At 51.2% G+C, this 57,671-nt stretch carries 43 protein-coding genes (1 of these 43 running past the window's edge); 23 read left to right on the top strand and 20 right to left on the bottom strand.

Going from position 1 to position 57,671, the window contains the following annotated elements; genetic code table 11:
* The 3 genes from carB to ACIDE9_RS04070 all read left to right on the top strand — a co-directional run.
* Nucleotides 1-2,836, top strand: the 3' portion of a protein-coding gene (gene carB, locus ACIDE9_RS04080) for a carbamoyl-phosphate synthase large subunit (protein ID WP_194754133.1). It extends 380 nt beyond the left edge of the window; the window shows 2,836 of its 3,216 coding nt (coding positions 381-3,216); its start codon lies off the left edge, out of view; it ends in the stop codon at nucleotides 2,834-2,836.
* Nucleotides 2,837-2,928: 92 nt separating this feature from the next.
* Nucleotides 2,929-3,411: a transcription elongation factor GreA gene (gene greA, locus ACIDE9_RS04075; protein WP_194754134.1), complete on the top strand. Its 483-nt coding sequence runs from the start codon at nucleotides 2,929-2,931 to the stop codon at nucleotides 3,409-3,411.
* A 12-nt stretch (nucleotides 3,412-3,423) separates the two neighbouring features.
* Nucleotides 3,424-3,879 (top strand): DUF4149 domain-containing protein, encoded by a 456-nt coding sequence (locus ACIDE9_RS04070; protein WP_411992917.1) that lies wholly within the window; start codon nucleotides 3,424-3,426, stop codon nucleotides 3,877-3,879.
* Between the two features lie 54 nt (nucleotides 3,880-3,933).
* Here the strand turns inward: ACIDE9_RS04070 and yhbY are convergent, their stop codons facing one another.
* A complete protein-coding gene (gene yhbY / locus ACIDE9_RS04065; protein ID WP_194742801.1) occupies nucleotides 3,934-4,242 on the bottom strand; it encodes a ribosome assembly RNA-binding protein YhbY in 309 nt (102 codons plus the stop codon).
* Between the two features lie 55 nt (nucleotides 4,243-4,297).
* Here yhbY and rlmE point away from each other — a divergent pair, with 55 nt between their 5' ends.
* From rlmE to ACIDE9_RS04040, 5 genes are all read left to right on the top strand, one after another.
* Nucleotides 4,298-4,918, top strand: a complete 621-nt coding sequence (gene rlmE / locus ACIDE9_RS04060; RefSeq protein ID WP_411992915.1) for a 23S rRNA (uridine(2552)-2'-O)-methyltransferase RlmE — start codon at nucleotides 4,298-4,300, stop codon at nucleotides 4,916-4,918.
* 146 nt (nucleotides 4,919-5,064) lie between these two features.
* Nucleotides 5,065-6,975, top strand: a complete 1,911-nt coding sequence (gene ftsH, locus ACIDE9_RS04055) for an ATP-dependent zinc metalloprotease FtsH (protein ID WP_411992913.1) — start codon at nucleotides 5,065-5,067, stop codon at nucleotides 6,973-6,975.
* A 93-nt stretch (nucleotides 6,976-7,068) separates the two neighbouring features.
* Nucleotides 7,069-7,893 (top strand): dihydropteroate synthase, encoded by an 825-nt coding sequence (folP, locus tag ACIDE9_RS04050; RefSeq protein WP_411992912.1) that lies wholly within the window; start codon nucleotides 7,069-7,071, stop codon nucleotides 7,891-7,893.
* Between the two features lie 40 nt (nucleotides 7,894-7,933).
* Entirely contained in the window at nucleotides 7,934-9,286 is a 1,353-nt protein-coding gene (gene glmM / locus ACIDE9_RS04045) for a phosphoglucosamine mutase (RefSeq protein WP_411992910.1), read from the top strand.
* 16 nt (nucleotides 9,287-9,302) lie between these two features.
* Nucleotides 9,303-9,782, top strand: coding sequence for a hypothetical protein (locus ACIDE9_RS04040; protein WP_411992908.1), 480 nt, complete (start codon nucleotides 9,303-9,305; stop codon nucleotides 9,780-9,782).
* Nucleotides 9,783-9,814: 32 nt separating this feature from the next.
* On the opposite strand, the gene ACIDE9_RS04035 is transcribed toward ACIDE9_RS04040, so the two are convergent.
* The 5 genes from ACIDE9_RS04035 to ACIDE9_RS04015 all read right to left on the bottom strand — a co-directional run bounded on the left by ACIDE9_RS04035 (nucleotide 9,815) and on the right by ACIDE9_RS04015 (nucleotide 17,516).
* Nucleotides 9,815-10,690, bottom strand: coding sequence for a mechanosensitive ion channel family protein (locus ACIDE9_RS04035; RefSeq protein WP_411992906.1), 876 nt, complete (start codon nucleotides 10,688-10,690; stop codon nucleotides 9,815-9,817).
* A 26-nt stretch (nucleotides 10,691-10,716) separates the two neighbouring features.
* Nucleotides 10,717-12,666 carry an alpha-amylase family protein gene (locus ACIDE9_RS04030; RefSeq protein ID WP_411992905.1) on the bottom strand — a complete coding sequence of 650 codons (1,950 nt, stop codon included), beginning with the start codon at nucleotides 12,664-12,666 and terminating at the stop codon, nucleotides 10,717-10,719.
* A 2-nt stretch (nucleotides 12,667-12,668) separates the two neighbouring features.
* A complete protein-coding gene (locus tag ACIDE9_RS04025) occupies nucleotides 12,669-14,861 on the bottom strand; it encodes an HAD-IIB family hydrolase (protein ID WP_411992904.1) in 2,193 nt (730 codons plus the stop codon).
* Nucleotides 14,862-15,171: 310 nt separating this feature from the next.
* The gene (locus ACIDE9_RS04020; RefSeq protein ID WP_411992902.1) at nucleotides 15,172-15,726 is read right to left on the bottom strand and encodes a flavin reductase family protein; all 555 of its coding nucleotides are present in this window, start codon (nucleotides 15,724-15,726) and stop codon (nucleotides 15,172-15,174) included.
* An 8-nt stretch (nucleotides 15,727-15,734) separates the two neighbouring features.
* Entirely contained in the window at nucleotides 15,735-17,516 is a 1,782-nt protein-coding gene (locus ACIDE9_RS04015) for a glutamine--tRNA ligase/YqeY domain fusion protein (RefSeq protein ID WP_411992900.1), read from the bottom strand.
* A gap of 167 nt (nucleotides 17,517-17,683) precedes the next feature.
* Between ACIDE9_RS04015 and ACIDE9_RS04010 the strand changes: the two genes are divergently transcribed.
* The 3 genes from ACIDE9_RS04010 to ACIDE9_RS04000 are packed head-to-tail and all read left to right on the top strand — an operon-like array spanning nucleotide 17,684 to nucleotide 20,311.
* Nucleotides 17,684-18,673, top strand: a complete 990-nt coding sequence (locus ACIDE9_RS04010) for a biotin--[acetyl-CoA-carboxylase] ligase (RefSeq protein WP_411992898.1) — start codon at nucleotides 17,684-17,686, stop codon at nucleotides 18,671-18,673.
* The gene (locus ACIDE9_RS04005) at nucleotides 18,670-19,449 is read left to right on the top strand and encodes a type III pantothenate kinase (RefSeq protein ID WP_411992896.1); all 780 of its coding nucleotides are present in this window, start codon (nucleotides 18,670-18,672) and stop codon (nucleotides 19,447-19,449) included. The genes ACIDE9_RS04010 and ACIDE9_RS04005 overlap by 4 nt, the downstream gene beginning before the upstream one ends.
* Before the next feature lie 13 nt (nucleotides 19,450-19,462).
* Nucleotides 19,463-20,311 carry an SPOR domain-containing protein gene (locus tag ACIDE9_RS04000; RefSeq protein ID WP_411992894.1) on the top strand — a complete coding sequence of 283 codons (849 nt, stop codon included), beginning with the start codon at nucleotides 19,463-19,465 and terminating at the stop codon, nucleotides 20,309-20,311.
* Nucleotides 20,312-20,380: 69 nt separating this feature from the next.
* Here ACIDE9_RS04000 and lpdA read toward each other — a convergent pair whose 3' ends face one another.
* Both lpdA and ACIDE9_RS03990 read right to left on the bottom strand, forming a co-directional pair.
* The gene (lpdA, locus tag ACIDE9_RS03995; protein WP_411992892.1) at nucleotides 20,381-22,165 is read right to left on the bottom strand and encodes a dihydrolipoyl dehydrogenase; all 1,785 of its coding nucleotides are present in this window, start codon (nucleotides 22,163-22,165) and stop codon (nucleotides 20,381-20,383) included.
* 76 nt (nucleotides 22,166-22,241) lie between these two features.
* A complete protein-coding gene (locus ACIDE9_RS03990; RefSeq protein WP_411992890.1) occupies nucleotides 22,242-22,715 on the bottom strand; it encodes a hypothetical protein in 474 nt (157 codons plus the stop codon).
* Nucleotides 22,716-22,931: 216 nt separating this feature from the next.
* Between ACIDE9_RS03990 and ACIDE9_RS03985 the strand changes: the two genes are divergently transcribed.
* From ACIDE9_RS03985 to ACIDE9_RS03970, 4 genes are read left to right on the top strand one after another with little or no spacing between them, the layout of a single operon-like run.
* A complete protein-coding gene (locus tag ACIDE9_RS03985; RefSeq protein WP_411992888.1) occupies nucleotides 22,932-24,500 on the top strand; it encodes a hypothetical protein in 1,569 nt (522 codons plus the stop codon).
* Between the two features lie 42 nt (nucleotides 24,501-24,542).
* Nucleotides 24,543-27,104, top strand: a complete 2,562-nt coding sequence (locus tag ACIDE9_RS03980; RefSeq protein WP_411992887.1) for a glycosyltransferase — start codon at nucleotides 24,543-24,545, stop codon at nucleotides 27,102-27,104.
* Nucleotides 27,077-28,219 carry a PA0069 family radical SAM protein gene (locus tag ACIDE9_RS03975; protein ID WP_411992885.1) on the top strand — a complete coding sequence of 381 codons (1,143 nt, stop codon included), beginning with the start codon at nucleotides 27,077-27,079 and terminating at the stop codon, nucleotides 28,217-28,219. Before ACIDE9_RS03980 ends, ACIDE9_RS03975 begins: the two co-directional genes overlap by 28 nt.
* A gap of 5 nt (nucleotides 28,220-28,224) precedes the next feature.
* Nucleotides 28,225-28,635 carry a gamma-glutamylcyclotransferase gene (locus ACIDE9_RS03970; protein WP_411992884.1) on the top strand — a complete coding sequence of 137 codons (411 nt, stop codon included), beginning with the start codon at nucleotides 28,225-28,227 and terminating at the stop codon, nucleotides 28,633-28,635.
* Nucleotides 28,636-28,718: 83 nt separating this feature from the next.
* On the opposite strand, the gene aceF is transcribed toward ACIDE9_RS03970, so the two are convergent.
* Together aceF and aceE are read right to left on the bottom strand one after the other, a co-directional pair.
* Nucleotides 28,719-30,056, bottom strand: a complete 1,338-nt coding sequence (aceF, locus tag ACIDE9_RS03965; RefSeq protein ID WP_411992883.1) for a dihydrolipoyllysine-residue acetyltransferase — start codon at nucleotides 30,054-30,056, stop codon at nucleotides 28,719-28,721.
* Between the two features lie 27 nt (nucleotides 30,057-30,083).
* Nucleotides 30,084-32,753: a pyruvate dehydrogenase (acetyl-transferring), homodimeric type gene (aceE, locus tag ACIDE9_RS03960; protein ID WP_411992882.1), complete on the bottom strand. Its 2,670-nt coding sequence runs from the start codon at nucleotides 32,751-32,753 to the stop codon at nucleotides 30,084-30,086.
* A 311-nt stretch (nucleotides 32,754-33,064) separates the two neighbouring features.
* Here aceE and ACIDE9_RS03955 point away from each other — a divergent pair, with 311 nt between their 5' ends.
* Nucleotides 33,065-34,528 (top strand): M17 family metallopeptidase, encoded by a 1,464-nt coding sequence (locus ACIDE9_RS03955; RefSeq protein WP_411993295.1) that lies wholly within the window; start codon nucleotides 33,065-33,067, stop codon nucleotides 34,526-34,528.
* Here the strand turns inward: ACIDE9_RS03955 and ACIDE9_RS03950 are convergent.
* From ACIDE9_RS03950 to ACIDE9_RS03940, 3 genes are read right to left on the bottom strand one after another with little or no spacing between them, the layout of a single operon-like run.
* Nucleotides 34,525-35,751 carry an FAD/NAD(P)-binding oxidoreductase gene (locus tag ACIDE9_RS03950; protein WP_411992880.1) on the bottom strand — a complete coding sequence of 409 codons (1,227 nt, stop codon included), beginning with the start codon at nucleotides 35,749-35,751 and terminating at the stop codon, nucleotides 34,525-34,527. The two genes, ACIDE9_RS03955 and ACIDE9_RS03950, sit on opposite strands and share 4 nt — an antisense overlap.
* A gap of 36 nt (nucleotides 35,752-35,787) precedes the next feature.
* The gene (locus ACIDE9_RS03945) at nucleotides 35,788-36,207 is read right to left on the bottom strand and encodes a TIGR01244 family sulfur transferase (protein ID WP_411992878.1); all 420 of its coding nucleotides are present in this window, start codon (nucleotides 36,205-36,207) and stop codon (nucleotides 35,788-35,790) included.
* 42 nt (nucleotides 36,208-36,249) lie between these two features.
* Nucleotides 36,250-36,615 (bottom strand): ArsR/SmtB family transcription factor, encoded by a 366-nt coding sequence (locus ACIDE9_RS03940; RefSeq protein WP_194754160.1) that lies wholly within the window; start codon nucleotides 36,613-36,615, stop codon nucleotides 36,250-36,252.
* Nucleotides 36,616-36,832: 217 nt separating this feature from the next.
* Between ACIDE9_RS03940 and ACIDE9_RS03935 the strand changes: the two genes are divergently transcribed.
* Together ACIDE9_RS03935 and ACIDE9_RS03930 are read left to right on the top strand one after the other, a co-directional pair.
* A complete protein-coding gene (locus ACIDE9_RS03935; protein ID WP_019882736.1) occupies nucleotides 36,833-37,498 on the top strand; it encodes a Crp/Fnr family transcriptional regulator in 666 nt (221 codons plus the stop codon).
* Between the two features lie 126 nt (nucleotides 37,499-37,624).
* A complete protein-coding gene (locus ACIDE9_RS03930) occupies nucleotides 37,625-38,218 on the top strand; it encodes a glycine zipper 2TM domain-containing protein (protein WP_411992877.1) in 594 nt (197 codons plus the stop codon).
* Nucleotides 38,219-38,265: 47 nt separating this feature from the next.
* On the opposite strand, the gene ACIDE9_RS03925 is transcribed toward ACIDE9_RS03930, so the two are convergent.
* The 3 genes from ACIDE9_RS03925 to ACIDE9_RS03915 all read right to left on the bottom strand — a co-directional run bounded on the left by ACIDE9_RS03925 (nucleotide 38,266) and on the right by ACIDE9_RS03915 (nucleotide 40,383).
* Complete coding sequence (locus tag ACIDE9_RS03925) at nucleotides 38,266-38,811, bottom strand: Smr/MutS family protein (RefSeq protein ID WP_194754162.1); 546 nt, start codon at nucleotides 38,809-38,811, stop codon at nucleotides 38,266-38,268.
* Nucleotides 38,812-38,872: 61 nt separating this feature from the next.
* Nucleotides 38,873-39,823 (bottom strand): thioredoxin-disulfide reductase, encoded by a 951-nt coding sequence (gene trxB / locus ACIDE9_RS03920; protein WP_411992875.1) that lies wholly within the window; start codon nucleotides 39,821-39,823, stop codon nucleotides 38,873-38,875.
* 98 nt (nucleotides 39,824-39,921) lie between these two features.
* On the bottom strand, nucleotides 39,922-40,383 hold the full coding sequence (locus ACIDE9_RS03915; RefSeq protein WP_018986535.1) for a Dps family protein: 462 nt from the start codon (nucleotides 40,381-40,383) through the stop codon (nucleotides 39,922-39,924).
* 110 nt (nucleotides 40,384-40,493) lie between these two features.
* On the opposite strand from ACIDE9_RS03915, the gene ACIDE9_RS03910 reads away from it, so the two are divergent.
* Genes ACIDE9_RS03910 through serS form a run of 4 tightly spaced genes read left to right on the top strand, consistent with a single transcriptional unit; the run spans nucleotide 40,494 to nucleotide 46,045 of the window.
* Nucleotides 40,494-42,806, top strand: coding sequence for a DNA translocase FtsK (locus tag ACIDE9_RS03910; protein ID WP_411992872.1), 2,313 nt, complete (start codon nucleotides 40,494-40,496; stop codon nucleotides 42,804-42,806).
* Complete coding sequence (gene lolA / locus ACIDE9_RS03905; protein ID WP_194754165.1) at nucleotides 42,799-43,422, top strand: outer membrane lipoprotein chaperone LolA; 624 nt, start codon at nucleotides 42,799-42,801, stop codon at nucleotides 43,420-43,422. The genes ACIDE9_RS03910 and lolA overlap by 8 nt, the downstream gene beginning before the upstream one ends.
* Nucleotides 43,423-43,445: 23 nt before the next feature.
* Nucleotides 43,446-44,771 (top strand): replication-associated recombination protein A, encoded by a 1,326-nt coding sequence (locus ACIDE9_RS03900; protein ID WP_411992869.1) that lies wholly within the window; start codon nucleotides 43,446-43,448, stop codon nucleotides 44,769-44,771.
* Nucleotides 44,771-46,045, top strand: coding sequence for a serine--tRNA ligase (gene serS / locus ACIDE9_RS03895; RefSeq protein WP_411992868.1), 1,275 nt, complete (start codon nucleotides 44,771-44,773; stop codon nucleotides 46,043-46,045). Before ACIDE9_RS03900 ends, serS begins: the two co-directional genes overlap by 1 nt.
* Nucleotides 46,046-46,065: 20 nt before the next feature.
* On the opposite strand, the gene mltF is transcribed toward serS, so the two are convergent.
* On the bottom strand, nucleotides 46,066-47,535 hold the full coding sequence (mltF, locus tag ACIDE9_RS03890; RefSeq protein ID WP_411992866.1) for a membrane-bound lytic murein transglycosylase MltF: 1,470 nt from the start codon (nucleotides 47,533-47,535) through the stop codon (nucleotides 46,066-46,068).
* Nucleotides 47,536-47,551: 16 nt separating this feature from the next.
* Entirely contained in the window at nucleotides 47,552-48,226 is a 675-nt protein-coding gene (gene rpiA, locus ACIDE9_RS03885) for a ribose-5-phosphate isomerase RpiA (protein ID WP_411992863.1), read from the bottom strand.
* A gap of 151 nt (nucleotides 48,227-48,377) precedes the next feature.
* Here rpiA and mfd point away from each other — a divergent pair, with 151 nt between their 5' ends.
* On the top strand, nucleotides 48,378-51,770 hold the full coding sequence (gene mfd, locus ACIDE9_RS03880; protein ID WP_411992861.1) for a transcription-repair coupling factor: 3,393 nt from the start codon (nucleotides 48,378-48,380) through the stop codon (nucleotides 51,768-51,770).
* A 41-nt stretch (nucleotides 51,771-51,811) separates the two neighbouring features.
* Here mfd and ACIDE9_RS03875 read toward each other — a convergent pair whose 3' ends face one another.
* Both ACIDE9_RS03875 and ACIDE9_RS03870 read right to left on the bottom strand, forming a co-directional pair.
* Complete coding sequence (locus tag ACIDE9_RS03875) at nucleotides 51,812-56,791, bottom strand: M10 family metallopeptidase C-terminal domain-containing protein (RefSeq protein WP_411992859.1); 4,980 nt, start codon at nucleotides 56,789-56,791, stop codon at nucleotides 51,812-51,814.
* Between the two features lie 97 nt (nucleotides 56,792-56,888).
* Nucleotides 56,889-57,671, bottom strand: a 783-nt coding sequence (locus ACIDE9_RS03870) for a calcium-binding protein (RefSeq protein WP_411992858.1), incomplete at its 5' end; no start/stop codon positions are given.

The raw sequence follows: 57,671 nt of genomic DNA, 5'->3' as shown, positions 1-57,671 counted from the left end.
AGACCGCCAGAAATTTAAAGAAGCCATGACCAAAATCGGTCTGGGTTCTGCACGTTCTGCCATTGCGCATAGCCTGGAAGAAGCCTTGCAAGTGCAGGCAACGATTGGTTACCCGGCGATTATCCGTCCTTCATTCACTATGGGTGGTAGCGGTGGCGGGATTGCTTATAACCGCGAAGAATTTATCGCGATTTGCGAGCGTGGCCTGGATGCTTCACCAACTAACGAATTGCTGATTGAAGAGTCACTGCTGGGTTGGAAAGAGTATGAGATGGAAGTGGTACGCGACAAAGCGGACAACTGTATCATCATCTGCTCGATTGAAAACCTGGACCCGATGGGTGTGCACACGGGTGACAGTATCACTGTCGCGCCAGCGCAAACCTTGAGCGACAAAGAATACCAGATCATGCGTAATGCCTCTTTGGCAGTGCTGCGTGAAATCGGAGTGGATACCGGCGGTTCTAACGTGCAGTTCGCCATCAACCCGGACGATGGCCGCATGATCGTGATCGAAATGAACCCGCGTGTGTCGCGTTCATCCGCCCTGGCTTCTAAAGCCACGGGTTTCCCGATTGCCAAAGTGGCCGCCAAGCTGGCGGTGGGCTTTACCCTGGACGAATTGCGCAACGAAATCACGGGTGGTCAGACGCCTGCTTCGTTTGAGCCATCGATTGACTATGTGGTGACCAAAGTGCCACGGTTTGCGTTCGAGAAATTCCCGCAGGCCGATAGCCGCCTGACCACACAGATGAAGTCTGTAGGCGAAGTCATGGCCATGGGCCGTAGCTTCCAGGAATCCTTCCAGAAAGCCCTGCGTGGCCTGGAAGTGGGCGTAGATGGCTTGGATTCTGTGACCGATGACAAAGACCGCATCGTCAAGGAAATGGGCGAGCCAGGTCCTGAGCGTATCTGGTATGTGGCTGACGCCTTCCGTTTGGGCATGAGCGTTGCCGAGATTTTCGACATCACAAAAATCGATCGCTGGTTCCTGGTGCAGATTGAAGAAATCATCAAGTTGGAGCAGTCGCTGTCAGTAAAATCATTGGCAGATTTGAACAAGGAAACTTTGTTCAGACTCAAACGTAAAGGCTTCTCTGACCGCCGTTTGGCTAAATTGCTGAACACCGACCAACATGCGGTGCGCGCGTTCCGCCAGGCGCTGAATGTGCGTCCGGTGTACAAACGCGTGGATACCTGTGCGGCAGAGTTCGCCACCAACACGGCGTATATGTATTCCACTTATGAAGAAGAGTGCGAATCACAGCCAACCAATAACAAAAAGATCATGGTATTGGGCGGTGGCCCTAACCGTATTGGCCAGGGTATTGAGTTTGACTATTGCTGTGTACACGCGGCTTTCGCCATGCGCGAAGATGGTTACGAAACCATTATGGTGAACTGTAACCCGGAGACCGTCTCTACCGATTACGATACTTCTGACCGTTTGTACTTCGAGCCAGTCACGTTGGAAGATGTACTCGAGATCGTCAATATTGAAAAACCGGTGGGCGTGATTGTGCAATACGGCGGTCAAACACCATTGAAATTAGCGCGTGACCTGGAAAAGGCCGGTGTGCCTATCATTGGTACCACTCCAGACGCGATTGACCGTGCGGAAGACCGTGAGCGTTTCCAGCAGATGTTGCACAACCTCAACCTGAAACAGCCACCTAACCGTACTGCACGTGCGCCAGAAGAGGCGATTCGCCTGGCGACTGAGATTGGTTACCCATTGGTGGTGCGTCCATCTTATGTATTGGGTGGCCGTGCGATGGAAATCGTGCATGAGCAAAGCCAGCTCGAGCGCTATATGCGCGAGGCGGTAAAAGTGTCTAACGAATCCCCGGTATTACTGGATCGTTTCCTCAATGACGCGATTGAAGTCGACGTGGATGCATTGAGCGACGGTGAAGACGTGTTGATCGGCGGTATCATGCAGCACGTGGAGCAAGCCGGTGTGCACTCAGGCGACTCTGCCTGTTCATTGCCACCTTACAGCCTGAGCGACAGCCTGCAGGACGAGTTGCGCAAGCAAACCGTGCAAATGGCCAAAGCGTTGGGCGTGAAGGGGCTGATGAACGTACAGTTTGCCGTGCAGAATACCGAGCAGGGCGAAGTCGTTTATGTGCTGGAAGTGAACCCGCGTGCCTCACGCACGGTGCCGTTCGTCTCCAAAGCCTGTGGCTTGCAACTGGCGAAGATTGCCGCGCGTTGCATGGCTGGCCAATCACTGAAATCACAAGGGGTGACCAAAGAAGTGGTGCCACCTTATTACTCAGTCAAAGAAGCCGTGTTCCCGTTCATCAAGTTCCCGGGGGTAGATACCATTCTGGGACCAGAAATGAAATCTACCGGTGAAGTCATGGGCGTGGGTACGACCTTTGCTGAAGCATTTGTGAAATCACAACTGGGTGCTTCGGTGAAAATGCCAACTGGCGGCAAAGCATTTATCAGCGTGCGCAACGAAGACCATGCCAAAGTAATCGACATCGCCAAAGACCTGGTCAAACTGGGCTTCACCCTGGTGGCGACTAAAGGCACGGCTCGTGCCCTGTCAGAACAAGGTTTGGACGTGTCGCCAGTGAATAAAGTGGCCGAAGGCAGGCCGCACATTGTCGATATGATCAAGAACGATGAGATCAGCTTGATTGTCAATGTGACTGAAGATAAGAAAGCCATTACCGATTCTTATGAGATTCGTCGCAGCGCCCTGCAAAACAAGGTCACCTATTACACGACCCTGGCAGGTGCACGCGCCGCATGTATCGGCATGGCGCAAAGCAAGGACATGAATGTCTATTCTGTGCAAGACTTGCACAAACGCCTTGCTTAACTTAAACTTGGCTTAATTGATATTTGAAATAAGCCACGCTCATTCGGGTGTGGTTTATTTTTTTTATACTCATTTTTTGAAGGTATTTCAACATGGCAGTACATCAAATTCCTGTCACCGTGCTTGGTGCAGAATTGCTCAAAGAAGAATTGCAACGTTTGCGTGCGGTAGATCGCCCGAATATTATCCAGGCGATTGCTGAAGCGCGTGCGCAGGGTGACTTGTCCGAGAATGCTGAATACGAATCTGCCAAAGAGCGTCAGAGCTTTATTGAAGGCCGTATCTCCGAGCTGGAAGGTAAGCTGTCTAATTTGCAAATCATTGATCCAACCATGTTGAACGCGGAAGGCCGCGTCGTGTTTGGTGCAACCGTGCGTTTTGAAGATCTGGATTCAGGCGATGCCAAAACCTATCAGATCGTTGGCGAAGATGAAGCTGACATCAAAAATGGCAAGATTTCTGTCAGCTCGCCAATTGCGCGTGGCCTGATTGGCAAGTCCGAAGGCGAAGTGGTTGAAGTGCAGTCACCAGGTGGTGTGAAAGAGTACGAAATTATTGAAGTGCTCTATATTTAGGAGTGCATGGCCATGGCCAAACAAGCAGGACTGACCGGTTGGATTAGCCCGCTGTTACTCACAGCGTGGGTAGGGGCATTATGGATGACGGCCATTACCGCCAGCGTCCTGTTCCAAACTATTCCTGATCGCCAGTTGGCAGGCCTGGTGGCTGGAAAATTGTTTACCATCGTCAGTTATATCGGTTTGGCCAGTGGCTTGTGGTTGCTTATTCAGCGCCTGGCAAATGATGGCTTCTCCGCGTTCAAGCAGGGCTTGTTCTGGGTGGTGTTCCTGATGTGGGTGCTGGTGTTGATCGGCGAGTTTGGCATACAGCCGCTGCTGGCGCAGTTAAAAGCCAGTGCCTTGCCCAATGATGTGATGCAAAGCGTGTTCGCCAGCCGTTTTAAAACCTGGCACGGTATTGCCAGTATTGCCTACCTGGTCGAGTGTTTACTAGGTGTCTGGCTGGTGATTAAATCCAGCTAGGCACAAATAAAAAACGCGCTTTCAGTAGCGCGTTTTTTATTATGTAGTTTAATGTTACAGCTTTGGAATCACGATTTTGGCAGAAGCCTTAACCGTTTCGCTGGCGCGGTAAAACACCAATTGTTTGCCAATGTGGTGCACGGCAATTGCACTGGTTTTATCCGCAATGTCAGTCAGCAATGATTTACGTAGTTCGCGATCATCGCCGGCCACTTGTACTTTAATCAGTTCGTGCGCGTTGAGGCTGACATCAATTTCTTTTAAGACGGCGTCTGTCAGGCCATTGTTGCCTATCATGACAACCGGGTTTAAATTGTGTGCCAGGCCACGTAAATAAGCGATTTGTTTGCTGTTTAATTGCATGCAAAAATTTCCTTGATAACAATCAGTATTTTAGCATGAAGCAGGAATTCCCCCTATGAAACCCTCTAAAACCAGCAAAGCCTGGATGCAGGAACATTTGAACGACGAGTTCGTGAAACGCGCGCAAAAAGAAGGCTATCGCGCACGCGCTGCGTATAAGTTGCTGGAGATTGACGACAAAGACAAACTGATTAAGCCCGGTATGACAGTGGTTGACTTGGGCTCCACCCCAGGGAGCTGGTCACAGGTCGCGATGCAACGTATCAAAGGTCAGGGGCGGGTGATTGCGCTGGATATTCTGGACATGCACCCGATTCCCGGCGTGGAGTTTATTTGCGGCGATTTTCGTGAAGAGGTGGTGCTCAAGAAACTGGAGGCTTCTCTCAATGGCAAACCGGTGGATCTGGTGATTGCCGATATGGCGCCGAATATGAGTGGGTTGAAAGATGTTGACCAAGCGGGCGCGACCTACCTCACCGAGCTGGCGCTGGATTTTTGTCAGCAATGGCTGAAACCGGGGGGCAATTTCCTGGTCAAAGTATTTATTGGCAGCGGATTTGAGGAAATTGTGAAGCAAATGCGTGGCCAATTTGAAAAAGTGGTGACACGTAAACCCAAAGCCTCGCGTGATCGCAGCAGTGAAGTGTATTTGCTGGGATTGCAACGTAAACCTTGAATTGCAATGCTTTTTTGCGTTTAGTTTCGTCGCATAAGCAAAAAATTGGGTATACAATGCCATCAAAGGCTTGAAAAGTTTGGTTTTGCCTCCATTGTTCCAGATAGGGACTTCCCTGCCTTTCGATTTTAAATTAAGGAACCACCTTGAATAATCTATTGAAAAATATCGCGATTTGGGTAGCGATCGCTTTGTTGCTGATGACGGTATTTAATCAATTTAACGGCACCGGCAGAAGTAGTGGTCAAGTGGTTTACTCACAGTTTATGCAAGAGGTCAGGGATGGCCGTGTTGCAAAAGTCCAGATTGATGGCCGCTCATTACATGTGACGACCAACGAAGGTAAAAACTACGATACCTTCACGCCTTCTGATCCATGGCTGGTGTCTGACCTGCTGAAAAACAATGTGATCGTCGAAGCCAAACCAGAAGAGCATGAATCCATGCTCATGAGCATCTTCGTTTCCTGGTTCCCGATGATTCTCCTGATCGGCGTCTGGATTTTCTTTATGCGCCAGATGCAAGGTGGCGGCAAGGGCGGTGGTCCATTCTCATTTGGCAAGAGCAAGGCGCGTCAATTAGATGAATCTAACAACAGCACGACGTTTGCTGATGTGGCCGGTTGCGATGAAGCCAAGGAAGAAGTGGCTGAACTGGTTGAGTTCCTCAAAGACCCAAGCAAATTCCAGAAACTGGGTGGCCGTATTCCACGTGGCGTATTGATGGTTGGCCCGCCAGGGACAGGTAAAACTTTGCTGGCACGCGCCATTGCGGGTGAGGCTAAAGTACCGTTCTTCAGTATCTCCGGTTCTGACTTTGTAGAAATGTTTGTCGGTGTCGGTGCTGCGCGTGTGCGTGACATGTTTGAAACCGCCAAGAAAAACTCGCCTTGTATCGTGTTTATTGACGAAATCGACGCCGTTGGCCGTCATCGTGGTGCCGGTACTGGCGGTGGTAATGATGAGCGTGAACAAACCCTGAACCAGATGCTGGTGGAGATGGACGGTTTTGAAGCCAACTCTGGTGTGATTGTGATTGCTGCAACTAACCGTGCCGATGTACTGGATAAAGCTTTGTTGCGTCCAGGCCGTTTTGACCGCCAGGTGATGGTGGGCTTGCCAGATATCAAAGGCCGCGAGCAGATTCTGAATGTGCATATGCGTAAGGTGCCGATTGATCCGGACGTGAAAGCGGACATCCTTGCCCGTGGTACACCTGGTTTCAGCGGTGCGGATTTGGCTAACCTGGTGAATGAAGCAGCCTTGTTTGCTGCGCGCCGTAACAAGCGCACTGTCGACATGCAGGACTTTGAAGATGCCAAAGACAAAATCTTCATGGGTCCTGAGCGCAAGTCTATGGTCATGCGTGAAGAAGAGCGTTTGAACACGGCTTACCATGAGTCTGGTCATGCAGTGGTGGCTAAGCTGTTGCCAAAAGCCGACCCGGTGCACAAAGTGACGATTATGCCGCGTGGCTGGGCGTTGGGCCTGACCTGGCAATTGCCTGAGCACGACCGTATCAGCAATTACAAAGACAAGATGCTGGAAGATATTTCGATTTTGTTCGGTGGCCGTATTGCCGAAGAAATTTTCATGAATCAGATGTCTACCGGTGCGTCGAACGACTTTGAACGTGCAACGAAAATGGCACGCGATATGGTTACCAAGTTCGGGATGTCAGACACATTGGGTACGATGGTGTATGCCGGCAGCGAGCAAGACTCATGGATGGGCAGCATGTCTTCGCGTACGGTGTCTGAAGCCACTCAGCAAAAAGTGGATGCTGAAATCCGCCGCATTCTGGACGAGCAATATGGTATCGCCCGCAAATTGCTGGAAGATAACCGCGATAAAGTTGAAGCCATGACCAAAGCCTTGATGGATTTTGAAACTATTGATGCCGATCAGGTGAATGACATTATGGCTGGTTTGCCAGTGCGTGCACCTAAGCCTAAAAATGGCCCAACTGTGAGCTCAGGTGGTAGTGGGTCAGGCACCATGGTAAACCCGACGCCGCAACCCACGGCAAAAGGTGATGACACTGAAAGTAATCCCTAACATTGATTAACCGGGTATTTTGCAACCGGGCTTTCAGTTAAAATAACAAGGCTGGCATTTGCCAGCCTTTATTTTTTGGAAAATCAATCGCACATGCAATTTCACTGTGGCCGTTTTCGCCTCGATTTGGATACGCCCAAGGTCATGGGGATTATCAATGTCACGCCAGACTCTTTCTCCGATGGTGGCCAGTTTAACCAGGTGGATTTTGCCGTGGCACATGCCTTTACTCTGATAGAGCAGGGCGCTGCAGTACTGGATATTGGTGGTGAGTCCACGCGGCCGAATGCGACGCCAGTGCCGTTGTCGGAAGAACTGCAGCGCGTGATCCCGGTGATTGAAGCATTGGTTGCGCGCGATATTCCTGTGCCGATTTCGATAGACACTTACAAACCCGAGGTCATGCGTGCCGCGATTGCTGCAGGCGCCAGCATGGTCAATGACGTGCGTGGCTTGCAGGAGGCGGGGGCCTTAGAGGCCGTGGCTAACAGTGATGTCGGTGTGTGTATTATGCACATGCAGGGCACACCGCAAACCATGCAACTCGAACCGCATTATGAGGATGTGGTGGCTGAGGTAAAACAGTTCTTACGTGAGCAGCGGGATGCATGCCTGACTGCAGGCATTACGCAGGATCGCATCATGTTAGATCCTGGCTTTGGTTTTGGCAAAACCCGCGCGCACAATATTGCATTAGCCAAAGCCTTACCCCAGTTGCTGGACCTGGATTGTCCTTTACTGGTCGGATTGTCGCGTAAATCAGTATTAGGGCAAATGACCGGTAATGATGTCGATGCACGCTTGCATGCCAGCGTGGCTGCAGCGGTAATCAGTGCCATGCAGGGTGCACATTTATTACGTGTGCATGATGTCAAGGCGACCGTGGAAGCACTCAAAGTGGTTGCTGCGTTGCAATAAACAAATAGATAAAAGAATAAGCAAGAGAAGGATAAGAGCGATGAGTAAACAGTATTTTGGTACCGATGGTATTCGTGGTCGTGTGGGTGAGTCCGTGATTACGCCTGAGTTTGTTATGAAGCTGGGCTATGCTGCCGGGCGCGTATTAGCCAGCCATGAGCATTTGCCAGCAGGCAAACGCCCAACGGTACTGATTGGTAAGGATACGCGTATTTCTGGCTATATGCTGGAAGCTTCGCTGGAAGCAGGCTTGTCGGCAGCGGGGGTGGATGTGTTGCTGACCGGGCCCATGCCAACGCCTGCGGTGGCTTACCTGACGCGTGCCTTGCGTGCGCAGGCTGGGATTGTGATTTCGGCTTCGCATAATCCGTATTACGATAACGGCATCAAGTTCTTCTCTGCACAAGGCACCAAGTTGCCAGATGATATTGAGCATGCGATAGAAACTGAGTTGGTTAAACCCATGCAAGTGATGGAGTCAGCGCAATTGGGCAAGGCCAAGCGCGTCGATGATGCCGCTGGCCGTTATGTGGAATTCTGTAAAAGTACCTTCCCTAACCATTTGGACTTGCGTGGCCTGAAAATCGTGTTGGATTGCGCGCATGGCGCGACTTACCACGTGGCCCCCCCGGTATTCCATGAGCTGGGCGCCGATGTGATTGCTATTGGCAACCAGCCGGATGGTCTGAATATTAATGAAGGCGTGGGTTCTACGCACCCGCAGGCCTTGCAAAAAGCCGTGGTTGAGCATCAAGCCGACCTTGGCATCGCCTTTGACGGCGATGGTGACCGTGTGATGATGGTGGATGGTGCCGGGAACCTGCTCGATGGCGACCAGTTGCTGTATATCATCGCCATGGGCCTGTATGCCAAAGGCAAGCTCAAAGGGGGCGTCGCCGGTACCTTGATGACCAATCTGGCCCTGGAACATGCCCTGCAAAAACATCAGATTCCATTTGGCCGCGCCAAAGTCGGTGATCGTTATGTGCTGGAATTATTGCAGGATAAAAACTGGAAACTGGGCGGGGAAAATTCCGGGCATATCCTGACGCTGGATAAACATACCAGCGGCGATGCCATTATTGCGGCGTTGCAAGTGCTGCAATCCGTGCGTGAAAGTGGTAAAACACTACAGCAACTGGGCGCAGACTTGATCTTGTATCCGCAAGTGCTGATTAATGTCACCACCAAACAAAAGCTGGATTTGAACCAGGATGCCGTACAAACTGCCGTCAAGCAGGCGGAAACCACCTTGAATGGTGAAGGCCGCGTATTGCTGCGTGCGTCTGGCACCGAGCCCAAAATCCGTGTCATGGTCGAAGGCTTGAACCAGGGCCTGGTGCAAGCACAGGCTGAGCAACTCGCCGCAGTCATCCGCCAACTGGCTGCTTAATTCTTCGGAGAAAAGCATGGACACCTTTAGTCACGCGTTATGGGGATATGGCCTGTTTGGCTTTCGCAAATATCCTAAATTTGCTGCGCTTATGGGGGCCATGCCTGACCTGATTTCTTTCGGTGCCTTGCTGTTATTAAGGGTGATTGAAGGCAATTACAGCTTAGGTAAGCCAGCGCTGGCTACCTTACCCAGCTGGATTTACCCGGCTTACACGGTTGGCCACAGCTTTGTGATTGCCTTTGCCGTGATCGGCCTGGTGGCTGTTTGGCGTAAAGATATTGCCTTTGCCATGCTGGCCTGGCCGTTTCATATTACGCTGGACTTTCCATTTCACAGCCTGCAATACTTTGCCACGCCGATGTTCTGGCCGATCTCTGACTTTAAAGTGGATGGTATTCCATGGTCTCACTGGTATATCTGGTGGCCGAATGTGGCTGGGATTATCATTCTGCTGGCTTACCGTTACAGGCAAAAACGGCAAGTTCAGCGGTAATAAAAAAACGGGCATGGTGCCCGCTTTTTTTATTAAGCCGCCAGCGGTTCGGCCGTTGGGCCTTGATAAACAGTGAGATGCGGGAACGGAATTTCAATCTGTTGCGCATCGAATGCGTTTTTAATCCGTTTTAAATATTCACGCTTGATCGCCCATTGTTCCAAAGGCCTTACTTTCATGCGGCAGCGAATAATCACTGCAGATTCTGCCAGATTGTCGACCCCGGCAATATCCAGCTTATCCAGTACTTTGTCCTGCAATTGCGTATCCTGCATAATGCTGGCGCCAACCTCGTGCATGATCTGCATGACCTTGGCGATATTTTCATCATAGCCGACGCGGATATCCATCACCGCATAGGCAAAATCGCGTGAGCGGTTGGTGACGGTAGTGATCTGGCCATTGGGCACATAATGCACATTGCCCTCGTAATCACGCATCTTGATATAACGTAGCGTAATTTCCTCCACCAGGCCTGATTTATTGGCAATCTCAACCACATCATCTTTACGGATCTGGTTTTCCAGCAGCAGGAAAAAGCCATTAAAGTAATCCTTGACCAGGCTTTGCGCGCCAAAACCGACCGCCAGGCCGACAACGCCTGCCGCCGCCAGTACGGGCGCGATGGAAATGCCTAGCTCATGTAATATCTCAACGATGGTAATGGCCATGATCACGGTGGTAACGATGTAACGCAGCACCATGCTCAGCGTATTCATGCGCTTAATCTCTTCAATATTGTCAGCACTGCGTGCGTTCAATTGGTCCCTGAGTTTGACAATCAGTTGTTTGCTCAGGCGGTTGAGAAAGTAGGCGACGCCGACAATGACAAAAATGCGTAGCAGGGTTTTAACCAGTGCCAGCATTTCAGTCGGATTTTCGATGCCCAAATAAGTAAGCCAAGACATTGTGTTTTATATTCCTTTCAAGTGATTTAAGTCGATAACCAGTAAGCGGTTAAGGGTGGGATGGTGATGCTGTCTGTATCGGTAGACAGTGTTTGACCACTATATAACTCAGTCAAGACCGGGGTTTTAAACAAGCCTTTTTGCCTAAATGCCTGCAAAGGCGCAGTTTGTGGCGAGGTATCAAAATTGGCAATGACCACCACTTTTGGGTGCATGCCAGTTTGCACATAACGGTGAAAAGCGAATAAATGTGGATTATCAAGCGCGATTAGTTCGCGGTTATTTAAATCGGCAAAAGCGGAAATTTCCTTGCGGATAGCAATCAGTTGCTTGATTTGACTGAACAGCCGCTGTTGCACGCTGCCTGGTTCATTTTTCAGTGCTAGCACCTCCCAATCCAGTGTTGGCCGGTGTACCCAGCGGTTATCGTGCATTTTGTTTTCATCTTGCAGATAACTGTCATTATTCAAGGTGCCTACCGCATCACCATAATAGAGCAGCGGAATGCCGCCAAACGACATGATCAGGTTATGTAGCAGGACGATCGTGAGGACAGCGTTGTCTATCGCAGGCTGATCCTGGTTGGCGAGGGCAGTTTCCAGTCCGGCCAGTGAAGCGAGCGCACCAGAGATTCTGGCATCTCCCGTTTTTTTATTCACGCCAAAGGCAAAGCCACGCGCATTGGATTCAGGGTAATGGCCGGTGTAGTAGTCGACCAGGAAGCGGCGGTGGGAGACGGGCTCGAATCCGGCTGCAATAATCGCCTGGTCGCTAAAACCGAGGCCGATGTCGTCATGGCAGCGCACGTAATTGAGCCAGGTCGCTCGGTCCAGTTTTTCTGGCAGGTCTTCCACGCCTTTGGTCAGCAGCACGGTCTGCTTGGTGGCAACCGCATCCCACAACAGTGCCATCAAAGTGGCGTTATAGGCGATTTCGCATTCTTTGGCATTAATGGCGTCCTCGCCAAAATATTTGATGATCTCAATCGGTGCCACAATCGCTTCAGCAATGAAGATCACGCCGGGGGCCGTGACCTGGCAACAGTCCTTGAGCAATTGCAGAATCAGGTGTGCTTCGCGTTCATTCTGGCAGCTACTGCCTATTTTCTTCCATAAAAAAGCCACTGCATCCAGACGCAGAATATCCACACCTTTATTGGCCCAGAATAAAATGATGTCTACCATTTCAACCAGGACCGCCGGGTTGCTGTAGTTGAGGTCCCATTGATATTGGTTGAACACCGTCATCACCCATTTACCGGTGTCTGGGTTCCAGGTGAAACTGCCCGGTGCATTTTCGGGAAACACTTCGGGCATGGCGGCCTCGAACATATCCGGGATCGTACGGTCAGGGTACATATAGTAGTAGTCCTGATACTGCTGATCGCCAAGCTTGGCCTGTTTGGCCCAGGCGTGTTCATCCGAGGTGTGGTTGACCACCACATCCAGCGTCAGCAGCATGTCGGATTGTTGCATGGCGGCGATTAACTGTTCCAGGTCTGCCATGCTGCCGTTACGCACATCGATTTGCCTGAAATCACGTACGGCATAGCCACCGTCGTTCTGTAGCTCTGGGCAGTCGCAAATCGGCAAAATATGCAGCAGGTTAATGCCCAGTTCTTGCAGGTAAGGCAATTTTTCACGCATATTGGCCAGGTTGCCAGCAAAGCCCTGGCAATACATGGCCATGCCTACCCACTTTTGCTGCATGAACCAGTCATGGTTCTTTTCGCGTTCGAGATCCTTGGCTCTCAGGTGTGCGGCCCGCTGTGCGTATTGCTGCGTCAGCACGGTCACCAGCTTGCCCAGCTGTGCTTTAAAGTCTTCTCGTTGGCCATACAAGTGTTGAAACAGGGAATGTATGGCATAAAAATTGGCGCCCAGCCGGGTATAGAAATGCTGCCAATCTTCGCCTTTGGGTTGCTTACATTGCGTCAGGATGTCGTTCAGCAAAGAATGCGAAATTTGCTCATACATAATTAAGCTTCCTCAGAGATGGCGTCTTGGTTTTTGCTGCGGTTCACACCGAATTTATAGTGTTGCATGCCTTCTAAAATGCCATGTGCATATTGCGCCTGGGCAAAGTAAATACGTGGTACTCCTTTCAGGTGGGTGAGATCTTCACTGTAATTGCCAACCACTACTGCCATGGTATCGCCCACCAGCATTTCAATGTCGTTGCCAGAATCGCCAGAGACCAGGAAACTGGCCAATGGTAAGCCCCATTTATAGGACAGGTAGCGGATGGCGTGTCCCTTGGAGGCACGTATGGGTAGCAGGTCAAGAAACTCACCGTGCGAGTAGATGATCTGTGCATGCAAACCGTGGGCATGTAAATGCTGACTGATTTTTTCTACTGCGGGCATGGTTTGTGGGTCCACCAGGTAAGAGATTTTGAATTCCCGCTGGTTTTCAGCCGTCTGCAGACGTATCCCCGCAATCTCTTGCATGGCCTTGACCACATCGTCGCGCCGCCATAAGTGGCGGATATGGTTGGCCCAGCCAATATCCGGAATACGGCGTACGCCATAGTGGATTTCTGAGCCGACCGAAGTGATCAGCACATCAGGAATCGGGATGCGGTTTTTGCGCAATATATCGATCGCACTCTCCAGCGGACGGCCGGTAGCAATGCCAAAAATGGTGTAGCCGACATTGTCGATCAGCCATTGCACCAACGCTTCCTGCCCGTCACGCTGGCCGAGCAAGGTATTATCGATATCGGTGATAAATGCATGCTGCGCGAGGGGGATCACTGATTTGCCACTATGCAACGCGACCTGCTGTTTGCGCAGGTTCTTACGTTGCTTGCGCAATAGAGAGCGGACCTCCTTGACGTATTTGTTGACGTGACCCGCCCAGGTATAGTGGCGCTTGACGTTTAATACCCCGCTCTTGGCCCATTTGCGCCAGCGTGGCTTGTCGGAGAGTGCAGACAATAGCGCTTCGGCGATGGCATCGCTATTAAGTGTATCTACCAGCAAGCCGTGATGGCAATTAGCCAGGATGTCACGCGGGCCTCCATCATCTGGCGCAATCACTGGCAAGCCACAGGCGGCGGCTTCCAGCAGCGTCAGCCCAAATGGCTCAGTAAAGGCAGCATTGATAAACACGCCGCGGCTTTTGGCCGCCAGTCGGTAAAGCTCAGGCACTTCTTCTTGCGCATGGCTTTTGGGGATCGCCACTTTGCCCCACAGGTCATAGGTATCAATATCCAGCAGTAATTCATTGAGCACTGCTGCCTGTGACTTTTCAAGGTCACGGATATTCTCCCGGCTACCTGCGACCAGCACCAGGTTGGCACGCTTTTGCAGGGCAGGGTGATTGCCATAAGCGGCCACCAGGCCTTGGATGTTTTTACGCATCTCCGGTCGGCAGATACATAGAATCATCGGCTTTTTGGGATTTTCTAAGAAGCGAGCGATGCTTTGCTCTACACTGTCTGCGATCGGCCGCCGACCTGGCGGTGAAAAGCGTGAGGTATCGGTGCCTGGCGGAATGACCCTGAATTTTTTAGCATCTGGTTGCGCATACATGCCATATTGCAGTTCCACTTCCTGCCGTGTGCTGGTTACTATCATGGACGCATGCTGGATCAGTGCCTCCTCTTCGGCAATGCGTCGCGAAAAGTTAAACTGCTTTTCAATATTGGCGGCCTTGCGGCCACTGGAGAGCAGTTTTTCCTGCTTGGGTTTACCCAGTGAATGCCCGGTGTGGATAAGCGGAATACCTAGCAACATCGAGAGCTGGCGGCCGACATAACCGGCGTCAGCGTAATGCGAGTGAATGACATCCGGCAAGCGACCTTGCTGGCGTAAATAATGCAGGCAGCGATCCACCATCTGGTCCAGGTGCGGCCACAAGGTTTCCTTACGCATATAGCGTTTGGGGCCACACGGAAATCGGATAATGCGTGCGTTGTGGCTGAGTTTTTCTTCCGCCTGCGCATAGTTGGCAGCCACGTCTGGATCTTCAATCAGGCGCGTCATTAAATCTACCTTGCCCACTGCTGGATGTTCAGCCATTGCTTTGGCTAAGTCCAGCACATAGGTGCACTGACCGCCGGTATCGGCATCCACGCCTAATTCAAGCTGTTCGCCACGAATCAGGCCATGTACGCTAATCAATAACACATATAACTGATCTGATGGTTCGGATGTATTTAAACGCATGGCTCCTCCACTCAGTCATGAGCGTGGTTGGGCAATCGTAAAAACGCAGGCCTGTATTGCAACCACAATTCATGAAATGGCATGCATGGAGAACATTTTAGTTCCCATATGATTGAAAGATGCTGTTCGCATCAGCGTGTTCCGTCACGGAAATATGCGGGATATCAGGCCTGTAAATACCCCTGTTTTAACTACAGGTTATTAAATTGACATCAATGCAAAAGGGAAAGTTTCAAATTTTTTATCAACAAGCAGGCAATAAAAAAGCCCTGTGAGGTCTACAGGGCTTGATTGTGTTGCCGGGCTGCAATCAACAGGATTGTCCGGTGGCAAAGAAAACACCACCGGCAATATGGTGCACCGTGCGCAATTCATCGTGGCCATCAAAGTGCCAGCGGCCATCAGAAAACACACGTTCGTCGGCATGTGCTGCCACGACTTCGGCAATAAATAAATCGTAAGTGTTCTGGTTGTGTGGCTCAGAGATGATTTTGCATTCCAGCCATCCCACACAGCCTTCTACTAATGGTGCACTGATTTTGTGTGCAGCAAATGTTGCTATGCCGTATTCAGCAAACTTGTCTGTGCCAGGCAAATCTCGGCCACTGATCGCACCTACTTGTTTCACCATCTCAATCTGTTGCACACAGGGCAGGTTAATGGCAAACGTACCTTCTGCCTCAATCAACTCACGCGTATAGGTATTACGATCAATCACTACCGTGACTTTTGCCGGGTTAAAGTCCAGGGCACACACCCAGGCCGCCGCCATGATATTGCGCTGGTTAGCATGGGCAGAGGTAATCAGGGTGGTCGGGCCGTGATTGAGCAGTCGAAAGGCTTTGGCGAGGTCTACTGATTGCATCACAATGCTTATTTCTGCCAGTTATCTTTCAATGTCACCGTTCTGTTAAATACCGGCTTGCCAGCCACGCTATCTTTACGGTCTGCTACAAAATAGCCATGGCGTTCAAACTGGTAAATGTCGCCTGCTTGCGCGTCTTGCGCACCTTGTTCCAATTGTGCAGTAATCGTTGTGACTGAGTTCGGGTTGATATCATCCAAAAAGTCTCTGTCACCGCTACCTGGGTGGGCGTCTTTAAACAGGCGGTCATACAGGCGGATTTCGGCGGTGTAAGCATGTGCAGCGCTCACCCAGTGAATATTGCCTTTGACCTTGACGCTGTCTGAGCCTGGTGTGCCGGATTTAGTGTCTGGCAGGTATTCGCAATGCACGGTGGTGACGTTGCCAGCGGCGTCTTTTTCACAGCCAAGGCATTTGACGACATAGCCGTAGCGCAGGCGCACCATATTGCCAGGGAACAGGCGGAAATAACCTTTGCTGGGTTCTTCCATAAAGTCTTCACGCTCAATCCACAACTCTTTCGACAGTTTGACCACGCGCTTACCTAAGTCCGGTTTTTGCGGATGGTTAGGTGCGTAGCAATCCTCGTCTTGATCTTCCGGGTAGTTATCAATGATCAGTTTGATCGGGTCGAGCACACCGATTTTACGTGGTGCAGATTCGTTGAGCACTTCGCGCATGCAGTCCTCGAGGATGCTGTAATCAATCCATGAATCAGCCTTGGACACACCGATGCGATCCGTAAACAGCTTAAACCCTTCTGGTGTATAGCCACGACGGCGGGCGCCAGCGAGAGTTGGTAGGCGCGGGTCATCCCAGCCACTCACATGTTTTTCTTCCACTAACTGAATCAGTTTACGTTTGGAGAGCACGACATAGGTCAGATTCAGGCGTGCAAACTCATATTGATAAGGCACAGGGTTTGCCAGCAAGCCAGCTTCAACCAGTCTTGCCATCAGCCAGTCGTAGAACGGGCGCTGGTCTTCAAATTCCAGCGTACAGATGGAATGTGTAATCTGCTCCAGCGCATCTTCAATCGGGTGGGCGAAGGTGTACATCGGGTAAATGCACCATTGGTCACCAGTATTGTGGTGATGCGCACGGCGGATGCGGTAAATGGCCGGGTCGCGCATATTGATATTAGGTGACGCCATGTCAATTTTGGCGCGCAACAACATGCTGCCATCAGCGTGCTTGCCATCCCGCATTTCACGGAAAATACGCAGGTTGTCTTCAACACTACGGTTGCGGAAAGGCGAGTCCTTGCCAGGCTCGGTCAATGTGCCACGGTTGATACGCACTTCATCGGCTGTTTGCTCGTCGACATACGCATGGCCATGCTGGATCAGTGCTTCTGCTGCCTGGTACATGACATCGAAATAGTCAGAAGCGAAGTACAGGTTGTTTTCTTTAGCGCCGGTAGGCGTGCTGTTATCCCAGCCAAAGCCCAGCCATTGCACCATGTCGGAGATACTGTCTACATACTCCTGGCTTTCCTTCTCAGGATTGGTATCGTCAAAGCGCAAGTGGCAGACGCCGTTGTAATCACGCGCCAGGCCAAAGTTTAAAAAGATCGATTTGGCGTGACCAATATGCAGGTAACCGTTAGGCTCGGGCGGAAAACGTGTGCGGATTTTGGCAAAATCTACCTGGCCGCTGGCCTGATGTTTTGCATCACCGGGCGAGCCCGCCCATTTTTTGCTCGCATATTTGTTTTCTGCGAGGTCTTTATCAATCACGGCACGGATAAAGTTGGAGGCGGCTGGAATCGGTTCTTTTTCTGTCGACATGGCGGTTCTTGAGGTTTCTAAAGTATGTCTATTTTACACGCTTCATGCTGCGCCCCAAAACGCTTAATGCGCAGTATTTCAAGCCTTGATCGACCAGTGGCGCCAGGCGGGTATGCTACACTGCGGGCTATGATTAAAGCCCTTGATGCACTTAAAACAATCATTCGATGAACAAACTGGCATTCCCGATATTGGCCGTGCTGGCCGATGGCAAGTTTCACTCTGGTGAAGCGCTGGCGCAACGCTTTGGCGTGACGCGGGCGACGGTTTATAACGCCATTCAATCTGTAGAAGCGTTGGGGATTACCGTATTCTCCGTGCGCGGACGTGGTTATCGACTGCCCAAGGCTGTGACTTTGCTGGACGTGGATGCCATTGTGCAGGCTTGCGGTGAGTATGCCTCTTGGTTTCATGTGCAAGTGCTGGCACAGGTGGATTCGACCAACCGGTACCTTATGCAGGAAAGTGCGCGGGGCATTGCGCATGGCACTTGCGTCGCTGCTCATATCCAGACTGCGGGACGCGGGCGCCGTGGCCGGACCTGGTTGTCACAGTTGGGTGGTAGCCTGACTTTTTCACTGTTGTGGCGCTTTCAGTGTGGAGCTGCCGGTTTGTCTGGCCTCAGCCTGGTGGTTGGCCTGGCGCTGGTGCGTGCCTTGCACTCCCTGGGCCTGGCGGAGATACAGTTAAAGTGGCCAAATGATTTGCTGGTACAGCATCAAGGACAATGGCACAAGTTGGGCGGGATTTTGATTGAACTGCAAGGCGATATGGAAGGGCCGAGTGCTGCCGTGATTGGCATCGGCCTGAACCTCGAGATTGCGGCTGAGATGCGGCAAAATATTGATCAACCGGTATTAGGCCTGAATGCCTTGTCTGCACAGGCCTTGGACCCGAATGTCTTGCTCGGCCGCTGCCTCAGCCAGCTTGCCATTCACTTAAACCACTTTGCCGAACAAGGCTTTGCCTATTTTCAACACGAGTGGACAGCCGTGCATGCGTTTCACCAGCAGCCGGTTAATTTGTTGCTGGCCAATGGCCAGACGGTTCCTGGCCAGGTGCTGGGTGTGGCCGAAGAAGGCAGTTTGCTGGTCGAGACTGCGGCTGGCCAGCAGCGGTTTAATGCAGGTGAAATCAGCGTGCGGAGTGCTGCATGAAATTATTGATTGATGCAGGCAACACACGCATCAAATGGGCATGGTGGCCGCAGGATTCACTGCATGCATCTACAGTGTGGCAGGTGCATGCTTTAGATTATCAACAGTGGCTACACGGTGATGCTGAGGCAGCGCGATTATTGCAGGCGATCGCGCAGGCAGAGCAGGTTTGGCTAAGCAATGTGGCTGGTAGTGGCTGGATGCAGGCATTGCCTGACCTTGACGATAAATTACAACTGGTGCAATCCGCAGCGGCTGCCTTAGAGGTGAAAAATAGCTATCAGCAACCATCGCAGCTGGGCAGTGACCGCTGGTGCAGTGTGCTTGCTGCGTGGCGGCAATTTGGTCAGTCAGCGCTGGTAGTCACTGCCGGCACGGCGTTGACCATAGATGCCCTCATGGTGAGCAAGGCTGGGGCCAGTTTTGCAGGCGGCACCATACAACCGGGTTTGCATTTGATGTGGCAGAGTTTGCAACAAGGTGCGGCGCAACTGGATTATGCATATCCACTTGAACAGGCTGCGCTGCCAGGCTTTGCGCAAGACAGCCAACAGGCAATGTGGCTGGGCTGCGTGCAAGCGCTTGCCGCTTCAGTGGCGGCGCAGTTTGAACGCATGGCATCTCTGGCCGACTCAGCGCCTTTATTGGTGCTGACGGGCGGGGATGCATCGTTATTGCACAGATATTTGCCGGACACATTGTCAGCGCAGGCGATTATTGTGGATAATCTGGTTTTAAAGGGGTTGGCCTGCCTGGCTGAGAATACAGACGAATGAAAAGCGCACAATAATGAAAAGACTATTCTGGATATTGCTGTTAGCCAACGCGGCGGTGTTTGCTTATTTCAAGCATGACGCATCGTTGTCGGCAGTCAGCAGCCTTAAGCCTGAGATACATCCTGAACAAATCAAATTACTCAATGCGCAAGCGCTGGCATCTTACCCTAAGCGCACGGTGGCAGTTGCAGCTGCACCCGAGCCTGTTGTAGTGCCTGAGGCGGCTAGCAACTCATCTGCCATGACACCTAATTTGTCTAAAACAGAAGTTGTAGCTCCGGAAAATAAGGCCCCTGAAAACAAGACCAGTGACGTAAAGCCGGTTGAACCTAAGCCTACTGAAAAAACAGCGGTGGAGAAAGCAACCACAGCCAAAACAGTGGAAACACATGTAGCAGTGCAGACCGCATGTTACGAATGGAGTGGTTTTAATATGGCACGGGTGACTGAAGCTGCCAGCTTGGCACAGCAAATTAATATTAAAACGCAAACCAATATGACCAGCACCGGCCAGGAGAGTGTGCGCTACTGGATTTACAAACCGCCCCTGGCGACGGCCGAAGCTGCGCAAACCAAGGCTGAAGAGCTGCGCAAGCTCGGTGTTGAAGACTTCTTTATTGTGCAGGATGATCCTAAATGGCGTAACGCGATTTCGTTTGGCGTATTCCGCGACGAAAAGCTGGCAGATAAACTCATGGCTGACCTGAAAAACAAAGGCGTAAAGTTGCTGATCAAGGCGACGCGCAATGGTGGTCAGGCGGTCATCAAACTACAGCAAGTGACACCACAACAATTCGCCAGCTTGCAAAAATCCCGCTCACATTTCCCGGATAGCGTATTAAAAGAAATTCCTTGCCAGTAAGCATGGGATTCTCCAAACAAAAAAGCCCGCAATTGCGGGCTTTTTTGTTGTGGCAAGGCTACGAAGCCCCTAGCGCTTTTTCGGCGGCAACATATCGGTAATGGTGCCTTCTTTAAGCTCTGCGGCAAAGCAAACAGTTTCAGACAGCGTCGGGTGGGCGTGAATGGTCAGGCCCAGGTCATGCGCGTCTGCGCCCATTTCAATCGCCAGCACAGCTTCAGCCAGCAATTCACCGGCGTTGATGCCGACAATGCCAGCGCCAATGACGCGATGCGTGTCTTTATCAAAAATCAGCTTGGTGGCACCTTCGGTGCGGGCAATTGATAACGCACGACCACTGGCTGCCCACGGGAAGCTGGCTTTTTCGATCTCTATGCCTTTGGCTTTGGCTTCAGTTTCGGTCAGGCCAACCCAGGCAATTTCAGGGTCGGTGTAAGCGACAGAAGGAATCACGTTGGCGACAAACTCAACTTTATGACCAGCAATAACTTCAGCAGCTACTTTGGCCTCATGGGTTGCTTTGTGCGCCAGCATGGGTTGGCCGACAATGTCACCGATGGCGAAAATGTTAGGTACGTTAGTTCGCATTTGTTTGTCGACCGCAATAAAGCCACGGTCATCCACAATCACACCTGCATTCTCTGCGCCTATGTTTTTACCGTTCGGGCGGCGGCCAATGGACACCAGGACGCGGTCGTATTTCTGTGTTTCTTTTGGCGCGTTAGCGCCTTCAAAATCAACGTAAATGCCGTCAGACTTGGCTTCCAGCTTGGATACTTTGGTTGAGACCAAGATGCTTTCAAAGCGTTTTTCCATACGCTTTTGCAAGGGGCGGATCAGGTCGCGGTCCGCGCCTGGAATCAGGCCATCCATAAATTCGACGACGCTGACTTTGGTGCCTAGTGCATCATATACCGTCCCCATTTCCAGGCCGATAATGCCGCCACCAATGACCAGCATACGTTTCGGAATATCAGCCAATGCGAGTGCGCCTGTCGAGTCCATAATGCGCTCGTCTTCTGGCGCGCCAGGGAATTTTGTTGCTTGTGAACCGGCTGCGATAATCGCGTTTTCAAAGCCAACCAGGGTGACTTTACCGTCAGCCGCAGTCACGGCAATCTGGTTAGGGCTAGTGAACTTGCCGACACCACTCACGACAGTGACGCCACGCGCTTTGGCCATTTGTGCCAAGCCGCCGGTCAGCTTGCCGACCACGTCGTTGGCTTTCCAGTTGCGCAGTTTGTCGAGGTCGATATTCGGTTTTCCGAAACTGAGGCCGTGATGTTCGGTTTCTTCGGCTTCGGTAATGACTTTGGCTGTATGCAACAGGGCTTTGGACGGGATGCAACCTACGTTGAGGCAAACACCGCCCAGGGTTGGATAACGCTCAACCAGCACGACTTTCAAGCCTAAATCTGCGGCACGGAAGGCTGCGGTATAGCCGCCAGGGCCTGAGCCTAGCACCATGACCTGACAGCTTACGTCATTATTGCCTGTTGCAGCTGCTGGCGCCGGGGCTGTTGGGGCTGTTGGGGCTGTTGGTGCGGTTGTTTGGGCTGTCGGGGCAGTGGCTTCAACAGCAGCGGCAGGTTTTGACTCAGCCGTCGCGGCCTGGACACTTTCTACCACTAAAATCAGGCTGCCTTTGGCGACCTTGTCACCGACCGCAACTTTGAGTTCTTTAACGACACCCGCGTGTGAGGAGGGGATGTCCATGGAGGCTTTATCAGATTCTACCGTGATCAGGGAATCCTCTTTGGCGATGGTGTCACCCACGGCCACCAGCACTTCGATGACATCGACGCTGTCAAAATTGCCGATATCCGGCACCAATATTTCAACCATTTGACTCATGAAAACCTTATATTTCGATTAGTTTTGCTATTTTATCACCAAAAGAACAAGATCACTTTGGGGCTGTCTACACAGACTAATGTCTGCCAGTCGCGCTGTTCGCAGGGTGTGTGGCTGGCACTGGTCTCATTGTGCAGGTTTCATGGCCGTAGTTGCCGCCTGTGTCATCTGGTTCGTAATAATCGTTTTTGAAGGTCCAGCCATTTTTGCCGACCTTGGTGAATTGGCCCATGCCAGTGGAGAACTCGGCATATTTTGCATCAGACAGTTTAAATGTCATGGCCAGTTGCTTGCCACGCGTAATGGCTTGACCGGTGTAGCTTTGCTTGTTTTCCGTGTGTGTTGCCAGGTCGTATACAGACACTTGGGACGTGCTGTTGCGTCGATTTTTTTTCAAATAAATGGTCACTTCATAGTCACCGACGGTGACGTTGTTGCCTTTGCAGAGGTATTCACCGCTGTAGTCCAGGCTGGCAACAGGCGCAGCAAATGCCGGCACGGAAAAAGATGATAGCAACACGAGTGTGGTCAAGCAGGATTTAACGTTCATATGACTTCTGAGATGGTTGTTTTTGGCGTGAAATTGTTTAAAAGCCAGGGTTTTTAACCTGACTTTTGAATACGTTTCATCATAAGTCGAATTGCCTAATTTACCAAGTCTCTTTTGGAATATTTCTGAGGTTTTATCAGGGTTTGTAGGACGCATCCCGGGGGTATTTGTGAGAGAATGCAAGCTATTTTTTAAGGAATTCCGTTTCAGGGGATCATGTTGCAGCGTTTGTTATCTCGAATTTCACCAGTTGTCTGGCTGGCCCTGTTCCTGATGGGGTCGATTTTCTATCTCTGGCGCTTGCAACAGCCGCAAGCGTTGGTAGAAGTGGCCGCAGAGGCTCTGCCCTTGCAATGCGTTTCTTATGCGCCGTATTACAAACCTGGCATGAACCCGACGATTAAAGATAGTTTTGTCGATCCGCTGCAGATTGAACAAGATTTACAGGCGCTATCTAAAGTCACGCGCTGCGTGCGGACGTACTCCGTTGGCCAGGGGCTGGATTATGTGCCAAAAGCGGCGCAAAAATTGGGCATGAAGGTTATTCTAGGTGTCTGGATCGGCTGGGTGGATGCGCTCAACCAGTCTGAATTGCAATTGGCAGTGCAACAGGCTAACCAATACCCTGATACAGTGCGTGGCCTGGTGGTCGGTAATGAAGTGTTGCTGCGCGGTGAACAAACCGAGCCGAAAATGCATGAATATCTGCAATGGGCCAAAGCGAATACCAAGGCGCCCATTACTTATGCAGATGTCTGGGAGTTTTGGCTCAAGCATCCCACGCTGGAGCAGGATGTCGACTTTGTGACTGTACATATTTTGCCTTATTGGGAAGACAAGCCTGTGGCGATTGAGCAGGCCGTCGCGCATACGGCGTCTGTCATGGGGCATTTGGGCACGGTATTTAAAAAACCGATTCTGATTGGTGAGACCGGCTGGCCATCACAAGGACGCCAACGCTTCTGGTCCAAGCCGAGTGCGATCAACCAGGCACGTTACATGCGTGAGTTTTTACAAGCGGCGCACGTAAATCATTGGCAATACAACGTGATTGAAGCAGTTGATCAGCCATGGAAGCGTGAGCTGGAAGGCACGGTTGGTGGTTATTGGGGTGTGCTGGATACGGATTTGCAGCCTAAATTTGACTTGCAAGGCCCTGTAGCAGAGCGCGCCGATGGTTTTAAACCTTATTTAGTTGCGTTGCTGCTTGCTGTGGCCGCGGTCGCCTGGGGACAATATAAACGCGTTCCTGTAAACCAAATGTTGTTGCTGGCGTTGACTGGCGGAGTAGTCGGCTTGCACGCCTATTTGCAGGTGGGTTATGTGCAGCTGGCTGCACGCAATAGTGGTGAGTATGCCATGTTGGGTGGCCTGGTATTGCTGGGTTGGACATTAGTGCTGATGCAGTTATGGCAATGGCTGGATTTAGGCACCAAGCCTTGCGCAGAGCAATCACTGCTGCGCTTATTGGCGCTGGCATTTTTGCTGACCAGTGCCGGTCTGGCGATTAATGGACGCTACCTGGATTTTCCGCTGATCCTGGTTGCTTTGCCATTGGTGACTGTTGCTATTTCAATCATCACCACGCCTTTGCGTGCCGGAGCCCAGTCAGCCTTGCCTGCGGTGGGTATTTGGCTGACAACGGTGATGCTGGTGCTTGCGGCCACGATGGCGATTGCGGTGGCCATGTCAGAGCCTGGCAATGTGATTGCCTGGTGGTGGTGTGCCGCATGTGGCTGGGCGCTGTTTTTGCTGCCTGCCAGAAGCCTGCAGCTTAGCCAATAAAAATTTAAATAAATACATCAGACATGATGGAAAGAGTGAGAAGTGATCGTTTCTTGGTTTAAAAAACTGGTACCCGGGTTGGTGTTTGCCATCCTGTTCTCGGCGCTGCATTTCGGCCTTTGGGCCCTGGCTAACCGTGCGTTGCCGCTGATTAGCGTGAAACCTACGGTGAATGGATTTGCCTATTCTGGCTATCGCGCCAATCAAAGCCCGTTGGATGGGCAGCATCCAAATACGGCCGAGCTGGCACAAGACCTGGATCTGATGCATAAGCACACACGTCATATCCGCATGTATTCATCGCTGGACTTGAATGAAGTCGTGCCGCTGGCGGCCAGACGCAATATGAACGTGATTGCGGGGGCCTGGATTGATACCGACAACCAGAAAAATACCCGCGAGATCTCTGCGTTGCTGGAAAAACTGGAAAACTACAGCAATATTGACCGCGTGATTGTCGGTAACGAATCTTTATTGCGTAACGATTTGCCAGTACAGGCCCTGATCGGCTACCTGGATTTTGTCCGTGAGCACAGCAATGTGCCGGTATCAACCGCAGAGCCTTGGCATGTCTGGCTCAAGCACCCGGAACTCGTTAAGCATGTAGATTATATCGCCGTGCATTTGCTGCCATACCACGAAGGTGTGCCGGTGGAAAAAGCAGTGCAATACACGATTGAGCGTTACAACCAGCTCATGCAAGCCTATCCACGCAAAAAAATCGTGATTACCGAGGTGGGCTGGCCTAGCCGCGGACCGGCGATTGGTGCTTCTGTCGCCAGTGAAGTCAACCAGGCGCGCTTTATTCGCGAGTTTTTAGCGCGTAACTCGATTGAAGACCTCGACTTTTACCTGATGGAAGCCTTTGACCAGCCTTGGAAAGTCGCGCTGGAAGGTTGGGCGGGGGCGTATTGGGGCATGTATAACGCCGACCGTCACCAGAAATATTCGCTGCAAGATGCGGTGCCACCGAGTACGCGCTGGATTGCGAAAGCGACCTGGTCTAGCTTGCTGGCCTTTATTCCACTGATGTTGATTGCCTGGCGTTTCAAGCACTGGGGCATAGGCGGTGTCTTGTCGATGGCCGTGCTGTTCCAGGCCTGTATTACCACACTCACCATTGCCTGGAACCTGCCTGGCGATTACTACTACACCCTGCGTGATTTTGTGGTGCTCATCGGCCTGATCCTAGGTATTGCATTGACCTCTATGGTGTTGATGATTTATGCCGCCGAGTTTAGCGAGGTGATGTTTAAACCTGCCTGGCGCCGCCTGTTCAAGCGCGCACAACCCTTGCCTGCAGATCAGGAATTGTTTGTGTCTATTCATCTGGCCTGCTACAACGAGCCGCCGGAAATGGTGATTGCCACGATTGATAGTTTGCGCAATCTTAACTACACGCATTACGAAGTGATTGTGGTGGACAACAACACCAAAGATGAAGCTAAGTGGAAACCACTGGAAACTTATATGGCGACCATGCCGGATAATTTCCATTTCTACCATTTGCCTTCCTGGCCAGGCTTTAAAGCCGGTGCATTGAATTTTGCGTTGGAGAAAACACATCCTGATGCGCAGGTGGTGGGCGTGGTGGATGCCGATTACGTGGTGACGCCGGACTGGCTGTCTGACCTGGTGCCACACTTCCAGGAGTCACAAGTGGCGGTGGTGCAAGCGCCACAAGCGCACCGTGAGTGGGAAAATCATTTCTTCCACCGCATGTGTAACTGGGAGTTTGAGGGCTTTTTCCGTATTGGCATGCATCACAGGCATGAGCGCAATGCATTGATTCAACACGGTACCATGACCTTGATTCGTGCAGCGTCTTTGAAAGGCTTTGGTGGCTGGTCGGAATGGTGTATTTGTGAGGACACCGAGCTCGGTTTACGCTTGCTTGAAAACAAAATGGAGCTACGTTACATCGATGAGACTTTTGGTCGTGGTCTGACGCCAGCCAACTTCAAAGCACTCAAGTCGCAGCGTAATCGTTGGGCGTTTGGTGCCATGCAAATCCTCAAGCACCATATGCCCAAGCTCATAGGCAAATCAACATTGGACTTTAGCCAGCGCTATCACTTCCTCACTGGCTGGTTTGGCTGGTTCGGAGAAGCGTTGCAACTGTTGTTCACCATCGGTTCTATCGGCTGGACCATTGCCATGCTGGCGTTCCCTAAATACTTCAGTTTGCCAGTGGTGGTCATGATTGTGCCTATTCTGTGCTTCCTGGCGATCAAGGCGATCCTGGGGCCGGTGCTGTACCGCAAAACCATGCATTGCAGCTGGATGGATATTTTTGGCGCGTCGCTGGCCAGTTTGGGCTTGTCGCATGCAATTGCCAGAGGCATCATCAGTGGTTTGACGCACAAGGCTGGCGTGTTTGTGGTAACGAATAAAACGAAAGCTAAACTCAGCAGTTGGCAGCTGATTGCACCGATTAAAGAGGAGCTGACGATTCTGATTTCCTTGCTGCTTTGCGCCGCTGCCATGCTGTATGCGCGCGGTTTCAGCAACCTGGATGCACAATTATGGGTATCCATGCTGGCCTTGCAATCGCTGCCGTACTGGAGTGCGCTGGCATGTCAATGGATATCAGAACGCAAGTAGAAGCAGAAGGGGAGCCATCTCCTTCTATTATTGAAAAGCCCTTGCTTTACAAGGGACGGGCGGCGCACAGTAACCAGGTGAGCCGCTTTGATCCACACACGCGGCAAGCCATTGATGATGGCTGGGGTAGCCTGGATGAAGACGCCCCGGCCTTGCGTACCGAAGTCATGCTGGATGCGGCGAAAACCGTCATCAATTACATCCAGTCTCCCGACTTGCCTTTTGACCGTACCCTCAACCATTACCGCGGCTGCGAGCATGGCTGTATCTACTGTTATGCACGTCCTACGCATGCTTATTTAGGCTTGTCGCCTGGGCTCGACTTTGAGTCTCGTTTGTTGATGAAAGCCGATGCACCTGAGTTGCTCAAGAAGGAGCTGGCACATGCCAGGTATCAATGTGCGCCGATTGCATTAGGGATGAATACTGATAGCTACCAGCCGATAGAGCGAGAATACCAGTTAACGCGAAAAGTCATTCAAGTGATGGCTGAAGCGAATCATCCGTTTAGCCTGGTGACTAAATCGTCGCTGGTCGAGCGAGATATTGATTTGATCGCACCTATGGCTGCCAAAGGCTTGGCCAGTATTTACCTGAGTATCACTACGCTGGATAGGCAAATTGCGCGCCGCTTAGAGCCGCGTGCGGCCGCACCAGAACGCCGCTTTGAAACGTTGCGCCGTTTGAGCGAGGCGGGAATCCCGACTGGTGTCATGGTAGCCCCTGTGATTCCGGCATTAACTGATTGCGATATGGAGCAGATTCTGCAACAAGCGCATGAGGCTGGTGCCAGAAAAGCTGGCTATGTGTTCTTGCGCTTGCCGCATGAGTTAAGTGATTTGTTTGAGCAATGGCTGCAACAGTATTTTCCGCTTAAAACCAGCCATGTCATGAGTATTGTGAAACAAAGCCGCGGCGGTAAGGCTTACCAAAGCGGCTTTGGCCAGCGCATGCGTGGGGAAGGCGTGTTTGCGGACTTACTGGCTCATCGCTTTAAGCTCAGTTGCCAAAAACTGGGTATGTCAGGCGAACGGCTGGGTTTCCGCACCGATTTATTCAAGGTGCCGGATGCCTGGCGGCAGTCATCGAATAGTCCGCAACTTACATTGTTCTGATGGCCATGCCTGATTTGTTATTTGTTTATGGCACCTTGCGTCACGGTAATGCAAACGCGATGGCTGCTTATCTTGTTGCGCATGCCGAATTTGTCACTGGCGGCTGGTTCCAAGGACAAATGTATCAGATCAGCTATTATCCTGGCGTGATTGCCTCTGATCAGCCGGATGACCGTGTTTTTGGTGAAGTCTACCGTCTCAAGGATGCGCAAGCCGTACTGACCGTGCTGGATGATTACGAGGAGTGCGGTACTCAGCATACGCAACCTGCCGAATATCAACGCGTTAAAACACACATTCTTGCCATGGATGGGAGTGTATTAGAACCGGTGTGGATTTACTTGTATCAATGGCCGTTGGTGGGTAAGGCAAGAATAGCCACAGGAGATTTTATGCAGCAGGCACTGATGACCTAAAACAGTTAGATGATCTAAAACACCCAGATTACCTAAACACAAAGGGCGCTTCAAGCGCCCTTTGTTTTGCATCGCCCAGATGATTAGAGCAACAACCTTCTGACATCACTCAGCATCACACGCAGGTGGCTGGTGAATCTTGCGCCATCTGCACCATCGATCACGCGGTGATCATATGACAGTGACAATGGCATGATCAGGCGTGGGTCAAAGCCGCCGGTGTCTTTGTTGTAGACTGGCTGCATGGCTGCGCGGGATACACCTAAAATCGCCACTTCAGGGCAATTGATAATCGGCGTGAACATGGTGCCACCGATGCCGCCCAGGCTGGAAATGGTAAAGCAGCCGCCTTGCATTTCCTCAACCTTCAACTTGCGTTCACGCGCCTTGGCTGACAGGTCCGCCAAGTCACGCGCAATGTCCATCACGTCTTTCTGGTTCACGTCACGTACCACAGGTACTACCAGGCCATCTGGCGTATCGCAGGCGAAGCCGATGTTGTAATACTGCTTGAGGATCAGGCTATCGCCTTCTGGGGACAGTGACGCGTTGAAGTTAGGGTAGGTGCGCAATGCATTGACCACTGCCTTCATCAGGAAAGCCAGCAAAGTCAATTTAACGCCACGCTTCTCGGCTTCGGCCAGCATGGACTTGCGGAAGTCTTCCAGGTCTGTAATGTCAGCTTCATCGAACTGCGTCACATGCGGGGCAGTGACCCAGTTACGGTGCAGGTTGGCCCCAGACAGTTTCTTGATGCGTGACAGTGGTTTGGTTTCAATGGTACCAAACTGGCTGAAATCGATCACTGGCATCGGCAAGGTGCTTAAGCCGCCGCCCATGTTTTCTGAACGCGGCTTGGACAACTCACCTTTGACGTAAGCTTGTACATCGCTTTGTACAATACGGTTTTTGGGACCTGTGGGTTTCACTAGTGACAGGTTGACGCCCAATTCACGCGCAAACTTGCGTACAGACGGGCTGGCGTGCGCCAGTTTGCCGCTGCTGCCTACACTGCTGGCTGCCACCGGGTTAGGGGTAGCTTGCGGCTGAATCACTTGCGGGACTTCAGCCACAGGACGGGTAGGCTCAGGAATCGCCACTTTGGCTTCGTCTACAGTGACTGTCGCGACCACTGGGGTGGCTGTCGGTTGTGCGGCTACTTTTTCTGCTGGCGCGGCTTCACCTGCGGTATCCAGCGTCAGGATCAGTGCACCTTGCTTGGTTTTATCACCCACTTTAATGTGGATTTCCTTGACTACGCCTGCCAGTGAGGAAGGGATGTCCATGGAGGCTTTGTCAGACTCCACGGTAATCAGTGAGTCTTCCTTGGCGACGGTGTCGCCTACGCTGATCAAGACTTCAATGACGTCGACACTGTCAAAGTTGCCGATATCCGGCACCAGTACTTCTTTGATAGACATATTTTGTATGTTCCTTATGTCGCGACTTTAGATCGTGGCCGGGTTGGCACGAGTAATGTCGATATTATATTTTTTAATCGCTTCAGTCGCTTTGGCTGCTGGCAGTTTGCCGTCGTCAGCCAGTGCTTTCAAGGCAGCCAGTACCACATAGTAGCGGTCGACTTCAAAGAAGCTACGCAGTGCTTCACGTGAGTCGGAGCGGCCATAACCATCGGTGCCCAGGGCGACAAAGCGGTTAGGCACATAGTTGTGGATCTGGTCAGCAAACGAACGCATGTAGTCAGTGGAGGCAATGACCGGACCTTCTGCTTTTGCCAGAGCTTGAGCGACATAGCTCAGTTTTGGTTTGGCTTCCGGGTTCAGCAGGTTATGACGCTCGGCATCAATCCCGTCGCGGCGCAGCTCGGTAAAGCTGGTCACGCTCCATACGTCGGCAGACACGCCCCAGTCTTTTTCCAGCAACTCGGCGGCGGCAATCACTTCACGCAGAATCACACCGGAACCCATCAACTGCACTTTAGGGCCTTTGGCCTTGGACTTGCTGAAGCTGTACATACCTTTCAGGATACCCTCGGCACTGCCTTCCGGCATGGCTGGGTGGGTGTAGTTTTCGTTCATCAGGGTGATGTAGTAATACACATCCTCCTGGTTTTGCACCATGCGGCGCATGCCTTCCTGGATGATCACTGCCAGCTCGTAAGCAAACGTTGGGTCATAAGACACGCAGTTTGGAATCGTCGCAGACATCAGGTGGCTATGGCCATCTTCGTGCTGCAAACCTTCACCGTTCAAAGTGGTACGGCCTGCGGTAGCACCCAGCAGGAAGCCACGTGCACGGCTATCGCCAGCAGCCCAGGCAAAGTCGCCAATACGCTGGAAGCCGAACATTGAGTAGTAAATGTAGAACGGAATCATCTGCGTGCCGGTGACGCTGTAAGACGTCGCCGCTGCCAGCCAGCTAGCGAATGAGCCTGCTTCGTTAATACCTTCTTCGAGAATCTGGCCACTTTGAGATTCTTTGTAGAACATCACCTGGTCAGAGTCTTGTGGCTCATACAGTTGGCCGACAGAAGAGTAAATACCCAATTGACGGAACATGCCTTCCATACCGAAGGTACGCGCTTCGTCCGGCACGATAGGCACTACATATTTACCGACTTGCTTGTCACGTACCAGCGTAGACAGGATACGTACGAACGCCATGGTGGTCGAGATTTCACGCTCACCGGTGGCACCCAGCATGTTTTCGAATGCGGACAACTCAGGTACGGTCAGTTCGTTACCTTTACGGCGGCGGCTAGGGACAAAACCACCCAGCGCAGCCCGGCGTTCCATCATGTACTTGATTTCCGGGCTGTCTTCAGCCGGACGGTAGTAAGACAGGTTCTCAACTTGTTCGTCAGTCAATGGCAGATCAAAACGGTCACGGAAAGCCTTCAGTGACGCGATATCCATGCTCTTTTGCTGGTGGGTGGTGTTCTGACCTTCGCCAGCTTCGCCCATGCCATAGCCTTTAACTGTTTTGGCCAAAATGACGGTCGGCTGGCCTTTATGGTTCACTGCAGACTGGTAAGCCGCAAACACTTTGTGCGGATCGTGACCACCACGGTTCAGGCGCCAGATATCCGCATCGGACATCGCCGCCACCATTTCACGCAGCTCTGGATATTTGCCAAAGAAGTGCTCACGTGTGTATGCGCCACCTTTTTGCTTGAAGTTCTGGTACTCGCCATCCACGCATTCTTCCATGCGTTTGCGCAGAATACCGTCTTTGTCCATGGCCAGCAGAGGATCCCAGTAGGAGCCCCAGATGACCTTGATCGCGTTCCAGCCAGCACCACGGAAGTTGGATTCGAGTTCCTGGATAATTTTGCCGTTGCCACGTACTGGGCCATCCAGACGTTGCAAGTTACAGTTAATGACAAAAATCAGGTTGTCCAGGCCTTCACGTGCAGCCAGGGAGATTGCGCCTTGTGATTCTGGCTCGTCCATCTCGCCGTCACCGCAGAATACCCATACCTTACGGTCAGCCGTATCGGCGATGCCGCGGTTATGCAGGTATTTGAGGAAACGTGCCTGGTAAATACCCGCCAATGGGCCCAGGCCCATGGACACGGTTGGGAACTGCCAGAAATCTGGCATCAGCCAAGGGTGTGGGTAGCTGGATAAGCCATTGCCACCCGTTTCCTGGCGGAAGTTGTCCATTTGCTCTTCAGAGATACGGCCTTCGAGGAAAGCACGTGCGTACACGCCTGGGGAGGAGTGACCCTGGAAGTAAATACAGTCGCCGCCAAAGCTTTCGTTGGCTGCGCGGAAAAAATGGTTAAAACCAACGTCGTACAGCGTTGCAGCTGACTGGAAGCTGGCAATATGGCCGCCAATGCCTGGCGATTTTTCGTTGGCGCGCAATACGGTCATGATCGCGTTCCAGCGGATCAGTGCACGTACACGGCGTTCCATCTCCGGGTCACCTTGCAGTTTGCCCTGCAAGTGGGTAGGGATGGTGTTAACGTAAGAGGTGGTTGCCTTGTAAGGCAAATGGCCACCGGAACGGCGAGCCTGATCAATCATTGCTTCCAGCAGGAAGTGGGCGCGCTCTGGCCCTTCATTCTCAATGACGGCACTGAGGGCTTCTAGCCATTCTTGCGTTTCTTGTGCGTCTGTTTCATTGAGGTGTGCTTGCGAATGCGTTGCCATGCGTGAGGATTCTCCGAGTTTTAAGTCGCTATGCGTATAATCTAGCACTTAGCATCAAGCACTGGGCCTTGCCTAGCGCTGAGAAAGTATTGATTACCAAGAAGGGATTCCGAAATTGGATACTGCTTTTATGGTATCACGTTGCTGAATATTATGGATGAGTCCCAGCAACCTAGCTATCAACTGTAAGTGTCTCTTTTTTGGCGCTTTTGGTCAAGTTTTGCATGTGTTGGACTTGCTTGATTACAGGCTTGTCCATAGACATTTGCTACGTTTATTTAATGTTTTATATAAGAGTGTTTTATAACAATATGCGCATAGAGTGGTCCCAAACTTCCGAAGTGAATTCAAGCTTGTTGTCAAGCTACGCCAGGCATATTCTGGTCGTGGTTGAAGAAAAATTACTGTCCTCTGTGCCATTTGCTGATGGCCTGGCAAGCCGGTTGCAACGTGCCGGCATGACCGTGGTAGATTTAAAAGACAAGCCACTGACACTGGAATTGGCAGACGGTGCATTGGTTAGCCTGTGCCAGTTAGACGCAACGGCACCTACATTTACCATGGCCACGGCACTGCGTGCGGCAGTCAAACCACTCTTGGCCGAGCATCCGGAACGGATCGCACTGGCAGTGATTGCCAAGAAACAGGCATCCCTGTTTGCCAGCTTGGCTGCCTATGTCACGCTGGTGAATGCGCAGGCGCTGCCAGTGTTAAAACAAAAAACATCCAGCCAAAAGTTGCGTGACATCGGTGTGTTTGGTGTTGCAGATATCGACTGGAAAGAAGAAGTGACTGCGCTGGTCGCTGGCAACACGGTATGCCGCGCATTGACCATGACGCCGCCCAATATGTTGACGCCCGCGCTTTACCGGCAATGTTTGCAAACCATGGCCAGTGAAAAAGGCTGGCAATATGCTGAATGGGACACCGATGCGCTCAGGCAATTAGGTGCGGGTGCCTTTGTGGCTGTCGCGCAAGGCTCTGAGCCACAAGACGCCGCCATCGTTAAATTGTCTTACCGACATCCACAAGCCGAAAAAACACTGGCGTTGGTGGGCAAAGGCATTTGTTTTGATACCGGCGGCCACAATTTAAAGTCAGCCAAATATATGCAGGGTATGCACCAGGATATGAACGGCAGCGCGGTGGCGGTGGGGGTGTTACAGGCCATCAGTGCGCAGCAACTGCCAATCAATGTCGATTGCTGGCTGGCCCTGGCGCAAAACCATATTGGCCCCAATGCTTATAAACAGAATGATGTCATCACTGCCCTGAATGGCATGACGATTGAAATCGTGCACACCGATGCCGAAGGTCGGATGGTGCTGGCGGATACCTTAACGCTGGCGAGCCGCGGCAAACCCGATGTGATGATTGATTATGCAACGCTGACAGGTAGCATGCAAACCGCGTTGGGCTCACGTATGAGCGGGATCGTCGCGAATCAGCCTAAGTTGGCGCAGCAAATGGTGGAGGCGGGCGCAGCCAGTGGTGAGCGCGTGGTGGCTTTCCCTTATGCTGAGGATTACGACAGCGAACTGGATAGTGACATTGCTGATATCAAGCAGTGCACCATGGATAGCGATGCCGACCATATGCTGGCGGCGCGCTTTTTGGGCAAGTTTATTGAGGGCGACGTGGATTGGTGCCATATTGATCTGTCGTCTTACAGCCATAAAGATGGCCTGGGCGCCGTGGCCAGCGAGGTGAACGGATTTGGCGTTGCACTTACCTTGCAATGGCTACAGGCTTTTATGGCAGGCAAAGGGCGTTAACCGCAGGCACCGCAGCGCGCCAGCCACTCACGGCCCTTAAGCATCAGGTGCCAGTAAAGCGGTGGTAACACATATTTTTTGAGTAACCAGGCGCTACGGCGTGGTTTGGTAGAGTCCCACGGCAAAGTTGGTACGATTTTTCCGCCATAGCCAAATTCGGCCAGGATGATTTTGCCTTTTTCTACCGTCAGTGGGCAGGAGCCGTAGCCGTCATAACGTGAAGGCAGGGCTTGCCCGGCACGCGCTGCCAGCAGGTTCTCGGCAGCGATCACCACTTGCTTGCGTGCCGCAGCGGCTGTTTTAGCATTCGGCGTGTTGGTGCAATCGCCAACGCCGAAAATGTCCGGATAGCGCACATGTTGCAGGCTGTGCTGGTCAACCTCTACCCAGCCATCGGCATTGGCCAGTGGGCTTTGCTTGATGAAGTCCGGCGCAATTTGTGGTGGCACCACATGCAGCAAGTCAAACGTCTCACTGACTCGGCTGATATTGCCTTCGGCATCCTTGATATTAAACCAGGCTGTTTTGCCCGGGCCATCGACCTCGACCAGCGTGCTGTTCAAATGCAAGTCCACTTGGTAGCGACGGATATACTGCATTAAAGGCTCTATATATTCTTTCACGCCAAACAGGGTAGGTGTCGCGCTGTAGAACGAGGCTTTAATGTTGCCTAAACGACCTTTACCCAGCCATTCTGCACAGGATAAATACAGGGCTTTTTGTGGGGCGCCAGCACATTTAATCGGCATTGGTGGTTGGGTAAACAAGGCTTTGCCAGACTGCAATTGTTGCACCAGCTGCCAGGTGTAGGGCGCCAGGTCAAAGCGGTAATTAGAGGTCACGCCGTGTTTGCCCAGTGTCTCTGGCAAGCCCTTGATGCCTGCCCAGTTGAGCGTCAAGCCAGCCGCAACCACTAGTTGCGCATATTGAATCGTGCCCAGTTTGTCGGTAATGACCTGCTTTTGTTCTGGTTCGAACTTGGTCGCTGCGGCTTGCAACCAGGTGATGTCCGCGGGAATGCAGCCAGCCATGGCGCGCACTGTTTTTTGAGCATCAAACTCACCGGCACCGACCAGTGTCCAGGCAGGCTGATAAAAATGCTGGTCAGACGGTTCTATGATGGCAATGTTGAGTGCTGGGGCGCGTTTTTTCAGGCTGGCAGCGATGGCGCAGCCAGCGGCACCGCCGCCTACAATGACAATGTCGAATTTGGATGTACTCATGGTATTGATTGATCTTGCTTTCTGCGTTGTTGTTATTTAATCGTTAAACCAGCTTTTGACTTTATTGATCAAGCCATCTTGTGTCGCGGGCTGGCTGCAACAGGCGGGTTTGCTTGCTGCTGGCGCCTGTGATGCCAGTTGATAGACTTGATTAGCCCGGTTGCCCGTGCGGCAAAAGCCCACTACTGGGCCGGGATGTGCGCTCAATAGTGACTGTAATTGTTGTGCATGTGCGGCTTGGATCTGGTTAGGCACCACTGGGATATGTGCATAGGCGATGCCCAGGCTCGCTGCTTTTGCCGCGAGGGTGGCGCTGGTGGGTTGCGATTCACCACCTTCGCCATCTGGCCTGAAATTCACCACCAGTGTGATGCCTTGTGCGGCCAGTGTGTCTAAATCAGATTCGGTTAACTGGTCGCTGACACTGTAGCGTTGATCTATTGATTTAATATCCATATGTTTTAATGTCCTGCGTTTTCAAATCTATGTTTAAAGTGCCTATGCGCTTTTGAGTTGCGCGGTGTCTGTCTTTTGGGAAAACGCCTGCTTTTGGCAAAATTCGCGATGTAGCACCTGAATCACCGCCAGGGCGGCTGGACTGCCTATGCTGTAAAACACATTTTTGCCTTCGCGCCGCGTGCTCACCAGTTGCGCTTCGCGTAACACCGTTAATTGTTGCGACAGGCTGGGTTGCCTTAAATTCAGCCTGGTTTCCAGCTCGCTGACCGATTTCTCGCCCTGTGATAATTGACATAGCAGCATCAACCGATCAGTGTTCGCCATTGCTTTCATCAACTGGCTGGCCTGATCGGCTGAAGCTCTTAACTGGTCAAAAAGATCCACCGCAATATCCGACGTTTGCATAATACCCCTAGAATCATCATTTATTTTTATACTTCATTTATACGTTGAAATTCCATCATAAACCTGTTGTCACAGATTGTGTACGCTTTCACACTTAAGTGATTGACCGTGAGCATGATTTGAAATCAATCTATGGTAAAGTTTGTCGCACAAATTAAAAGTGAGGGCCGCTGCGACGGTCTTCACAATCACAATAAAAACACTGGGGATTATCGGGATGATGCAATCACTTTCATGGATCAGCTTGTTTCCAGAACTGGAAGCGCTGGAAGATACGGCTAAAAAACTGCTCACGCAATATGCACGCATTGTGGAGGCGCCTATTGGCACCATCGGTTATCGCGAAGGCGACCACTGTGGCGGCTATGTGTTGCGGCTCAAAGGCCGTTCACGCGTGTATAAAATGTCTGCCAGCGGCCGCGAAATCGTGTTGTACCGCGTCGGCGCCGGTGAAACCTGTGTCATCACCACAACCTGTTTGCTAGGCAATAGCCAGTATCCGGCCTCGACCATTGTCGAAGAGGAAATCCAGGATGTGATTGTGCCGGACACGACTTTTCATAAGTTGATGATTGACTCGCCAGTATTCAGGCAATATGTGATGCAGAATTATGGTGCCTTGATCAGCGACCTGATCGTGTTGCTGGATGAGGTTGCTTTTCAAACGCTGGATGCGCGTTTAGCCAAATGGTTGCTCGATATGGGTAATAACACCATTCAACGCACGCACCAGCAAATTGCCGATGAGTTGGGTACCGCGCGTGAGGTCATTAGCCGCCAGTTGAAACGCCTGGAGCAAAAAGGCTGGTTGACCATGGGGCGCGGCGTCATCGAAATCCAGCAGCGCGGCGAATTGCTCAAACTGGCTAATAGCGGCCAGTAAGCTTCGTATCCGGCTGGATACAAAATTCTCCAGGCTTCGATACATCCCCGCGTCATCTCTCATGATTGAATGCACGTTAATGAGATAACTGCAGTGAGCAGTGTGCTTCAAGAGAGGAAAACGAGCATGCGTAAATTAATCTTATCCAGCATGGTGATGATGGCAGCGAGCCAGAGTGCATTTGCCGATGCAGAGTATATTGACCGGGCGCGGGTGTTGTCAGTTGCGCCGCAGGTACAGCAAATCAACCAGCCACGCCAGGAATGCCACACCGAATATGTGCGTGAAAGTGTGTATGAATCTAGTCGCTCTAATACGGGTGCGATTGTCGGTGGTGTGGCCGGTGGGTTATTGGGCAGCGCCATCGGTCGCGGTAACGGCCGTATCGCCGCCGCTGCGGTAGGTGCCGGTGTCGGTGCGATTGTGGGTGACCGTGTCGGTAACCAGAATACCTATGGTAACGAACGCATTGTCACGCGCCCGATTGAGCAATGTGTGATGGTAGACCAGTGGCAAACGGTGACCACAGGCTATATGGTGAATTACGAATATCAGGGCCGTCAATATTCAACCATGATGGACCGCGACCCAGGCCCGGTGTTGGATGTGGCCGTGTCAGTCAGACCGAATGTGGTGCAGATTCAACCTATGCCAGCGCCAGGCTATCGTCCGGCGGCGATGCGAGGTCGTGGGCCGCACCAGCATCGTCAATATTGGTAATGAGGTGTGATGAATAAGCGCGATGCCAGTGAATGGCATTGCGCTTATTAGGCTTTAAGCAGCACGATCACTGCGCCGCTGCCGCCATCCGTGGCGCGTGCCTGCGCATAGGCAATCACTTCATCTTTTTGCATCAGCCAGTTACGTAATTTGTGTTTGAGTACCGGCTCCTTATTGCGCGAACCCAGGCCTTTGCCATGCACGATGCGCACGCAGCGCAAGCCGCGTTTTTTACAGTCGGCAATAAACTCTGAAACATACAAACGGGCTTCGTCGCTGATCAGGCCGTGCAGGTCTATATGCGCTTGTACCACCCAATGGCCACGGCGCAGCTTGCTCAGCACCATGGGGGATTGGCCTTCACGCAAATACAGTAATTCTTCGCCGCTTTCGAGTTCGTGGGCTGGAATGTAATGATCGCTGAGTGAGTCGACCAGCGCCTGCTGTTCGTCCCTGATCAATTGACGTGGGATAGGCTTGGGTTTTTTCGGCGCGTGAGAAATGCGGTTGGTTTTCACCGGGCGCGCGCCTTTCACTGCTTCGTGGAACAGTGAAATATCATCCTCATCGTTGTCCGGTAACTCTTGTGACATATGCCAATTTTAAAATAAAAAAGCGCACCGGGGTGCGCTTCTTCATGCCCCGCCTGTGGATTTACTCCAGGCTGGTCAAATAACGCTCGGCATCTAATGCCGCCATACAACCGGTGCCAGCGCTGGTCACGGCCTGGCGGTAGATATGGTCTTGCACGTCACCGGCAGCAAATACACCAGGAATATTGGTGGCGGTAAAATTACCCTGACGGCCGGTTTGCGTCACAATATAACCGCCTTCCATTTCTAGCTGGCCTTCAAAAATCTGCGTATTTGGCTGATGGCCAATCGCAATAAACACACCTTTAAGCGCAATGTCTTTGGTCGTGCCAGCGTTGACATCTTTCAGGCGCATGCCGGTCACACCGGTGTTGTCGCCCAATACTTCATCCAAAGTATGGAAGGTTTCCAGGACGATCTTGCCTTCCTTGACGCGGTCCATCAGTTTGTCGACCAGGATGGCTTCGGCCTTGAATTTATCGCGGCGATGAACCAGCGTGACCTTGCTGGCAATATTGGCCAGATACAGCGCTTCTTCCACAGCCGTATTGCCGCCGCCGATGACGGCGACTTCCTGGTTGCGGTAAAAGAAGCCATCGCACGTGGCACATGCAGATACGCCTTTACCAGCAAAAGCTTCTTCGCTTGGCAAGCCTAAATATTTGGCAGACGCACCGGTGGCGATAATTAGCGCGTCACAGGTATATTCACCGTTATCACCCACTAAACGAATTGGTTTTTCTTTGAGATGCGTGGTGTGGATGTGGTCAAAAATCATCTCGGTATTAAAACGCTCGGCATGTTGTTGAAAGCGCGCCATCAGTTCAGGGCCCATCACGCCATTGGCATCGGCTGGCCAGTTATCGACCTCGGTGGTGGTCATCAGCTGGCCACCCTGGGCCAGGCCGGTAATGAGCACCGGGTTGAGGTTAGCACGGGCCGCGTAGACCGCTGCGGTATAACCAGCAGGGCCTGAGCCAAGAATCATTAAACGGGCATGTTTTGTTGCCATGATGAGATTTCCAGTAAGGTGAATTATTTTTATGTAGATGTAGATGGGGATGGGCACTCTGTTTTAAATGCCCGCCCTGAAGATAAAATCTTAAAGCGTTATTCAAGCAGGCTACGCAGCATCCAGGCAGTTTTCTCGTGCAGTTGCAAACGTTGGGTCAGCAAGTCAGAAGTGGCTTCGTCAGAGGCTTTTTCTGCCGCCGGGAACACGCTGCGTGCCGTACGGCAGACCGCTTCATGGCCTGCCACCAGTTCGCGGATCATGTCATTTGCCTTGGGCACATCCACAGTCTCATCAATCGAGGTCAGTTTGGAGAACTGGGCGTAAGTGCCAGGGGCATACACACCGAGTGAGCGGATACGCTCCGCCACCAGGTCTACGGCCAGTGCCAGCTCGGTGTACTGGGTTTCAAACATCAGGTGCAAGGTGTTGAACATTGGCCCGGTGACGTTCCAGTGAAAGTAGTGCGTTTTCAGATACAGGGTGTAAGTATCTGCCAGCAATTTTGATAAACCGTCAGCAATCTGGTGACGGTCTTCGTTATTGATACCAATGTCCATGGATGTCTCCTTATTGTCGTGGAATGTATTTTAAAAGCTAGAATGGCTGTGTGCAATTTGATTTTGTTATAATCATTTAAGTTCACTCTTGCAGAGAAAGAGACAACATATTGTTTTTTAATAAGAAAAAAGTTGCTAACGTCCGTCTTGAAAAAGTTTCGACGGAGAAACAGCTGCGTGATGCCAAGTTGCTGCGTGAGGTGTCGTGGATTGCGCTGGCAGCACTCGGCGTGTTTCTGGCTGTGATTTTAGCGACTTATTCGCATGAAGATCCAGGTTGGACACATGCGATTGGCGAGCATGACATCATCCACAATGCGGGTGGGACTGTGGGCGCCTGGGTGTCAGATATTTTCCTCTCCCTGTTTGGTTTCTCCTCATGGTGGTTTGTGGTGCTGGCTTTTTACATGGTCTGGCTCATGTACCAGCGTCTGCATCTGGACCCGGTTGAAAAGCATGACTGGTGGTTGAATGGTGTCGGTTTTGCTTTGATGCTACTGGCGTCAGCAGCGCTTGAGTCTGGGCACCTGGTCAGTTTTCCGGCGGATTTTCCGCTCAAGCAAGGTGGCGTGATTGGCAGCGGTATTGATCATCTGTTGCGCAATATGTTTGGCTTTGCTGGTTCTACCATGCTGTTGCTGGTGTTGTTTGCCATCTCGTTCAGTTTGTTTACCAGCTGGTCACTGATTGCCATGAGCGAGCAATTGGGCGAGTGGGTGATCCAGTTTTATCAGTGGAGCCAGCTCAAATACCAGGACTGGCAAGACCGTAAAGTCGGTAAGCAGGTACTGCAGGCGCGCGAAGAGTTTGTTGAGGCCGAGCGCAAGCGGGTTGAAGACCGCAAGCCGGTTGAAATTACCGTGCCGGAAGTGGTGATTGAACCCAGCGAACGTGTGGTCAAAGAGAAGCAGGCAGTGTTATTTGCCGCCATCGAGCAAGAAGGCCTGCCGCCGTTGCATTTACTGGATGTGCCTAACCAGTCGGTTGAGTTGCAATCTGCTGAAACCCTGGATTTCACCTCACGCCTGATCGAGCGCAAACTGATGGACTTTGGTATTGAAGTCAAAGTCGTTACCGCGCAACCCGGGCCGGTGATTACGCGTTATGAGCTGGACCCTGCGCCTGGTGTCAAAGGTAGCCAGATCACCAACCTGGCCAAAGATCTGGCGCGCGCCTTGTCTGTAATCAGTGTGCGTGTGGTCGAAACCATTCCAGGCAAGAGTTTTATGGGCCTGGAAATCCCCAACCCCAAACGCCAGATTGTCTCTCTGTCTGAAATCATGGGTAGCCAGGCCTATGCAGATTTGAATTCTCCGTTGGCCATTGCCATGGGTAAAGATATTGCCGGTAAGCCCATTGTAGCTGACTTGGCGAAAATGCCACACGTTCTGGTTGCTGGTACCACCGGTTCCGGTAAATCGGTGGCGATTAACGCGCTGATTTTGAGCTTGCTGTATAAGTCAGAAGCGAGCCGTGTGCGCATGATTCTGATTGACCCGAAAATGCTGGAACTGTCTGTGTACGAAGGCATCCCGCATCTGCTGGCACCTGTGGTGACCGATATGCGCCAGGCGGCTAACGCCTTGAACTGGTGCGTGGCCGAGATGGAACGTCGCTACAAACTCATGTCCACACTGGGTGTGCGTAATCTGGCAGGCTATAACCAGAAAATCCAGGAAGCGAAAAAGCAGGGCGTGTCGATTCCGCACCCTTTCAGCTTAACGCCGGATGAGCCGGAGCCTTTGGAAGAAATGCCATTGATCGTGGTGATGATTGATGAATTGGCTGACTTGATGATGGTGGTGGGCAAAAAGGTAGAAGAGCTCATTGCACGCCTGGCGCAGAAGGCGCGTGCGTCTGGTATCCACCTGGTGCTTGCCACGCAACGTCCTTCGGTGGATGTGATTACCGGCCTGATTAAAGCCAACGTGCCAACGCGTGTCGCGTTCCAGGTATCCAGCAAAATTGACTCACGCACGATTCTGGACCAGATGGGCGCAGAAACCTTGCTGGGGCAGGGTGATATGTTGTATCTGCCACCGGGTAGCGGTTACCCGCAGCGTATCCACGGTGCGTTCGTCAGCGATGGTGAAGTTCATAATGTAGTTAACTTCCTCAAGGCGCAGGGCGAACCAAACTACATCGAAGGTATTCTCACCAATGAGACCGAGGGCGGCGATCTTGACGCCTTGCCTGGTAGCAGTGATGCTGGTGGTGAAAAAGACCCTCTGTATGACGAAGCCGTGGCGATTGTGTTAAAAACACGCCGTGCGTCGATTTCATCGGTGCAACGTCAACTGCGCATCGGTTATAACCGTGCAGCCAGATTAATCGAGGATATGGAACGTGCCGGACTGGTCTCTGCCATGCAAAGCAATGGCAACCGTGAGGTATTAGTGAAGGCCGGAGGAGACCATGAGTAAAGTATTCACCAGAACATTGTTGGCATTGTGCAGTTGGAGTGTCATGACCGCTGCCTTGGCCGATGGTGTGGACGATTTGAAGCAGTTTTATCAAAGCACACAGGCTATGCGTGCCAATTTCAAGCAAACCGTGTTTGACCAAAAAGGGCGCAAGCTGCAAGAGGTCAACGGCACCATGTTGTTACAGCGGCCTAATAAATTCCGTTGGGACTATCAGAAACCGTATGAGCAGCAGATCATCAGCGATGGCCGCCAGGTATTTCTGTTTGATATCGACTTGCAACAAGTGACCGTACGCACGGTGGATAAAGTGTTGGGCACCAGTCCTGCCGCATTGCTGGCGGGTGGGCCAAATGTCGAAGAAAGTTTTCGCCTGACCCGGTTGCTGGATTTTGAAGGCATGCAGCGCGTACAAGCCAAGCCCAAGCAAAAAGACAGCGGCTTCCAGGTGGTGATTATTTCGTTTGACCATAGCAAACTGGCCGAAATGCGCCTGGTAGATGCGTTTGGTCAAAGCACGCATATTGTTTTTTCGAATGTTGAAGTGAACCCCAGCCTCAACACCAATCAGTTCTTGTTCTCGATTCCCAAAGGGGTGGATGTCGTTGGCGAATAATCGCTGGCGCATCAACAGCAACCATGTCCTCCCTGTTTGAACCACAAACCCCTTCCTCCGTGCCGCTGGCCGAGCAATTACGGCCAAAAACGCTGGATGAAGTGGTTGGCCAAACCCATTTGCTGGGTGAAAGCAAACCACTGCGCCGCGCCTTCGAGTCCGGCAAACTGCCCTCCATGATTTTATGGGGGCCGCCGGGCGTGGGTAAAACCACCTTGGCACGCCTGATTGCACAAACCGCCGATGCTGAGTTTGTGCCTTTGTCCGCCGTGTTGTCTGGGATTAAAGATATCCGTGAAGCCGTTGAGCGCGCGGAAATGACCTTGCAGCAAACCGGCCGCAATACCATTTTGTTTGTCGATGAAGTGCACCGCTTTAACAAAGGCCAGCAGGATGCTTTTTTACCGTTTGTTGAAAGCGGGCTGATTACCTTTATTGGAGCCACGACTGAAAACCCTTCTTTTGAAGTAAATAGCGCCTTGCTGAGTCGCGCCCAGGTATTTGTGCTCAATGCACTGACTGAGGAGGAATTGGCTGAACTGCTTGAGCGCGCACGGCTTAAAGTGGCCCCCGACGTGCAATTGACCGAATCTGTCACCGAACAGGTGCTGGCCTATGCTGATGGCGATGCCAGACGTTTGCTCAACTTTGCCGAAGGCTTGTTTAACGGTGCCGTCGCTGCCAAGGTGAGTGAGATTGATGAATCGTTTTTACAGTCGACCATGGCCAGCAAAATGCGCCGTTTCGACAAAGGTGGCGAAGCTTTTTACGACCAGATTTCTGCCTTGCACAAATCCGTGCGTGGATCGAACCCAGATGCAGCGTTATATTGGCTCATGCGCATGCTGGATGGCGGCGCAGACCCGTTGTATCTTGCGCGCAGAATTATCCGCATGGCCTGGGAAGATATTGGTTTGGCTGATCCGCGTGCTATGCAGATTGCCAACGATGCAGCACTGACATTTGAACGCCTTGGCAGCCCGGAAGGCGAGTTGGCCATCGCGCAAGCGGTGATTTACCTGGCCGTGGCGGCCAAAAGTAATGCTGGCTATATGGCCTACAATCAAGCCAAAGCGTTTGTTGCGCAAGACAAGTCGCGCGCGGTGCCGCTACATCTCAGGAACGCGCCAACCAAACTGATGAAAGCGCTCGATTACGGTAAAGAGTACCGTTATGCGCATAATGAGCCTGGCGCCTATGCCGCGGGCGAACAATATTTTCCAGATGATTTAGAACCACAACCTTTTTACCAACCCACGCCACGCGGATTGGAAGGTAAAATAGGCGAAAAATTAAATCACCTCAAAGACCTTGATCAGAAGTACTTATATAGCAAAGCGAAAAAATAATGTTAGATATTCAACAGCTTAGAAACGATTTGGACAATGTCGTTGCCCGTCTGGCAGCACGTAAGTTTGTGTTCCCTGCCGAAGAGTTCAAGGCACTGGAAGCACAGCGTAAAATCATCCAGACCAACACCGAAAACTTGCAAGCCAAGCGTAACGCGGCATCCAAACAAATCGGCATTGCTAAGTCTAAAGGCGAAGACGCCAGTGCCATTCTGGCTGAAGTGGCGGGCTTGGGCGATGAGTTGAAAGCAGCAGAAGCGCAGTTGAATGATATTCAAGCCAGCATGCAGGCGCTGATGCTCAATGTGCCTAACTTGCCACACGAAAGCGTGCCGGTTGGCCAGGATGAAAGCCAGAACGTGGAAGCACGCCGCTGGGGCACACCACGTAGCTTTGACTTTGAAGTCAAAGACCACGCTGACGTCGGTGCGCCACTGGGCCTGGATTTTGATACCGGTGCCAAATTGTCAGGTGCGCGCTTTACGCTGATGAAAGGGCAGATTGCCAAACTGCACCGTGCCATTGCCCAGTTTATGCTGGATACGCAAACCGACAAGCATGGCTACACCGAGTGCTACACGCCTTATATGGTTAACCGCGAAACTTTGGTCGGCACTGGTCAATTGCCCAAGTTTGAAGAAGACCTGTTTGCGACGCCGCATAATGACAGCAAGCTGTACCTGATCCCCACTTCTGAAGTGACACTGACCAATACCGTGCGCGACGAGATTGTAGCGGCGGATAGTTTGCCGATTAAATTAACCGCACATACGCCTTGCTTCCGCTCAGAGGCGGGTTCTTATGGCCGTGATACCAAAGGCATGATTCGTCAGCACCAGTTTGATAAAGTAGAAATGGTGCAGATTGTGCATCCTGACACCAGCTATCAGGCGCTGGAAGAAATGGTCGGTCATGCAGAAGCCATCTTGCAGGCACTGGAATTACCTTATCGTGTCGTCTCACTGTGTACCGGAGATATGGGCTTTGGTGCGGCCAAAACCTATGACCTCGAAGTCTGGTTGCCAGCACAGAATACCTACCGTGAGATTTCCTCTGTGTCTAATTGTGAAGCATTCCAAGCGCGTCGGTTACAGGCCCGTTTCCGTAATGCCAATGGTAAGCCGGAGTTATTGCATACCTTAAATGGTTCTGGTTTAGCCGTGGGCCGTACGCTGGTGGCCGTGCTGGAGAATAACCAGAATGCTGATGGCAGCGTGACGATTCCTAAAGCCTTACAGCCTTATATGGGCGGTAAAACAGCTCTGACTGTCTAATCCACTCGTCACAGTTGTTATTAAGATGCCTTGGCTAACAGCCAAGGCATTTTTATGTCTGCAATCTTGTATGGGTCTACGCCCGGATCGTAAATCGGGAAGTATTTCTGCATGATCTGGTAGTAACTTCTGACCAGCTCGGTGTAAATCACAGGTGCACCACAGCTACAGTAACCATGTCTGGCGTTGGCGTAATAGGCCGGGTCATTCAGCAGTTGATAGCCACGCTTTACGTCTGCCCAGCTATCAGGGTTCAAGCCCAGTTTCTGCGCGATAATCCGGGCATCTTCGAGGTGGCCAACGCCATTGTTGTAGGCGGCCAGTGTCATAAAGGTGCGGTCTGGTTCGGGGATACGGGCGGGAATGCGGTCTTTCATCCACAGTAGGAATTTGGCGCCTGCCATCACGCTTTGTTTGGGGTCGAGCCGGTCAGTGACATTCATCATGTTGGAGGTTTGTTCGGTGAGCATCATCAGGCCACGTACATTGGTTGGTGAGGTGCTGTAATTGTCCCAGTGTGATTCCTGATAACTTAATGCTGCCAGCAAGCGCCAGTCGATGTCGGTGATTTCCTGAGCACCTTTAAATAAGCGTACATACTTGGGCAGCAGGGTCTGTGATTTGCTTAAAAAGGTGGTGACATCCACAGGTTTTAAACGTTTGGTATGGCCGTGGTAGCGGTCCAGCAGGTTACGCAATGTGCCATCTTTTTCGATTTTCTTGAAAAAGGCCTGTACTTGTTTGAGTCGTTCTTCTCCATGTAACTTGTTGAGCGCCCAGCCAATTTTATCGGCCTGTCCCAGCATCATGCCTGCATCCAGTTGCGGGTAATTGTATTGCATGATGGCGATGAGGTGATTGTCTGCTACCGTAAAGTCGATCTCGTTGCGAGCTACGGCTTCGATCAGTTGCTCCGAGCTCAGTTTGTCGGTTTCTTTCCAGGTCAGGGCGGGGGCTTTTGATTGCAATTCACGCATGCGCTCAACGAAACTGGTGCTTTTTGGCAGCACAATGCGTTTTTCAAATAAGGCATCGGCGTTATTGGGCTCACTATTCTTGTCACGGTTATACACCACCATGGCCTGCACCTGGTTAAATGCCGGGCCAAACAGTGCCTGGCGTTTGCGTGCAGGTGTGATGCTGATATCAGCGGCGGCAATGTCAGCATCGCCCCTCAGTAGGGTTGGGAACACTTTGGCAAAACTGTCGACAACAATGAATTCGAGTTTGTAGGGAGGGCCTAGAAACTCGACAAAGCGTTTGGCCAGGTCATACTCCAGGCCGGCATAATTATTCTGGCTGTCGATAAAATAAGTGCTAGGACTGTTGATGGTGACAAAACGGATGGTATACGGATCTGGCTTGGGCTTGGGCGGCGCCAGGTGTTTTTGGCTACTGTTGTCACTACAGGCGAGCAGGGCTGCGCATAGCGCGACCAGCATGGTTTTTAACCATGCTGACCACACAGACTTGCCTGAACAGAACTGCATAAGACCTGAGTAGCGTTTACACGCGTGTCTCAATCTGCCCTTGATCTGCAATCAGGATGGTACTTGCCAGTTTGGCAAAAATGCCATGTTCAACGACGCCTGGGATATTGTTAATCAAGGCATTCAAGCGGTCAGCATCCAGGCTGGCGTCAAAGCGCATATCCAGCACCAGGCTGCCGTAACTGGTGATAGATAAACCATCTTTGGCCACATTCTGGCGCAACTCGCCGACACCGCCAATGGCTTCCAGACTGCGCTTGGCGGCTTGCCAGGCAAAAGGCATCACTTCAATCGGGATTGCAAAATTTTCACCAATACGGCTGACCAGCTTGCTTTTATCCGCAACGACAATGAATTGTTTGGCCGCTTTGGCCAGCAGTTTTTCCATCACCAGGTCGTAGCCGCGACCTTTGAGCAAGGCATTGTCTGGCGTGATTTCGTCTGCACCATCCACATACAGGTCGATCTGGCTCAGTTGGGATAAACTCAGCACGGTGAGTCCGGCAGACTGTGCCTTGATCATGCTGATATTGGAACTGGCAACGGTGGTGATGCGTAATTTTTCAGTGCGCTGGCGTTCGGCCAGTGCGTCAATAAAATAATTGGCTGTGGACCCGGTGCCCAACCCTACGATCATGTCGTTTTTAACGTAGCTGGCGGCTTCCAGCGCGACGGCTTGTTTGTCGTTCATATATTGTTCTCCGTGCTGGTATCTCTGGTTCGCTCGGGCGTCTTGCGTGTCATTCAGTCACTGTCTGTGGACGCTTGCAGTTATAATAGCAAACTCGGCAGATTCGCCAAGAAATACTCGTCTAACCTGAGCAATAAGATTCTAACTTTTTATGGCAGTTTCACTCCCCGTTATCGGGCATCCGCAGCGTTTTTCTTTTCAAAGTCAGGGCCTGGATAGCCGGGCATTGGCCGAACTGGCATGTGGTTTAAAAGCAACAAATACACCGCTGGTGGTGCTGACGGCGAGTGCGTTTGAAGCGCAACGCCTGATGGACGAGATTCCATTCTTTGGCAAAGATATTCAGGTGCATTTACTGCCAGACTGGGAAACCTTACCTTACGATGTGTTTTCGCCCCACCCGGACTTGACCTCCGAACGCCTGGCGACGCTCTATCAACTGAGTCAGAATCAAAGCAATATCGTGATTGTGCCGATGGCGACGGCGCTGCTCAGGCTGCCACCGGTCGCTTATTTGGCGGCGCATACTTTTATGCTCAAAAAAGGGCAGAAGCTGGACGTCGACGCCTTACGCAATCAGTGTGCTCAGGCAGGTTACCATCATGTGAGCCAGGTGATGGGGCCAGGCGAATTTAGCGTACGCGGCGGCCTGGTTGATTTGTATCCTATGGGCAGTGCGTTTCCTTATCGCATCGACCTGTTCGATGACGAAATCGAGACCATACGCACGTTTGATATTGATACCCAGCGCAGCGTCTATCCCGTGCCAGAAATCCGCATGTTGCCTGCGCGCGAGTTCCCGATGGATGAGGCGGCGATTACACGTTTCCGCAGCCAGTTCAGGGAGTATTTTGAGGGCGATCCTCAACGTGCAAAAATCTATAAGGACGTCAGCAAAGGCACACCTAGCGGCGGTGTAGAGTGGTATTTGCCGTTGTTCTTTGAACAAACGGCTACCTTGTTCGATTACCTGCCTGCACAAACTGTGTTGTGCCTGCATGGTCACCTCGATAAAGCCGCGCAAACCTTTTGGGCCGATGCCAATAGCCGCTACAAGCTCATGGCATACGACCCCGAAAAACCTATCATGCGGCCAGAAAGTCTGCTGCAAAAAGCCGACGAGTTTTTCAGGCAAACGCATGACTTTGCGTTGGTTAATCATCAGTTTGATCTCCAGAAATTACTGCCAGCTGTCGACGTAGACCGCCGCGCAGAACAGCCTTTACATAAACTGCAGGCTTTTATTGGCCAGTTTGACGGGCGTGTACTGATTGCTGCCGAGAGCCTGGGCAGGCGCGAAACCATTGCGCAGCTATTTACTGAGCATGGTTTAACTTTCTCCCTCACTGAGGACTGGGCTGGCTTTGCGCAGTCCACCTTTCAGGTCATGCTGGGCGTTGCACCACTGCATCAAGGCCTGGTGGATGGCGAACTGGCGGTGATTACCGAGGCTGAGCTATATGCCAGTACTGTGCGACAACAACGCCGCCGTAATCAGGAAAAAGCGCGTAATGCCGAAGGCATGCTTAAAGACTTGTCTGAGCTACGGCTGGATGACCCAGTGGTGCATGAGCAGCACGGGGTAGGGCGCTACAAAGGCCTGGTCAATATCGACTTTGGCGAAGGCGAAACCGAGTTATTGCTGATTGAGTATTTTGGCGATGACAAGCTGTATGTGCCAGTGTCGCAGCTATTCCTGATTTCACGTTATTCTGGCGGCCCGCCAGAGAGCGCGCCATTGCATCGCTTGGGTAGTGGCCAGTGGGATAAAGCCAAGAAAAAAGCCCTCAAGCAGATTCGCGATACGGCGGCAGAGTTACTGAACTTGTATGCCCAGCGTGCTTCGCGTCGTGGTCATGCATTTACGCTCAGTTTGCATGATTACGAAGCGTTCTGTGAGGGCTTCCCGTTTGAAGAAACCCCAGACCAGCTGGAAGCCATTGAAAACGTCATCAAAGACATGCAGTCTGGCCGCCCAATGGATAGGCTGGTGTGTGGCGATGTTGGTTTTGGTAAAACTGAGGTCGCATTGCGTGCTGCTTTTGTGGCCGTCATGGGCGGCCGCCAGGTGGCCGTGCTGGTGCCAACCACCTTGCTGGCAGAGCAACATTACCAGAACTTCTGCGACCGTTTTGCCGAATGGCCAATCAAGATCGCTGAAATCTCACGTTTCCGCACTGCTAAAGAGCAGGCTGAAGCCCTCAAGGGCTTGGCTGATGGCAGCATTGATATCGTTATTGGTACACACAGGTTGATCCAGAAAGACGTGCAGTTCAAGAACCTGGGCCTGGCGATTTTAGATGAAGAGCACCGTTTTGGCGTACGCCAGAAAGAACAGATGAAAGCGCTACGTGCCGAGGTTGATGTGCTGACGCTGACTGCCACACCTATTCCGCGCACCCTGAGTATGGCGATGGAGGGCTTGCGCGAATTTTCGGTAATTTCAACACCACCGCAAAAACGTCTGGCGATTAAAACTTTCCACACGCCATACTCCGACGGCATTATCCGCGAGGCTGTCATGCGTGAATTCAAGCGTGGTGGCCAGGTGTATTTCCTGCATAACGAGGTGGATACTATCTACGTGATGAAGGAAAAGCTGGAGAAAATTGTCCCCGAAGCCCGCATCGCCATCGGTCACGGCCAGTTGCGTGAGCGCGAACTGGAACATGTCATGCGCGATTTTTACCAGCAGCGCGCCAATCTGCTGTTATGTACCACCATTGTTGAAACCGGGATTGACGTACCCACCGCCAACACCATGATTATCAACAAAGCCGATATGTTTGGCCTGGCGCAATTGCACCAGCTACGTGGCCGCGTCGGCCGTAGTCACCATCAGGCATATACCTATTTACTGACCGACCCGGACCGCAATATTACGCCACAAGCGCAAAAGCGCCTGGATGCGATCCAGTTGCTGGAAGACCTAGGGGCTGGCTTCCACCTGGCCATGCATGACCTTGAAATTCGCGGCGCAGGTGAGCTGTTGGGTGATAGCCAAAGCGGTGAGATGCAAGAGATTGGCTTTAACCTGTATTCCGACATGCTCAATCATGCCGTGAAACAGCTCAAAGCTGGTAAAGAGCCCGACCTCGATGCGCCATTAGGCGTGACGACAGAAATCAACCTGCATACGCCAGCCCTGTTGCCAAATAACTACTGCCCGGATGTACACGAGCGCCTGGTCATTTATAAACGCTTGGCTAACTGCGAAGACGACGACGCACTTGACGCCATGCAGGAAGAGCTCATAGACCGTTTTGGCCTGCTGCCAGAGCCTGGTGAAGCATTGATCGCCTGCCACCGCCTGCGTATCGCCGCCAAGCCATTGGGGATTATCAAGATTGATGCTTCAGATGCGGCTATTCAATTACAGTTTAATGTCAAAGCTGACCTGGATCCGATGAAGCTGATCAGCTTGCTGCAACGTGACAAACGCTGCCGCATGAATGGGCCGGACAAGCTGCGGATGACGGTGCAGATTGGTAATCTGGCACACAAAATGACGATGGTGAAAGAGTTGTTGAGCCAGTTTAGTTAATAAGTTATTCGTCAATTAAAGAATGGTTTGAATCATATTGATTAACTGATGAGCAAAGACTGATGGTCAATCAGATAGCCAATTAAGTTACTTTGCGTGCTCTGCCCGGTTAACGCGTATAAATCAGTGTTCATGAGAACGATATGTGCATTTTGATTCGATACGTTATTTAATTGGCCATTGTAGCTAATGGTAATTTCAGTGTTACCGTCTTGTGTCAGTATCTCAAGATAATCTTGAAGGTTGCTTTGAGTTTCACTTAGTAGAAAGTCTCTTAAATCTAAAGCATCACCCTGCATAATCGAAAAATCAGTGATTGTGTCAGTGCTGTTTGGGTACCACGAATCTGAAAAGGTCCACTTGAATACATCTGCACCTAATCCACCCGAGAGTGTGTCATTGCCTCCACCGCCGATCATTGTATCGTTACCGACTCCGCCAGAAAGGACGTTATTTGCGGTATTTCCCGTGATGAGATTGTTTAAGTCGTTGCCGATACCATTGATGGCAGTTGTGCCTGAGAGGGTTAGGTTTTCAAGGTTGCTGCCCAATGTATAACTAATGCTGGCATTGACGAGATCAGTACCCTGATCGGAGTCCTCGTGAATGATATCTCCGGTACTATTGACATAGTAAGTATCGTCGCCATTGCCACCCGTAAGGATGTCATTCCCTGCAGATGATAAAAATGTATCGTTGCCATTACCGCCAATTAGTTGGTCATTTTTGTCACTGCCGCCATAGATATTACCTGAATTGCTACTGATAACTACATTCTGCGCACCGTAGGCTATTTGTGCATATTCAACATTGGGGTATAGGTCCATATTAATGCTGACATACGCGAAGATGTGGTCTACCCCAGAATCATTCGACGATTCATAAATCACGTCCGCACTATTGCGAATAATGTAGGTGTCGCTCCCTTGTCCTCCCACTAGAGTATTGGCGCCTTCACCACCATCAAGGTAGTCTTCGCCGTTGCCGCCATAGAGAGTATCGTTTCCAGCGCCACCGCTTATTGAATTGCCGTCGTTGTTACCCCATATATAATTATCTAGTGCATTACCATACAAATTTATTCCGGCAGAGCTTGGACCATCTACCCGGATCACCGACTGCGCATCCAGATTCTCGATGTTGTCGAGTAATGTTAGAGAGTAACCACCTGGAGCATTGCCTCGTAGCACCAATGTATCATTTCCTGCATTCTTGGCCTCAATGATGGTGTCTTCCAACATTAAATAACTGCCTAGGAAAACGTTTCCTGAGTAACGAGCCTTTACTTGTAAGTCAACGATGTAAGTATCATTGCCAGCACCACCGATGAGTTTGTCTACGCCAGCGCCACCGTCAAGGATGTTATTGCCAGCATTGCCAGTAATGGTGTTTGCCAGCGCATTACCAGTGCCTTCGAGGGGTCTCGTTCCGCCGTTAGCAGAGCCATCAGTGAGTGTGAGGTTCTCAACGTTGTCAGAGAGTGTGAAGTTGGAGCTAGCTTTGACAAGGTCGATGCCCGCATTCGAACCTTCTTCTACAATATCATCCGCATCGTCGACGATATAAGTATCGTTGCCTTTGCCTCCGATGAGAATGTCAATGCCACCTTTGCCGTCAAGGATGTTGTTTCCTGCATTGCCTGTGATGATGTTTGCTTCATCGTTACCAGTGCCATTGATGGCAGCAGTGCCGGTCAATGTGAGGTTCTCTACATTGTCCGCTAGTGTGTAGCTGACACTGGCATTGACTAGGTCTGTACCATCCTCCTCCTCTTCGGAGACGATATCCAAGAAATTGTCGACATAGTATGTATCGTCGCCACCGCCGCCAACCATAGTATCAGCACCTACACCGCCGTTAAGTGTATCGTTACCAAGGCCGCCTGTTAATGTATTCGCTGCGGCATTCCCGGTCAGGACGTTATTTGCATCGTTGCCAGTAAGGTTTAGTTTGCTGCTAGCAGTCAGACTGGCATCTAGATTTTCTACGTTGGCTAGGTCCGCGCTAAGCGTAAGGGTTGTAGCCGTTGTGAGCTTAATGTTGCCTCTTAATTGAATCGTATCGCTGCCAGCACCAGATGCATCTTCAAGAATAATGTCTTGTAAGGCCGCTGTAGTGACTCCGGCATTGATATTAGTAACAAGGTCTACAATATATGTGTCACTGCTATTTCCGCCTACCAAGGTGTCTACACCTGCACCACCATCAAAGATATGGGAATAGTCGTTGCCAATGATGTAGTTGGCTGAGTTGTTGCCAATAAGGTGGGAGAATGCACCATAGGTGTTAGTCGCATCTAAATTTTCTACATTGAGGGGCATGAGGTATTTGTTCAGGAGGCCATTATTGCCTGCTGCAGAGAGAATAATGCTATCTATACCAGCATTCAGGCTCTCTATAACGGTATCTTGCGTCACAGGTTTGGCGCTATTCGCAAATAAATAAGTCACTTCATAGATGTCATTGCCAGCCCCACCAATCAGTGTGTCTGAGCCATCCGCGCCACCGCCTAACCGATTATTGCCTGCATTGCCTCTAATAGTATTGTTTAATTCGTTACCATAGCCATCAATGTTTTCTGTACCCGTTAACGTGAGATTCTCAATGTTGTAGTTCAGTGAAAAACTGACCGATGACAAGACGATATCAATGCCGCCAGCGGTACCTGCAATCGTTTCAATGGCTTGGTCGTTAATATTATCAACGATGTAGGTATCGTTGCCCGCGCCACCTTGCATGTCATCCCGGTTGCCACCACCATCTAAAATGTTGTTGCCGGCGTTACCGATCAACAAGTTGCTGCCATCATTACCTGTTGCATTCAAATTGGCTTTGCCAAGCAGGGTGAGATATTCAACATTGTCATAACTAGCAAGTGAAAGGCTAATGGATGAGAGAATGGTATCGATGCCTTCATCTGCCAGAACATGATCTGTATTTTCCAACTCGACAATCACATCCCTAATATTATCTACGTAATAAGTATCCCAGCCTTTATCACCGATCATGGTATCTGCGCCTGCGCCACCATTAAGGATATCGTTACCTAAACCACCTTCGAGTATATTGGCTGCGTTATTCCCAATCAGCGTATTGTCTTCGTCGTTGCCTTTGAGGGTTAGCTTAGTAGTGCCTGTGGCAGAGGCATCAAGGGTTTCAATATTGGTCCAAAGGTTAAGTGATATATCAATAGCTGTGGCAAGATTAGCGGTGCCACGTAGTTTGACGGTATCGATTCCTTCGGTAGTACCGTTGTGTTCAGTGACAGTATCTTCAAAGTTGATGTTACCAGCTGAAACTTTGAGGTCTAATACATAGGTGTCATTACCTTCGCCACCCTGCAGGGTATCTATGCCTGCGCCGCCATCAAGGATGTTATCAGCATCATTGCCAGTGAGAGTATTTGCGAGTGCGTTACCTGTGAGGTTGAGTTTGGTTGAGCCTGTATCTGAAGCATCAAGATTCTCGAGGTTAGCGCCTAGGGTGAGGGTAGTAGCATTAGCCATGGTGCTGTAGTCAGTGCCACTGAGTAATCGCAGTCGGACGGTATCACTGCCTGCATTAGCGGCTTCAGTGATGGTATCTTGCAGAGCGACCTTGAAGTTAGCAGCGGTAGTGCCAGTGCGTACGAGGTCGACGATGTAGATATCATCACCGGTACCGCCGATGAGTTTGTCTACGCCATCGCCACCATCGAGGATGTTATTGCCAGCATTGCCAGTGATGGTATTTGCCAGCGCATTGCCAGTGCCATTGATATGATCATTGCCGGTAAGCGTCAGGTTTTCGACAAAGTCAGTGAGTTCATAATCGACACTTGCTTTAACGAGGTCAATGCCTTCATTTGCAGCTTCAATGACTTCATCATCTTCATCATCGACGATATAAGTATCGTTACCTTTGCCACCGATGAGCGTGTCCGCACCAGCGCCGCCATCAAGTGTGTCATCACCTGCCGCACCTTCGAGACGGTTGTCAGCACTATTGCCAGTAATTCTGTCGCTTCCACTGCCGCCAATTGCGTTTTCGATCACAACGTTAAATGCAATGGCAATATTGTCTTTTTGAACAGTATTATTGTTGACGCCAACCTTAAATGCTTTGCCGAGTTGGCTAAATGAGCCTGCTTCAAGGTTAATTACACCACCAATCGACGATGCATATTTGATGGTGTCATTTCCACCGCCATCCCAAATGGTCTGATAGTAGCGTTGCGAAGATGAAAATTCATATACGGTGTCATCAGCGTTATAGCTGTTATTGGCGCCGTATAAATGTTGAATGGCTAAAATGTCATAAAGCATGGGCGTCGTTGGGTAGTATTCATTAAACCCGTCAAAATTAGATCCAGGCAGGTCTGAATAACTCATGACGGTATATTGAATATATTCAATATTCGTCGGTAAGCCGAGGTCACCATCCTCTTCAGAAAACGAATGGTCTAGTCCTAACGCATGTCCGATCTCATGTAACCCAACAAAGTAGCCCATCGCACCTGCTGAGAAGTTATTACCCGTCTGATCCGGTTGATTCTTGTTAAACCAGATATCGCCGCTTCTGGTGTACGGGATAATGTCAGAGTAGTCATACCAGGTTGGATCAACGCTGTAAGAGTAAGCATAAACATCTTGTGACATGGCGCCATCCAGAGTGAATCCGAAACGGATATCGCCCACTGCATCAGGTGTCTCGTCGACCTTAATAAAGTCCAGGTTGGCCACACTTGCCCAGGCATTTAATGCCAGTGTGATGCCATTTTGTTGACTGCTACTGAGTGGCGTGAGAGAAACATAGTCTGGCGTACCGTCGGACATTGGATCAAAAATGCCATAGCCATTGATCGGGTCTTGAGACCAATACGCATCATTCCTTGAGGTCGGAAAACTATAGTAAACCGTTGCGGCACTGCCTAAAGGCCCGCCCCATTTGTTGCCTTGCAATAAAACGTTCAGATAAGACGAGCTAAAATCAACATCGAATATTGAGATTTGGCTGGTGGTATAAGGGGTAGGTGCGGTCATTTCAGCTCAACAGTTGGTTTATAGCTAAAATACGAGAGAGTGCCTGTTTTTCAGATACTCCCTCGTATTGCAAAGGCTCAGTTGGGTTGATTCATCGCTAGTCGATCAGCAAGTAATTGTTTTGCGTCAGATAGCCAATCAGCTGCGCGTCATTAGTTGTGTTCGTAGTAGTGAAAAGGTTAGTATTGGATAAGACGATACGTGCATCTTCTTTGGTGTCGTCATAGATACCACCAGTAAAGTTGCCGTCTGAACTAATACGGATCTGTGTCGCGCCGTTTTCAAAGACGATATCGATATAACTTTCGAGATTTGAATCGTCTATGAGCAAGTCTCTGAAATCCAGTTGGTCACCTTGAGTGATTGAGAAGTCAGTGATCGTATCTGTACTGTTGGAGATATTTCCAGCAGAGCCTAAGTCATCAGCACCCCACTTGAAAACATCAGAGCCTAGCCCCCCTTTCAGCGTATCACTGCCTTTGCCTCCGATGAGGATGTCATTGCCTGCGCCGCCATCGAGGATGTTGTTAGCATCATTGCCGATCAGGGTGTTGTTGAGAGCATTACCTGTGAGGTTGAGCTTTGTTGAACCTGTGAGTGAGGCATCGAGGTTCTCAAGATTGGCACCGATGGTGAGAGTAGTAAAGGTGGTTGGTTCAGTAAAGGAGCCACGCAATATGACCGTGTCAGTACCTGAGCCTGCGACAGCAGTTTCAGTGATAGTGTCTTGCAGTGCCACTTTGTAGTTAGCAGGAGCCGTACCTGTACGTACGAGGTCGACGATGTAAGTATCATCGCCATTGCCACCGATGAGTTTGTCTACGCCATCGGCGCCATCGAGGATGTTATTGCCAGCATTGCCTGTGATGGTGTTTGCCAG

This window comes from Methylophilus sp. 'Pure River' (assembly GCF_046765995.1).
Classification (GTDB): Bacteria; Pseudomonadota; Gammaproteobacteria; order Burkholderiales; family Methylophilaceae; genus Methylophilus.
The sequence above is the reverse complement of the archived record's forward strand: the minus strand, read 5'-3'. Positions and strand labels throughout refer to the sequence as shown.

Bases quoted from the DNA above. Each gene is read 5' to 3' on its own strand.
- ACIDE9_RS04015 (WP_411992900.1), bottom strand. From the start codon at position 17,516: ATGTCGACAGAAAAAGAACCGATTCCAGCCGCCTCCAACTTTATCCGT.
- glmM (WP_411992910.1), top strand. From the start codon at position 7,934: ATGAGTAAACAGTATTTTGGTACCGATGGTATTCGTGGTCGTGTGGGT.
- ACIDE9_RS03975 (WP_411992885.1), top strand. From the start codon at position 27,077: ATGTCAATGGATATCAGAACGCAAGTAGAAGCAGAAGGGGAGCCATCT.
- ACIDE9_RS04070 (WP_411992917.1), top strand. From the start codon at position 3,424: ATGGCCAAACAAGCAGGACTGACCGGTTGGATTAGCCCGCTGTTACTC.
- rlmE (WP_411992915.1), top strand. From the start codon at position 4,298: ATGAAACCCTCTAAAACCAGCAAAGCCTGGATGCAGGAACATTTGAAC.
- lpdA (WP_411992892.1), bottom strand. From the start codon at position 22,165: ATGAGTCAAATGGTTGAAATATTGGTGCCGGATATCGGCAATTTTGAC.
- ACIDE9_RS03945 (WP_411992878.1), bottom strand. From the start codon at position 36,207: ATGGATATTAAATCAATAGATCAACGCTACAGTGTCAGCGACCAGTTA.
- ACIDE9_RS03930 (WP_411992877.1), top strand. From the start codon at position 37,625: ATGCGTAAATTAATCTTATCCAGCATGGTGATGATGGCAGCGAGCCAG.
- ACIDE9_RS03955 (WP_411993295.1), top strand. From the start codon at position 33,065: ATGCGCATAGAGTGGTCCCAAACTTCCGAAGTGAATTCAAGCTTGTTG.
- folP (WP_411992912.1), top strand. From the start codon at position 7,069: ATGCAATTTCACTGTGGCCGTTTTCGCCTCGATTTGGATACGCCCAAG.
- ACIDE9_RS04005 (WP_411992896.1), top strand. From the start codon at position 18,670: ATGAAATTATTGATTGATGCAGGCAACACACGCATCAAATGGGCATGG.
- serS (WP_411992868.1), top strand. From the start codon at position 44,771: ATGTTAGATATTCAACAGCTTAGAAACGATTTGGACAATGTCGTTGCC.
- ACIDE9_RS04035 (WP_411992906.1), bottom strand. From the start codon at position 10,690: ATGTCTTGGCTTACTTATTTGGGCATCGAAAATCCGACTGAAATGCTG.
- aceF (WP_411992883.1), bottom strand. From the start codon at position 30,056: ATGTCTATCAAAGAAGTACTGGTGCCGGATATCGGCAACTTTGACAGT.
- greA (WP_194754134.1), top strand. From the start codon at position 2,929: ATGGCAGTACATCAAATTCCTGTCACCGTGCTTGGTGCAGAATTGCTC.
- aceE (WP_411992882.1), bottom strand. From the start codon at position 32,753: ATGGCAACGCATTCGCAAGCACACCTCAATGAAACAGACGCACAAGAA.
- ACIDE9_RS04000 (WP_411992894.1), top strand. From the start codon at position 19,463: ATGAAAAGACTATTCTGGATATTGCTGTTAGCCAACGCGGCGGTGTTT.
- ACIDE9_RS04030 (WP_411992905.1), bottom strand. From the start codon at position 12,666: ATGTATGAGCAAATTTCGCATTCTTTGCTGAACGACATCCTGACGCAA.
- ACIDE9_RS03985 (WP_411992888.1), top strand. From the start codon at position 22,932: ATGTTGCAGCGTTTGTTATCTCGAATTTCACCAGTTGTCTGGCTGGCC.
- ACIDE9_RS03925 (WP_194754162.1), bottom strand. From the start codon at position 38,811: ATGTCACAAGAGTTACCGGACAACGATGAGGATGATATTTCACTGTTC.
- ACIDE9_RS03970 (WP_411992884.1), top strand. From the start codon at position 28,225: ATGCCTGATTTGTTATTTGTTTATGGCACCTTGCGTCACGGTAATGCA.
- ACIDE9_RS04025 (WP_411992904.1), bottom strand. From the start codon at position 14,861: ATGCGTTTAAATACATCCGAACCATCAGATCAGTTATATGTGTTATTG.
- ACIDE9_RS03950 (WP_411992880.1), bottom strand. From the start codon at position 35,751: ATGAGTACATCCAAATTCGACATTGTCATTGTAGGCGGCGGTGCCGCT.
- trxB (WP_411992875.1), bottom strand. From the start codon at position 39,823: ATGGCAACAAAACATGCCCGTTTAATGATTCTTGGCTCAGGCCCTGCT.
- ACIDE9_RS03935 (WP_019882736.1), top strand. From the start codon at position 36,833: ATGATGCAATCACTTTCATGGATCAGCTTGTTTCCAGAACTGGAAGCG.
- ACIDE9_RS03990 (WP_411992890.1), bottom strand. From the start codon at position 22,715: ATGAACGTTAAATCCTGCTTGACCACACTCGTGTTGCTATCATCTTTT.
- ACIDE9_RS04010 (WP_411992898.1), top strand. From the start codon at position 17,684: ATGAACAAACTGGCATTCCCGATATTGGCCGTGCTGGCCGATGGCAAG.
- rpiA (WP_411992863.1), bottom strand. From the start codon at position 48,226: ATGAACGACAAACAAGCCGTCGCGCTGGAAGCCGCCAGCTACGTTAAA.
- mltF (WP_411992866.1), bottom strand. From the start codon at position 47,535: ATGCAGTTCTGTTCAGGCAAGTCTGTGTGGTCAGCATGGTTAAAAACC.
- ACIDE9_RS03940 (WP_194754160.1), bottom strand. From the start codon at position 36,615: ATGCAAACGTCGGATATTGCGGTGGATCTTTTTGACCAGTTAAGAGCT.
- ACIDE9_RS03875 (WP_411992859.1), bottom strand. From the start codon at position 56,791: ATGACCGCACCTACCCCTTATACCACCAGCCAAATCTCAATATTCGAT.
- ACIDE9_RS04040 (WP_411992908.1), top strand. From the start codon at position 9,303: ATGGACACCTTTAGTCACGCGTTATGGGGATATGGCCTGTTTGGCTTT.
- lolA (WP_194754165.1), top strand. From the start codon at position 42,799: ATGAGTAAAGTATTCACCAGAACATTGTTGGCATTGTGCAGTTGGAGT.
- ACIDE9_RS04020 (WP_411992902.1), bottom strand. From the start codon at position 15,726: ATGCAATCAGTAGACCTCGCCAAAGCCTTTCGACTGCTCAATCACGGC.
- ACIDE9_RS03915 (WP_018986535.1), bottom strand. From the start codon at position 40,383: ATGGACATTGGTATCAATAACGAAGACCGTCACCAGATTGCTGACGGT.
- ACIDE9_RS03900 (WP_411992869.1), top strand. From the start codon at position 43,446: ATGTCCTCCCTGTTTGAACCACAAACCCCTTCCTCCGTGCCGCTGGCC.
- mfd (WP_411992861.1), top strand. From the start codon at position 48,378: ATGGCAGTTTCACTCCCCGTTATCGGGCATCCGCAGCGTTTTTCTTTT.
- yhbY (WP_194742801.1), bottom strand. From the start codon at position 4,242: ATGCAATTAAACAGCAAACAAATCGCTTATTTACGTGGCCTGGCACAC.